Below are 48,176 nucleotides of genomic sequence, written 5' to 3'. Positions count from 1 at the left end.
TACCTACTCTGGCCGACGTCGGCTACGTCAGTTGTTCCGGAGGGTCCGGACCTGGCTGGCTACGGCCGCGGCCACGGGCGCGATCTGGATCGCTTGTGGCGTACTGCAAGAGCTTGGTGGTCGGCTCACCGAATGGCTGTGGTGACCTGATGGGTCGGCGGCAGAGGCCCGTGGGAAACGTGGGCGCATGACGTATCGAGAATTGATCGATTGATGAACAGGTGGGAGTGCTGGGTGGGCGAACGTCAGGCGTGCTCGCGAGGTATTCGCTCGACAGGACTTCAGTCCGTCGACTCGGTCCGGCACAGAGATTTCTCCTCAGCCCTCCCAGACCGCGACGATGTCCTTACCACGTCGAGTTGCCTCACGAAGCCATTCGAGATGGTGTTCCACGGAGCTGAGAGCCTGTGAGTCGACCTTCGCGAGGATCGCGGAGTCCAGGGCGTCCCAACGCTGCACAGCCTCGGCGCATGCCTCCTTCGACCATGACCCATGCCCTGCACAATCGGGGTAGTCCAAGTCTTCGTCCAGCTCCCCGCCATAGACCAGATCCGACAAGGCGAGGTTCATTCCGAGGGCGGCGAAAGCCTGGTCGACGTTCTCCACCCAGCCCATGTGGAAGGTCATGTGATCGAGGTCGTCACCGAGATGCTCACAGAGGCTCTCATAGGCACCGATGTAGCTGGGTCCGTGCTCTGCCAGGAACGGTCCACCATCGATCACCGCACGCAGCGCGACTGGAGACGGGAGGTCCACGTACTCCTCCTCGTCGTCCTCGTCATCGTCCTCGATATCGAGATCGTCCTCGAGAAGCTCGTCCGGCCAGGTCGCCACGATCGCGTCGAACAGCGCCATATCCTTCGATCCGACAGCGTTCGTCACGGCGTCACCGTCGACGAGGTACAGATGCATGATGTAACCCACCGGGCAGCTGTATGCGGGCGCACCGACGCTCTCGGTTCGAAACCCGTTCGGGTCGAGCCGGTTTCGCAACTCGGGGGCCGATGGCCGCGTGGAAGGCGTCTGCGCGTGATCGAGGGCGGCGTGGCCTGGGACGATTGACCCTCGCCTGAGGAATTAACTGCGGTCAATTCTCTGGCCCGGATCTGTCTGTCGATCGTTTCTCGACACAGGCTCGACTCGTCGCAGGGGCCACGGATGTGGCGGGAAAGGCTTCAATGCCGGCCCGGTCCGAGATGATCGGGAGATGCGATTCTCCGAGCGACGTGGGCTCGTCCCAGTCCGGTCCGTTGTTCAGATCGAGAGCACAGACGACGAGCTCCGCACCCAACTTCGGAACGTCACCTAGCCCTCTACCTCCAGAGCCGAATCGGGGTCTACGGCGAAGACTTTGCTGAGTTCCAGCGGATCTGGGTGCACCTCATGGGTAGGGACCTCGACCACTGTGCCGGCCACGGCATGCCAGACGAGATCAAAGGCCGGATCAAGAACGGCAAATGGTTCCAGGTCTACGACCTTCTCGAGGAACTCGTAGCCGTCAAGTCCCTGAGATTCTCAACGGACACACTGTCGTCGAGTACTTCAACACCGTGCTGGAACGCCACCTGGCGGGGTACCGCCGCGTAGCTCGCGAGGTTGCGCCGATCTCGGACACCACGAGCTCTCCGAGGTCGAGGGTCTCCGATCCGGTAATAGGTCTGGGTGGTGTCGATCTGGCGGTGCTGCATCAGTTCACACAGAACATCGATGGGAACGCCGACGTCGACACACACGAAACGCGTGGCCGACGGACGGGTAGGAGTTCACCTGCGACCTGCGCAAAGGCGCGGGTAGCAGGTGAGAACTCAACCTCACACCACGGACGCCGCGGACAGGATCGAGTAGGCGACCTGGATGCCTCGAACGGCGCCGTGGTCGGCGATGAAGGCGTCCGCCAGCAGGTTGTAGACCTTACCGGGCGCGAACCTGTAGTCATGGCCGACCGCGGCCAGCTCCGTCTCGTTGCCCAACGCCTCGTCGGTGCGCTGGGCACCGTTGCGGCCCATGCCGCCGTACGGGTCGTTCCGGTCGCCGAGCGCAGCGGCATTCTGCGAGGCGATGCGCGACGCGAGCGGGTAGGCGATTCCGACAGCTTTGTCGTTCTTGGTATGCGTGATGAGGATCGGGCCGGATGCGCGGCGGTCTGTGAGGATCGCCCGGAATGCGCCGGCCTTCCCGCCGCCGAAGTCGCCGGAGAGCCCGTTGTGCGAGAACGCCGCCTGCAGCAGGCTGAGCGTGACCTGAGGGGTGTTGTCGTCCAGGGCATGGGCAGCGGCGGTCACCAGCCGCCCGCCGAAGCTGTGGCCGACGAGGTGGACGCGCACATCTGGGTGCTCCGTGCGGACCCGCCGGACCACCGGGGCAAGGCCGTTGGCCCCGACTGTCCCGGCCCGCGACTTCATCTGGAAGTACGTCGTGAGGTTCGCCAGCCGCCGCGCAGCAGCAATCGCGCCATCGAGGCGATCCCGGATGCCGGCGGCGCCACCGTTATCGGCGCCTCTACCGCCTGCGCCGCCCCCGATCGCCTCGGCGCCCGGCGCGGAAACGGGCCCCTCCAGGGCGTCGAACAAATCCTCTGCGTCTGCGCTGAAGAACGCGGCCGCGCCGTCGTCATCTACCGAGTCGTCGGCATCGACAAGGGATCTCAGGAGGTCGACGTACGCCGCACGAGCGTCGGGATCCGAGGCCAGTTGCGGGACGAGCGCCTTCGCCGAGGCGACCGCCTGGTCACGCGCGGGCGACGTGACTCTGTCGCCCAGTCGCGTCGGGTCCTCGGCCAGTCTGTCCAGTACCAGCTCGAGAGCGGCGTCGTTCGCCACCGTCGCGCCGGCCGCACCGCCACCTGGGATGAGGTCCTTGTCCGCGAACTTCTTGCTCGGCCAGTACACACGGCAGGCCGCGAAGGTGCGGCCGTCGAGACCGCGCAGCGTCGTCGGCGCCTGCGGATTGGCGCGCAAGTCCAGCAGCCGTTGCACGTTGCCCAGCAACTCGTCGTACAGGTCCGTGGCCTCCTGCACGTCGTTGTTCCAGCCGTGCGAAACCACGATCAGGTCGGTGGCGTCCAGGTCACTGACGAGGTCCTGCACCTGGTCGGCGGCGAAAAGCGTACCGCCACTGGTGAACTCGACATCGAATGTCTGCATGGCGTGGCTCCGATCAGACCGATTGGATGGCACGAACGAGGTCCACCAGACCGTGCCCCTCGAAGTAGCGCTCACGACCGAGCGGGGAGGCCGTAGAAGTGAAGATTCGCTTCACGTCGCGGGGCCTACCGATGAACTCTCGTCGGATGGACAGGAAGGCTGCGATCGCCCCGGACACGTGCGGGGCGGCCATACTGGTGCCACTGTCCTCCATGTAGTCGGCGAAGGCCACACCTCCGCCCGCCGACGCGGCACTGACGTCGGCCGCTCGGATGGCTTCACGCAGGCGAGTGCCTGCGCCGCAGGAGGTGATCCGTTCGCCGGGGGCGACCAGGTCGGGTTTGAGTCGGCCGTCGCCGGTGGGTCCCTTCGAGGAAAAGTACGAGACGCCGTACATGTACGGCGCCTCGCGGTGTGTAGCGCCGACGGTTATGGCCTGCTCCGCGTTGCCCGGGTCGTTGATGGTATTCGACAGTCCGACCCTTGTTTCCCGTGTGCTCGACCCAACGCTGCCGTAGCCCGTATTGCCGGCGGCCGCCACGACGACGACGCCCGACTGGACCAGTCGGTCGACCTCAGCGCAGATCGGGCTTTGGCCGCAGGCGAACATCTCGGCGTCGAATTCGTATCCGACACTGAGGTTTACCCCGTGCACGCGGAGCAGCTTGGGGTTGTCATTGAGGTTCTCGCGGATGTATTCCAAAGCGCGGATCACGTCGCTGGAACGTCCCTCACCGAACTCGTTGAGCACCTTGAGGCTCACGAGTCGGCACTGCGGAGCCACGCCGTGTAGGTGCTCCAGGTCGTTGAACTGCTGGACGATGGCGCTGGTCCGTTCAAGCTGCCCGCGGACGCCGGGTCGATCGACCCGCTCGAACAGCCGCACCCTCTTTGCCTCGCGGTTGAGCGGAGCGCACCCGGCGATGATCCCGGCGACGTGCGTGCCGTGTCCATATTCGTCCTCGAGCGCCGCGTTGCGGTGGGCATCGACGCGTCGGGTCCGTTCATCCTTGTCGATTGTCGGGTCGTCCGGGTCCAGGACGGGTCGCGGTTCCAGTGGTATCCCATCCATTTCGACCGCTTCGTCCACGAAGCTACGGTGCAGGTTCCTGACCCCCTCGGCATCTACGGTCTTGTATTTCTTGAAGTGTGCATGGCGTCCGTGGATCCCGGAGTCGATCACCGCCCAGACGATTCCGTCTCCCTCTGCCTCGAAGGAGCGCCGGGCAGCGTTTGCCTTGATTGTCGGCAGCGACCGGTACACCTGACTTCGGACGGGAAAGTCCGGCCAGAGCTTGTAAATCGCACGGAAGCGCATCGGATTGCCCTCTGTCTCACCGGCCTTCGCCAGTGCCTGCTTCTCGTCCTGCTTGAGCAGCTTCTTACACTCGGCCCACGACATGCGACACAGGTAGTAGGTGCGCGAGATCGGGGTCGGCTCGGGCCCATTCCGCACGACCTCCGCGTGCAATTCCTTGAGTGTCGCGACCGCGCCGAGCAGACCCTCGGTGTGCTGCAGGTTCAACTCCACGATGTAGGGGCCACGCCTGCCTGGCTCCTCCTCGAGCCGCCATTCCTTGCGCCGCGCCTTGTCGTAGAGCCCGGGCGGAGCGAATGTCCGTGCGAACTGCTGGCCGACTTCCTGGTCGCCGTGCGTGGCGGTACGCCGCTTGCGAGCTTCGCGCCCCTCGGGTTCCGATGTCGTCATCAGCGTTCGTCCCCTTTCAGGAGCCCCAGCTCATCCGCCGCTGTCCCCGGAATAGGCAGTCGCCCTGCTCGGCGAATTTGAGCACATAATCAACGAATTCGGCTGGCTCACGCGCTTCGCGGGCGATTATCGCCTTCGACATACTCCTATTGAACTGCGGATCCCGGCGGACTGACGAAGGCGCGCCGGAGTCCAGTCGAGCCCGACTTTTCGCCTGTCAGGCGCGGTCGTGGAGCGTGATCCGGTAGCCGTCGGGGTCGGCGAAGGTGAATGTCCGACCGAAAGGACCGTCGATCGGTGCGGAGACGATGGTGTGGCCGTCGGCGACCAGAGCATCGTGGATGGCTTGGACGTCTGTGGCGTGGAGCCAGATCGCGGCACCGATGCCGGGCTGAGCAGCGGATGCGAGATCGGTGCCGGGAACGATGTCGCGGAGTGCGAACGCGATCGGCTTCGTCTCGAAGACGACGGCGTGCGCAGGTCCGGCCTGCGAGCGGACCAGGCCGAGGTACTGCTCGTAGAACGCCCGCGAAGCGTCGAGGTCGCGCGCTTGGAGCGAGAGGAAGTCGGGGCCGGTGACGGGCATGATGATGCTCCTTCTCTTCGTGTCAGTTTTCTGACATTGGAGAATGTATGTCAGAGTACTGACATGAGTCAAGACGGTGTCGGCGTCGACCTGGAGACGTCACTGGGCTACCTGCTGAAAGAGGCGTCGAGCGCGCTGCGCGTAGCCATGGAGGAGGTGCTGCGGCCGCTCGGGATGAACGTGACCCACTACTCCTGCCTCGAGCTGCTGGCTCAACGACCGGGCCTGTCGAACTCCGAGCTCGCCCGCGGCGCGTTCGTGACCCGGCAGACGATGAACGTGCTGCTCCAGACCCTGGAACGAGACGGCTACGTGACCAGGCCCGCGGAGGCACCCGTCGGGAAGGTTCTTCCCACGCGGCTCACGCCTCGCGGACGCCGGAGCCTCGAGAAGGCGACCGTCGCGGTCCGCTCCGTCGAGGTCAGAATGCTGGCCGACCTGACCGAGACCGAACAGTCAGGCGCGTTCCGGATCCTGCGGAGCATGATCCATTCCCTGCGCGATGGTAACGACGGCACATAGCGCGTTCCCCGGCGCACGTTCGACCGCGGCGGCATTACACCAACGCTTGCCGACAACGGGCGTACCGGTAACGCGCAGATAGGCGCCATCACCGGGGTTCTTGTCGAACACCGCGACATCCACCAGGACGACCCTCTGGATTCACCCGATTCGGGTGAGGCGCGCGGACTGGCGGCGGTGCACGATTCGCCTATGGGATCAACTCCAGTTCTGGGCCCGGTGCTGTCGATCGACGCAGCGGGCGCAATGGCGACGACGATCTCGACGAGATGAGACCGACCGGCATGGCCGCACAGCAGTGGTGTCGTTGCGCCAGGACACCTGAGCCAAGGCGACTGTCTGCCGCCACGTACGGGGCGAATGCTGAAGTGGCCCTGCATATTCCGTTGCCACGCGACGCAGTCGACGCTGACGTCGCCGCAGCGACGATCTACCGGAGAACCGAGACGCCACTTCGGATGGGCAGGCCGATCAGGCCGCCCAGCCGGGCTTCGGCGTCATCGCAGTGAGCACGACCCGCTGTCCGACATTCACAGACCAGGAGATTCCAGTGAAGCTCGAGAGCAGTGTCTATGGGATAGCGTCGATCGCGGCGGTTGTGCTGATGACCGCGGCGTGTAACTCCGACGACACCACATCCACGCCGACGACCACCCCGACCGCCCAGGTCAACACCCTGCAGAGCAGCATCGTCGCAACGGCGTCCGCGGCGGTGAGTTCCGTGCGCGAAAACGTGCAGCAAACGGTTCAGGATGCGATCAACAAGATCTTGGCTGCCGCCCCGATCGCCTTCGACCCGGGCAGTTCCGACCTCGGCACGATCGACACCGTCACCCTCACAGCGGTTGCGGCCGCCTTGCAGGGGAACGACACCAAGATAGAAATCACGACCTACGCCCAGGATTCGAATGTGGCCACCGCAAAATCTCTGGCCGAAGCCCGCGGTGACAATATCGCGGCCGAGCTCGAGGCCGCCGGCATCGACAAGTCGCGTATCACGGTGAAGTCCGATGCGAATCCCTCGGACCCGCAGGTCGATCCCGATCAGGCCAAGATCACGGTCGTCGACGGATAGAACAGGATGTCACCAACGGCCGGCGCCCACCCGGATCGCACGCCGAGCCCGACTCCCGCAGCAAGGATCCGGCGCAGGGACGCCCCGCACCGGTAGCCTGGCGCCGGTTCCACCGTCGGCGCCGAGAGGTCCGCCCGCATGGAGAGGATGCGTTGTGGACGTACTCGTAGCCGGTTCGACCGGGTTCATCGGGCGGCGGCTCTGCCCGGATCTCCAGGAGTCCGGGCACATCGTGCGGGCGATGACCAGGCACCCGGACAACTATCGCGGCGCCGGCACGCCCGTCGGCGCCGACGTCGCCGACCGCGAGTCGCTGTATACCGCGCTGCGCGACTGCGACAGCGCCTATTACCTCGTGCACTCGCTGACCGAAGAAGACTTCGAGCGGCGCGACGCGGCGGCGGCGCGGAACTTCGGGCAGGCAGCCGCAGCAGCCGGAGTGCAGCGCATCATCTACCTCGGCGGGCTCGGCAACGACGCCGATCGCCTCTCGGCGCACCTGCGCAGCCGCAGGCAGGTCGAAACACTGCTCGGCCAGGCCGGTGTACCGGTCACGACGCTGCGCGCCGGGATCATCGTCGGGCACGGCGGCATCTCCTGGGAGATCACCCGGCAGCTGGTCGAGCACCTGCCCGCGATGATCACCCCGCGCTGGGTCCGCACCCGTACCCAACCGATCGCCGTCGACGACGTGATCCGCTACCTGGCAGGCGTGCTCGACGACCCACGGACAACCGGCCATACCTATGAGATCGGCGGGCCGGACGTTCTCGCCTACCTCGACATGCTGCGGCGCGTGGCACGTATCCAGGGACGCCCGACACCGATCGTGCCCGTTCCCTTCCTCTCACCGCGACTGTCCTCCCTGTGGCTCGCACTGGTCACCGATGTCGATGTCCAGACGGGCCGGTCGCTGGTCGACTCGATGGTCAACGAGGTCGTCGTGCACGACACCGCCATCCGCGACCTCCTGCCGTTCGACACGATCGGCTACGACGAGGCGGTCTTGCGTGCGCTCGGCGAACGCGTCGGGCTGCGGCACGACGAATGAAGACCCGTTCCTGGCTGCGTAGGGTACGGCCGAAGCAGGGCGAGCGACGTCCACGAGACGTCGCGGCCGTCGGCTTGGCCGGCGCGGCTCTGCTCGGCGCCTCACTGGCCGCACCGCCCGCCAGCGCGCGCTTCTACGGCCTCACGCTCGCCACGGCCGCCACCCTCACCCTCGGTGGCCTGGCCACTACCCCACCGCCGGTCGAACCGCGCGACCGGCGGATACTCGTGTCCGCGACAACGGGCATCGCGGCTTTCGGGGTGTTCTACGGTTGCGCGCTGATCGCGCGACGAATCCCGGTGCTGCGCACAGCGATCACCAACCTCCTGCGCTACGCGGATCGAGGTCGGACGCCGGCGGTGCTCCTGACCGCGCTGGCCAACGGCGCTGCCGAGGAGGTCTACTTCCGAGGCGCCGTCTACCACGCCGCGCCGAGCCGGCCGGTCGCCGTGTCCACCGGCGCCTACATTCTCACCACCACCGCGACCCGCAACCCGGCGCTGGTTCTGGCCGCCGCCGTCATGGGCACACTGTTCGGCATGCAGCGTCGGTCCACGGGCGGGATCCAGGCCTCCCTGATCGCGCATCTGACGTGGTCCACCCTGATGCTGCACTTCATGCCACCGCTGTTCCTCGACGACCCCCCCGGCCCGACGATGCGGTCTCCAGGATGACCCTCACCTCACGGCGGCGATCGAGTTCATCGGCGAACTCGGATGGACCCGGACCGAACGGCGCTCGTTCGTCCGCAGGATCTCATTCGGGCCGGGTCCGGGTGCGTGGGCTCGGTCACGGATTCGCAATCTTGCGTCCTGATTCGCCCACGCCCGTAGTGCCCGAGACGTACGGTAATCACCGACACGGTCGTCGAATCCGGCGGCGGTGGTGAGCGGTGGCGGAGTCGAAAGTCGGTGAGTCCTAGTGGTATCCGAGTCGGAGTTCGAGGAACTGTCGCGTCGAGCCGAAAGCGACGGTACCGCACCACGGGTCGGTGCGATCATCGATCGCGGTGGACAGGTGCTACTACTCGCGCGCCACGACACCGGCCCGATCAAGGCCACTCTGAAGCTTCCCGGCACCACTGTGATGCCGCGGGAGCCTCTCGCCGACGCGGTCGTCCGGGGCGTGTACGAGGAAACGGGCTTGGTTGTCACCGGGATTCGGCACCACGTCGGGGATTTCGACTACCTGTCCCCCGACGCGCACCCGGTTCGCCGCTTGCATTTCGCGGTGGATGTCGCAGCGACCGATCCGATCCGCCTCACCATCCATGCCCGGTACGTCTGGGCACCACTCGATGGTGAACTGCCGGTGACATCCTCCATCCGCCGCATTCTCGATACCTACCGCACTCTCGTCCACCCCTGACATCCGAATCGGACTACGGTCGAGCGGTTCGCACGGTGTCGGTCAACCGACGATTGGTCACCCGCAGTTGTCGTGCGGTGCTGGTGGTCAGCGCCCGCGTCTGAGCGGAATCGAGGCGGCCACACACCCGCCCCCAATGCACGGCGACCTGGTCACCGACAGCCACCTCGGTCGCCAGGTGCTGGTCGTCCACCTCGGCGCGCTGGAGCGCTGGAGCGGACAACCGCAGCCGCGGACCGTCCAGGACCAGCCGCTGACAGCGGACAGCCGCGGCGCCGTCTTCGCGGGCCATCACGGTGCCCCAGGTGATGCGGCAGCTGTCCAGGATGCGGATCGGGTGCTCGTCGGCGCCGCGGCCGAGCAGCCGGGTCCAGGGATACACGCCGAAGACGTGGAACCCGTGGTTGGCGGCGGCTTCCCCGGCAAGGTCGGAATTCAGGTAGGACCAGTAGTGCCCGGCCATCGGTGCGATGATCGCGAGCAGTTCGGTGGTGAAGGCGTCGGCGTCGAGGTCGGCGCCGATCCCGCCACCGAGCCAATAGGACTCGACGAGGCGCCGGTCGAGCGGATCGGCGATACCGGTCAGTCTCGACATGGCCCGCAGGTAGGGCCAGGCTCCGGAGAACTGCCGGGCCAGGGCGCGGATTTCTTCGGCGGAGCCGTTGTGCAGCGCCCGCGCGTCGGAGGGACCGCAGTAGCCGAGCCGGTTGGGCGCGTAGGCGTAGCGGGCGAACATCTCGGTCCCGTCGATGATCGCGCCTCCTGTCAGCAGATCCGTGGCAGTTGTTCTCCGGCGGGCAGATCCACCACCCGCGTGCCGCCCAGGGCGGTGCGGGCGACCACCATGCCCGGATGGTCCTCGACGCAGACACCGATGGCTTCGGCGCGGGCGCCCAGCGGGTGCGCCCGCATGGCCGCGAGCACTCGGTCGGCGTCCTCGGGGGCGATGAAGGCGATCAGCTTGCCCTCGTTGGCGACATACATCGGATCGAGGCCGAGCAGGCCGCACGCATCACGGACCGCGTCGGGCACGGGCAGTTTCCGTTCATCCAGTGCCACACCCACTTTCGCGACACCGGCGATCTCGTTGAGTGTCGCCGCGACTCCGCCGCGCGTCGGGTCGCGCAGCACGTGCACATCGGCACCGGTGGCCAGCATCACGGCGACCAGGCCGTTGAGCGGCGCGGTGTCGCTGCAGACGGCGGTGCCGAATTCGAGGCCTTCGCGGCAGCTCATCACCGCGACGCCGTGCACTCCGATGTCACCGCTGACGAGCACGACGTCACCGGGGCGGGCCCGCTGCGGGCGGATGTCGATGCCGTCGTCGATGATGCCGATGCCCGCGGTGTTGATGAAGATCCCGTCGCCGTGACCGGAGTCGACCACCTTGGTGTCGCCGGTGACCAGTTTGACTCCGGCCGCCAGCGCAGCGGTGCCGACAGCCTCGGCGACCCGGGCGATCTCGGCGAGCGCGGTGCCTTCTTCGAGGATGAACGCCGTGGACAGCACCATCGGCCGCGCACCCGCCATGGCCAGGTCGTTGACGGTGCCGTTGACGGCCAGGTCTCCGATCGACCCGCCAGGGAACGCCAGGGGTTTCACGACGAAGGAGTCGGTCGAGAACGCCAACCGCGCGCCGCCGAGGGTGAGCACCGCCGAATCACCCATGCCCGCCTCGGCGGCGGAGCCGAACGCGGGCAGGAACAGGTGCTCGATCAGCTCACCCGACATCGCTCCCCCGCCACCGTGACCCATCACGATGGTCGGTGAGTCGCGCAGCGGCATGGGGCACACCCAGCTGTCCATGTCGAGCCCGGCCGCCGCGTTGTCCTCACGCATGAGCCACCTCCGCGGGCAGGTCGAGACGCCGGTACAGGTAGTAGGCCGCGCAGGCGCCTTCGGAGGAGACCATGGTGGCCCCCAACGGGTTTCGCGGTGTGCACTGCTTGCCGAAGGCGGCGCACTCGTGCGGCTTGATCAGTCCTTGCAGCACCTCGCCGGAGCGGCAGATCGAGGACTCCGCGGTGTGCAGGTCGGTGACCGCGAACCGGTGCTCGGCGTCGTAGGCGAGGTAGCGTTCCGAGAGACGCCAGCCGCTGTTCGGGATCACACCGATCCCGCGCCAGGCGCGGTCGGTGACTTCGAAGACGTCGGCGAGCATCGTCTTCGCGGCCGGGTTGCCTTCGGCGCGGACCGCGCGGGGATAGGCGTTCTCGAGTTCGTGCTTGCCGTTCTCGAGCTGGGTCACGGTGCGCCGGATGCCTTCCAGGATGTCGAGGGGCTCGAAGCCGGTGACCACCATCGGTACCCCGTACTTGTCGGCCAGCGGCGGATACTCCTCGGTGCCCATCACACTGCAGACGTGCCCGGCGGCCAGGAAGCCCTGGACCCGGCAGCTCGGCGATTCCATGATCGCGGCGATGGCGGGTGGGACGAGTACGTGGGAGACCAGCAGCGAGAAGTTCTCGATGCCGAGTCGTTTGGCCTGATAGACGGTCATCGCGTTGGCCGGTGCGGTGGTCTCGAAGCCGATGCCGAAGAACACCACCTGCCGGTCGGGGTTCTGCCGGGCGATGGTCAGCGCGTCCAGTGGCGAGTACACCACCCGCACGTCACCGCCCTCGCTCTTGACCCGGAACAGATCGCGTTCGCTACCCGGGACCCGGAGCATGTCGCCGAAGGAGCAGAAGATCACCCCGGGCTGCGCGGCGATCTCGAGCGCCTTGTCGATCACCTCGAGTGGGGTGACGCACACGGGGCAGCCGGGGCCGTGGATCATCTCGATCTCGTTCGGCAGCAGCTGGTCGATGCCGTGGCGGATGATCGAATGGGTCTGTCCGCCACAGACTTCCATGATGGCCCACCGCTGGGAAGTGGCCGCGCGGATCTGGTCGAGCAGGTTCTTCGCCAGGTCGGGGTTGCTGAATTCGTCGAGATACTTCATGACGTCACCTCCGTGTCGTCGCCGGCGCCGGAGTCGGTCGCTGCCGGTTCTGCCGTGGGATCGGGGAGCCCGGATTGTTTGGCGGCGAGGGCGAACCCGTCGCCGAACTCCTCGTTGAGCACACCGAGGTGCTCGAATTCGGCCAGTGTGCGCAACGCCGATTCCTCGTCGAGGCGCTGGATGGCGAAGCCGACGTGGACCACCACGTAGTCGCCGATCGCCGCGTCCGGAATGTATTCCAGGCACACGTCTTTGTGCACGCCGCCGAAGTCGACGACCGACATCATGGTGCCGTCGCGTTCGTGCAGGCTGAGCACCTTTCCCGGGACTGCCAGGCACATCGCTGCTCTCCTTTCGCTCAACCCGCACCGGCGGCGAGTAGTTGTCCGAACGCGAGACCACCGTCGTTGGGCGGCAGTCGGCGATGGGTGATCACAGGGAATCCGTTGTCGCGCAACACAGTGCGTGCTGCCGAGAGCAGCAGCGCGTTCTGGAACACCCCACCCGAGAGCGCGACGGTCGTCGGGGGCGTTGCGAAATCCAGGGCGAGGTCGAGGACCAGGGCGGCCACGGCGTGATGGAAGCGGGCGGCGATCACGGCCGCCGGGACGCCGTGCGCGGCGTCGGTGACCACGGCGGCCACGACCGGGGCCGGGTCGATCACGGCCGGGTCGGCGGTGTGATCGAGGCCGAACCGGTAGGTGCGGGAGCCGGGGTCGGCCGCTCGCGCGACGGCCTCCAGTTCGATCGCGGCCTGGGCCTCGTAGTCGACGGTGTGGCGGACTCCGGCCAGCGAGGACACGGCGTCGAAGAGCCGTCCCATGCTCGAGGTCGGGGTACATCCGAAGCCGGAGCCGAATTGGTGTGCCAGCACCGCACGTTCATCGGCGGGGCAGGCGGCGACCGAGGCGATCGTGTCCGACCAGTCCAATCCCGCGGACCACAGATGCGCCAGCGCCATCCGGTAGGGCCTGCGCACGCTGACGTCCCCGCCCGCCAGCGGCACGTATTTCAGGTGCGCGAGCCGCCGGTAGCCCTTGTAGCCGGCGGCCAGGACTTCACCGCCCCAGATGGCGCCGTCGGGTCCGAATCCGGTGCCGTCGAACGCGATCCCGGTGACCGTGTCCGAGGCGCCGAGTCCGTGTTCGCCCATGACCGCGGCGATGTGCGCGTGGTGATGCTGGACGGTGTGGACCGGACGGCCTTCGGCATGGGTGCGCGCCCAGGTGGTGGATCGGTAGCGCGGATGCGCGTCGACGACCAGCTGGGTGGGTTGGACCCCGGTCAGTTCCGCGAGGTGCTCGGCGGCGAAGCCGAAGGCGCGCAGGGTGGCCAGGTCGTCCATGTCGCCGATGTGCTGGCTGAGCCACGCGTAGCGGCCGTCGCCGACCGCGCAGGTGTTCTTCAGGTCCGCGCCGACGGCGAGCGTCGGCGGTACCGGGACGGGCAGGGTCAGCGGGAGCGGCGCGTAGCCGCGCGAGCGGCGCAGAGGCAGCTCGATGCCGTCGACGACACGCACCACGGAGTCGTCGCACGGGGTGAGGATGCGGCGGTCGTGGGCGAGCCAGCCGTCGGCGAGGTCGGTGAGACGGGTGCGGGCATCGTCGTCGGCGAAGCAGATCGGTTCGCCGCCGAGATTGCCCGAGGTCATCACCAATACCCGCGGGCCGGGCGGGTCGCCGGGGAGCCCGAACAGCAGCAGGTGCAGTGGCGTGTAGGCGAGCAGCACACCGAGGTCGGGGTTGCGTGGCGCGATCGAGGGGGCAAGCGGGTCGGCGCCACGAGGCAGCAGGACGATCGGCCGTTGCGGGCCGCTGAGCAATGCGGCGGCGCTGTCGTCTACCTCGGCGATCGCGCGCGCGCCGGCCAGGTCGGCGACCATGACGGCGAACGGTTTGTCGCCGCGCCGCTTCCGGCGGCGCAGGGTGGCCACGGCGTCCTCGTTGGTGGCGTCGCAGGCGAGGTGGTAGCCGCCGATGCCCTTCACGGCGAGAATTCCGCCCTCGCGTAAGAGGTTTCGTGCCGACTCCACCGGGTCACCCGGCCCGGTGTAGGTCAGGCGGGGGCCGCAGTCGGGGCAGGCGATGGGTTGGGCGTGGAAGCGCCGGTCGGCCGGGTCGGCGTACTCGACGGCGCAGCGCCGGCACATCGGGAAGCCGGCCATCGACGTGCTGGGCCGGTCGTAGGGCAGTTCGGCGATGATGGTGAACCGGGGGCCGCAGTTGGTGCAGTTGATGAAGGGGTGGCGGTAGCGGCGATCGGTGGGATCGGCGAGTTCGGCGGCGCAGTCGGCACAGATCGCGACGTCGGGTGAGGCCAGGGTGCGGCCACCGCCGTCGCGGGTGGTGTCGGCGATGCGGAATCCGGTGCCGCCGAGGAGCGCGACGGTGCACTGATCGACCGATTCCACGACGGCCAGCGGTGGTGGACGCTCGCGCAGACGCCGAGCGAACTCGTCCAGATCGGCAGGCGCACCTTCGATCTCGATGATCACCCCCGAGCTGTCGTTGGACACCGCCCCGGACAGGGACAGTTCGGCGGCGGTGGTGTAGACGAAGGGCCGGAAGCCGACGCCCTGCACCACCCCGCGGACCACGAGGCGACGGCGTTGCCGGTCGGCGGTCATGGCTGTTCGCCTCGTCCGAGCAGGTTCAACCCGGCCAGCGCGGTGGCGGCACCGGCCTCGTCGGTCTTCTCGACCGCCAGACCCATGTGGATGATCACCCAGTCGCCGGGGTGCACCGGATCCTCCTCCAGCAGACCGATGTTCACCTTGCGGTCCTCGCCGGAGACCGTCACCAGAGCGAGCTGCCCGTGGTAGCCGTCGAGGATCTCCACGACCTGTCCGGGAATGCCGAGGCACATGGTTCATCCCTCCGATCGGTTCGACGGGGTGAGCGGCTCGCGCGGGTCGGTGGCCAGTCGCGTGAGCACCTCGGCCACCGCCGCCACCGCCGGGTCGACCGCGGCGAGGACTGGTTCGGACAGTCCGATGCCCTCCTCGACCGAGCAGACCTGGCAACCGACGACGACGGTCGGCGGCAGGGTCCCGCCGAGAGCGCGCACGCTCGCGAACACGGCGTCGGGGTTCATAGCGTGCGCGTCGAGTTGCGCAGCGCCGGTGGCGTCGGGTTCGGCGTGGAAGACCGACAGCGCGCCAGGGGTGCCGCGGTCGGGAATCGCGTCGACGAGCACCAGCGCGTTCCAGGGGTCGAGCAGGTCGTAGGCCAGGTGCATGCCGCGGATGCCGTAGTCGACCACACGCACGTTCGCACCGTGCGGCGGGAGCCGTCGCACCACTTCGGGCCCGAAACCGTCGTCGCCGAGGAAGATGTTGCCGATCCCGGCGACGAGCACCCGTGCCGTCATCTCACATCCGGCGAATCTTCAGGTAGCGCTGCAGGTCCGGTATCGACCGGACGCCGAGGACCGCGGCAACAGTCGCCACCACCGCGGCGAACGCCACCGCGATCATTCCTATCGTGGCCATGGCTGACCTCTTCTCTCATTCTCGTGGGCTGTCGAGTGGTTCGATCTCCTCCGGGGCGAAATACAGGTAGCGGCCGTACCATTCGTGCAGTTCGGCGGCGGGGTCGTCCTCGATGACCACGCCGACGTGAGCCTGCCCGTCGACATCGGCGTGCACCGTGACGACCCGGGCGACCCTGCCGTCGTAGAACAGGTCGTGCGCGTCGGCGCGGCGCGACGGATGCAGGCGGACCCTGGTGCCGTTGCGCACCTTGACCGCGCCGACCATGACCGCGTCCGACTCCGGTCGAACAGCGTTGTCGGCCAACGGGTCCCACCAGTCGACGCCGTCGGGCACCTCCGGAATCAGGGCGGCGGATTCGGCGTGTGGATCCCGCAGGACCCCATGCAACTGCTGCAGGGCCTCCGGGCTCATGGCGTCGCAGCGGTCGATGATCTGGGCGGCCCGCTGATCGGTCGCGCGGGCCTCGGCCTTCTCCTGATCGGTCATGGTCATCACCCGCAGGGTGAGGATCTCGTCGATCTCGGTGGAGTCGAACAGCGGTCCTTCGCTCTGCTCGGCGATCTCGGGGTGGTCGTAGAGGATGATCGGGGAGATCAGCACGATGCTGTGGTCGCCGGGCGGTCCGGCCAGGACCGGGAAGCAGCGGTGCTGGACACAGCGGGCCACGGCGGTTTCGGCATCGGGCGGGGGTTCGAGCAGCGAGACGAACGAGCCGTCGTCGATGTCGGCGATGACGTGCGCGCCGATCAGTGAACGGGCCATGGCCTCCTCCCGATCGGTCGCCGGGGCACCGATATTGCGCAGGGTGACGCTCAGACGCGTCCATCGCCCGTCGGGTTCCACCGCCACCTGGACCTCACCGTCGAGGTGCACGCGGCTCCGGACCAGCCGACCGGCCGGTGACCCGTCGGTACCGGGGATCACCTCGAGATCGGTTCCGGCCGGAATCGATAAGCGTGCCGTCGAATCGATCAGCCGCAGCGGACCGATCCGCTCCTCGCATTCGACCGCCTCGTCCCAGCTGATCCACGATCGGCCGTCGACGACGAGCTCGGCGACCGGGACTCCCCCGGCGTCCTCGACCGTGCGGCGCTGCAGATGCAGGAACCGGACGGTCAGAGTGATCGAAGCGTGCTCGCCGGCGTCGAGCAGACACTGGGCCGACAGTTCCGCGTCCTCACCTAGGCCGGTCGCGGCGGCACCGGTGGGTCCGAGCACACCGAACTGCCAGCGGGACTGGTTCTTGGCCGAGTTCGCCCGGTACGGGTACAGGAGATAGCCCTCGTAGAGCACCGCGTCGGCGACCGCGCGTGCCCTGGCCCGTGATCTCGTCAGCTCCGTACTCATGAGCTGTCCTCGGCGGTGTCGAGCAGGCGGGTCATCGCGTCGTCGAAGCCGAGCAGACCGTGACTGGACTTGTAGGCGGCGATCGCGTCGAGGGTGTCGCGGCGCAGGCGCAGCCAGCCCGAGTTCGGGAAGTGCGCGGCCATCAGGTCCTCCCACACCGAGACCGGCATCTGGAACTTGTCCTCGCGGTCCCACGGTATCTGCTGCACCGCGAAACCTGTGGCGCCGCGGATGAACACGGTGCCGCTGAACAGGAAGATCAGGGGCACCGTCCCCTCGCGCAGGGCGTGCAGATACTTGGACCCGGTCACCTCGAAGTCGTAGGTGCACGGCATCGGCAGGTCGACTTGAGCACCGCCGTGGAATCCGGGAACCATGGTGGCGCAGTGCATCCAGAGGAAGGAACGCTGGGTGTCACGCCAGCGTTCGCGTGGCCCGAACAGGTCGAGCAGGCCGGCGCTCTCCTCGTCGGTGTAGCCGCGCCGGTGCGGTTCGATCCGCACCTGCGCGCGTAAGGCGATGGCGTGCACCGGTTCCTCGGCGAGCGCCGCGATCCCGACGCGCGCGGTCAGGGTCGGCGTCACGGCGTAGGGCTCGGGTGCGATGCCGAGTACCGCGAAGGTCGTCGAGTAGGCCGGGCACATCACACACCACCCGGGCGGGCGCGCGCCGACACCGCGGCGAAGAACTCGTCGAGATACCGGTGCACGTCCTGGCCGCCGTCGAACCCGCGCCACAGCAACCGCATCCGGCCGACGAATTCGTAGCAGGCGTCGATGGGCAGGAGCAGGCAGGCGGCCCCTTCGGTGCCGCGCTCGGGGACCCGGATCATCAGCGCCTCGACATCGGGGACGGCCACGTCGATCTCCGGGTGCCGGTCGAGCACCGTGCGCCACTGGTCCAGGGGCAGTTCGGATTCGGTGGCCCCCATCGGTCCCGGATAGAACGCGACGGTGCGGCCCAGCGCGGAATTGTCGAAGAAGAACGCCAGACCGACCGGGATCTCGAGCGCGTCCCACTCGCCGTGGCTGATGGTGAACTCCGGGAAGCGCAGGTACCGGTCGGGCACCGCCCGATACCGCAGGGTGGCGTTCTGGTCGGTGAACAGCAGGTAGCAGCCCCGGCATACGCACAGCAGCTGGCGTCCTTCGATATTCACCACGTGCTGGTGCTCGGCGGCGATGGACTCCGCGCACATCTCGCACCGTTCGCCCGCAGGCACGGCGGGCTTGCGGTCGACGGTGAGGCGCCGCAGCACCCCCAGCGGAGAACTCACCCGGTCACCCCCACCGGAACGGCCACCGACAGTTCGCCGGCGCGCACCAGCACCGGCAGCGGTTCCAGATGGCCGTCGCCGTCGACCCGGGCACCGGCGTGGACGGCGTCGTAGTGCGCTCGACAGGTCGGGCAGCGCAGGACCGCGTCACCGACCGGGAATCCGACCCGCCGCTGCAGCGCGGCACCGGCCAGGGAGTTGTCACATGACGGGCAGTGGTCGCGGTAGACGAACAGCTCGTCACCGACCCGGCAGGCGAGCACCGCGTGCCCGCCGATGGAGAAGCCGCCGACCTCGCCGGCACCGAGCTCACCCAGCTCCGGGACAGCGATCCAGCTCCCGTGGTGCTCGCCCACCGGGCGGGCCTCGGCGTGTACCCGCGCGAACAGTGAGTCGGCGGAGATCAGGGCGTCGGTCGACTCCGGTTGCGCGGCAGCTACTTCGATCGACTCGATCTCCGGCGCCGCGGCACGCACCGCGTCCTCGACCGCCAGTTCCAGGGTCACCGAGGACGAGGGGCAGGTGCGGCAGCTACCGGCCAGTTCGAGGCGCACGACGCCGTCGGCCACGCTCAGCAGTTCGACATCGCCACCGTGGGACCCCAGATACGGGCGGACACTATCGAGCGCCGCGCGGACCCGGGTCTGCACGTCGTGCGGGTGCAGGCCGTGCACCAGCAGCAGGCTCGCGACGAGATCGTCGGCAGCGAGCCGATCGCGCACGTCGTCGTCGACGAGCGCGAGGACCCGTGCCAGTCCGGCGCCGTAGAGGTCGGCGACCTCGCGCACCAGTTGCTCGGCACGTTCACGGGCGACGACCCCACCCGCCGAACTCGCGTTCAGCAGGGTCTCGATCCGCTCGCCTGCGCCGCGCCATCGGTCTTGGTCGATCGCTGCCTCGTCGTGCTCCCCCGGCCGATCCGGCATCACCGTTACTCCCCGGTGAGTGTCTGGGTGGGCGAGTGGAGTTTCTCCAGCGTCTTGCCGTTGCCGAGGTACATGTGCACCCCGCACGGCAGGCAGGGATCGAAGCTGCGCACGGTGCGCATGATGTCGATGCCCTTGAAGTTCTCGCGGTCGTTCTCCTCGAAGATCGGCTGGCCCTGAACCGCGTCCTCGTACGGGCCCGGCGTGCCGAAACTGTCGCGGGGGTTGGCATTCCACGGCGTCGGCGGATACGGGTGGTAGTTGGCGATCTTGCCTTCCTTGATCACCATGTGATGGGACAGCACGCCGCGTACCGCCTCGGTGAACCCGCAACCGATGCCCTCCTCCGGCACCTCGAAGTGCTCCCACGTCTTGGTCCGCCCCGCTCTGATCTCCCCGAGCGCCTGCTCCGCGAAGTGCAGCGCACAGGCGGCGGCGTAGGCCTGGAAGTAGGTGCGGGCGCGATTGCGTTCGATGGTGTTGCTGCCGAACGCGGGGATCGTCCATTCGAAGCTGACCGGGCCCTTCAACGCGGTCTTGGGCAGGTTGATCTGCACACTGTGCCCGGTCGACTTCACGTAGCCGATATCGACCAGCCCGGCCAGCGCCGTCGACCACAGCCGGGCCAACGGCCCGCCCCCGGTATCGAGTGCCAGGTGGTCGGTGCCGTCGAACCAGCGCGGCGACATCACCCAGCTGTACTTGTCGTCCATGTCGCGCTTCTGCGGCTTGGGGTTGGTGTGCTGATTCCAGGGGTGGCGCCGGTCGACCGGATTGCCGAGTGGGTCGGTCTTCACGAACATCTCCTGGTCGGTCCAGTCGTCGTAATACGAACTGCCCAACAGGATTCGGATGCCGAGATTGATATCGACCAGGGAAGTGGTCAACAGCTTCCCGTCGATGACAATGCCGGGGGTGACGAACATCCGCCGGCCCCACTCTTCCATGTCCTTGTACTCGAAATTGCACACCTCCGGGTCCTGGAACGAGCCCCAGCAACCCAGCAGGGTGCGCCGCAATCCGACCTGTTCGTACCCAGGGAGCGCCTCGTAGAAGAAATCGAAGAGGTCGTCATGCATCGGCACGACCTTCTTCATGAATTCGACGTAGCGCATCAGGCGCGTCATGTAGTCGGTCATCAGCTGGATCGTCGCGACGGTTCCCACGCCGCCGGGATACAGCGTCGACGGGTGCACATGCCTGCCCTCCATCAGGCAGAACATCTCGCGGGTGTAGCGGCTGACCTGCAATGCCTCCCGGTAGAACTCGCCGGTGAACGGATTGAGCGCGCGCATGATGTCGGCGATGGTGCGGTAGCCGTGCTCGGCCGAATGCGGGGCCAGGGTCTTCTCCGCCTGGGCGAGGACACCGGGGTTGGTCTCGGCGACCATCTTCTCGCAGAAATCCACGCCGACCAGATTCTCCTGGAAGATGTTGTGGTCGAACATGTATTCCGCGGCCTCACCGAGATTGACGATCCACTCGCCCAGGTTCGGCGGTTTCACCCCGTAGGCCATGTTCTGGGTGTAGCACGAACAGGTGGCGTGATTGTCACCGCAGATACCGCAGATGCGGCTGGTGATGAAGTGCGCGTCGCGGGGATCTTTGCCCCGCATGAAGATCGAGTAGCCGCGGAAGATGGACGAGGTGCTGTGACACTCGACCACTTCACGGTTGTCGAAATCGATCTTGGTATAGATTCCCAGGCTGCCGACGATGCGGGTGATCGGGTCCCAGGCCATTTCGACGAGGCTGTCGGGATCGATCCTCTTGTGTGACGGCTCGGGGATGATGGCAGTCATTCCAATCGCCTCCTACCAGGTGCGGGTGGCGCCGGATTCCAGCTTCTCGCCCTTGTGCCGCCAACGCGGCTCCTTGTCGACCGTGCGTCCGGTGATGTGGCGCAGGCTGCGGATCACCGACCCGTACAGCCCTGATGCCGTCGCGGAAATCTTCCCGCCGGGCGGCTCGTCCATGAACGGCATGAATTTGTCCGGGAATCCCGGCATGGTGCAGCCGATGCAGATGCCGCCCACATTCGGGCAGCCACCGACGCCGTTGATCCAGCCCCGCTTGGGGACGTTGCATTTGACCACCGGGCCCCAGCATCCCAGTTTCACAATGCACTTCGGGGAGCCGTACTCGTCGGCGAAGTCGCCTTCCTCGTAGTAGCCGGCCCGATTACAGCCTTCATGGACGGTGGCGCCGAACAACCATTTCGGGCGCAGCGCCTCGTCGAGGGGGATCATCGGCGCCTGTCCGGTGGCCATGTAGAGCAGGTAGGTCAGCGTTTCGGACATGTTGTCCGGATGGGCAGGGCAACCGGGCACGCACACGATCGGGATTCCGGCCTTGGATTTCCAGTCCCAGCCGAGATAGTCCGGCACGCCCATCGCGCCGGTGGGGTTACCCGCCATGGCGTGAATGCCGCCGTAGGTGGCACAGGTACCGACCGCAACTACCGCGGTGGCCTTCGGGGCCAGCCGATCGAGCCACTCACTGGTCGTCATCGGCTGACCGGTGGCGGGATTGTTGCCGAAGCCGCACCAGTAGCCCTCCTCGTGGAGCCGTTCGTTCGGGATGGAGCCTTCCACGACGAGTACGAACGGTTCGAGTTCACCACGGTCGGCTTTGAAGAACCATTCGAGGAAATCGTCGGCGCCGCCGGTGGGACCGCATTCGAAATCGATCAACGGCCAGTGCACCGCGATCTGCGGGAGCCCGGGAAGAGCGCCGAGCGCGATCTCTTCGATACTGGGCTGTGTCGCGGCGGTCAGCGCGACCGAATCACCGTCACAACCGAGGCCTGCGTTGATCCACAGCACGTGGATCAGGGCCTGTTCTGCTTTGATTGCTTCCTGGGTGGGCATGGGCTGTGCCACTTTCTGAAGCGGGGCATCGCAGGCTTCCTGGAGCCTGCGACGTGATCCTGATCACGTCAGTCTATGTTGCCGGTGAGTGATCCTCAATAGTTGCCGAGCGCTGCAGCCGGAGCCAGTCGTACCACTGCGCCAGACCGGAACCGCTGGTCACCGACAGTGGCAGGATCTGCGCGTGCGGGTTGATCGCAGTCGCGTATTCCCGGCATCTGTCCAGGTCGAAGTCGACATAGGGCAGCAGGTCGATCTTGTTGACGAGGACCAGGGACGCCGCGGCGAACATGTGCGGGTACTTCAGCGGCTTGTCGGTGCCCTCGGTCACCGAGATAACCACGACTTTGCCGCGCTCGCCGAGGTCGAACAGTGCCGGGCACACCAGGTTGCCGACGTTCTCGACGAACAGCAGCGTGCCGGACGCGGGGTCGAGGGACTCCAGCGCGCGGTAGGTCATCTCGGCGTCGAGATGACAGCCCGCGCCGGTGTTGATCTGCACGACCCGGCAGCCCGTCGCCCCGATCCGCTCGGCGTCGAGCAGGGTCGCCTGGTCACCCTCGATCACCGCGATCGGCACCTCGGTGAACTCGCGGATCGTGCGTTCGAGCAGCGTGGTCTTGCCCGCACCGGGTGAGCTGGTCATGTTCAGCGCCAGGATGTCGCGGGCGGCGAGCCAGTCACGGTTGCGCTGGGCCAACAGGTCGTTCTTGGCCAGGACTTTCTGTTCGAGGGTGACGGTCTCGGTCACCGGCAGGTGCACGTGATCGCCGCCGTGACCATGGCTGTGCCGGTGCGGCTCGTGCTCGTGCTCTTGCTCGTGCTCGTGCTCGTGCTCGTGCGGGAGGGTGATCACCGCGGCGTCGTCGTCCCCACATCCACAGGTTGCGCACATTCTCGGCTCACTTCCATCGACCGGATTCGGAGTTCGTGCCCAGCTCTGATCTCGACATCGGCGCTGCCGCACTCGCACAGGACGATCGGTTCGAGCACGGTGAACTCGGCGCCACAGCTTCGGCAGGCCGCGCGGCCGGGTACCGCGTCGATCTCGAGGCGCGCGCCCTCGGCGAGAGTTCCCTCGGCGGCGAGTTCGAAGCAGAACTGCATCGCCTCCGGAACGACCGCGCACAGCACGCCCACTTCCAGGAGCACGCTGTGCACCCGCGCGCCCGCCGCGTGTTCGCAGACGGCGTCGATGACACTCTGGGTGATCGCCATTTCGTGCATCGCAGTCTCGGCTCGTCGAGGGATTGACCCATTGCTGAGGCTACTCCTCGGCAACCCGCCGACGCGATGGTCGACCGCTCAGCTGAGACGGTGTGCGGCGAGCAGGTCCGCATCGCCGAGGATGTCGGCGGTGGGGCCGTTGGCGACGACCTCGCCCGCGTCGAGGATGACGACCCGATCGCAGATCCGTTGCGCGTAGGGCAGATCATGGGTCACCACGAGCATGGTGGTGGGCAGCGACAGCAGGATCTCGGCCAGCTCGCGGCGTGCCACCGGATCGAGGTTGGCGGCCGGTTCGTCGAGCACGAGCACCTCGGGCCGGCACGACAGCACCGTCGCCAGCGCGGCGCGACGGCGTTCCCCGAGCGACAGGTGCGCCGGTGAGCGTCCGGCCCGATCCGTCATCCCCACCGCGTCGAGCGCTTCGCGCACGCATTGGGCGAGAGCCTCGCCGCGGACGCCGAAATTGGCGGGCCCGAACGCGACGTCCTGTTCCACGGTCGGCATGAACAGCTGGTCGTCGGGGTCCTGGAACACCACCCCGACCCGTTGCCGGATGGCACGGACACTGTCGCGGTCCAGCCGCACACCGCCGATGTGGATCTGCCCCGAGGCGGCGGTGAGCGCCCCGTTCAGGTGCAGCATCAGCGTGGACTTGCCTGCCCCGTTGGGCCCGAGGACCGCCACCCGCTCCCCCGGCGCGATCTGCAGATTCACCCCGTTCAGCGCGCCGGTCCCGTCGGGATAGGCGAAGGTCAGATCGACCACACGCACCGCCGGTGTCATCGGTTCGGTCACCGCACCATCCAAGCACCGGCGCAGACAGCGATCGCCGCGGCCGCCGGTAGACAGCCGAGCAGCCATTGCCTGCCGGTGGCGGGCCGGGTGCCGACATCGGGTACGGCGCCGTCGAATCCGCGCGACAGCATCGCCAGGTGGACCCGTTCGCCGCGTTCGTAGGATCGCAGGAACAGGGTGCCCGCGCCGCGTGCGGTCGCACCGGCTTGGCGCAGTGTGCGCGGGTCGTCGCCGCGCGAGATCCGCGCCAGCCGCATCCGCGCCGCCTCGGCCACCAGCACGTCGACATAGCGCAGCATCAGCACCACGATCATGACGATCGTGCCCGGCACGCGTAGCCGCGTCAGCCCTTCGGGCACGGCGCGCACGCTCGTCGTCGCGGCCAATGTCAGTGAGATACCCACGCCGATAGTGCCTTTCGCGACGATCCCCCACGCGGCGTAGAGGCCGGTCACCGACAGCGACAGCCCGAGGACCTCGGTGCGGGGTTCCCCGGCGGCGAAGGGCAGCAGGATCGCCAGCACGACGAACGGCAACTCGATGAGCAGCCGTGGCGCGATCCAGCGCAACGGGATTCCCCACCATCGCCACAGCGCGACCAAGCCCAGGGCATAGCAGCCGAACGGCCACAACAACTCCCGCGGTGTCGCCACGACCGCGAACACCGCGACCACCGCGCAGACGATCTTCACCTCGGCCGGCGCCCGATGCGCCGGCGAATTCCCCACCAGATACAGCCGGTGGACCGGGCCGCTCACCTACTTCGGCTCCGCATCCGACCGCGCCGCGACATCACCAGCACGGGCCGCCGGGCGCGTCGCGCTTCGCCCGATCCGGATCGTGCGGACCACCGCGAACAGCACGGCGAAGGCGGCCGCGACACCGACGATGCCCGCCAGACCGGCCAGATCGCTGTTGCCGCCGATCGCGTAGTCCGCCAGCGGTGAACCGGCGAACCGGTGTTCCTCGGCGCTCTGGGCGATGCACTCACCATGCAGTTCATCGGCGCCGTTCACCTCGACCGTGGTGCACCCGCGCTGGGTGGTGGCGTCGAGCCCGTCGGGCTGTGAACTCGCGGCATAGGACAGCACGCCCGCGACGAGGACCGCGGCCGCGGCGAACGCCCACAGGAAACCGGTGAACGACAACCGCGCGCGAGCGGGAGATGCTGCGGCGGACACCGATTCCGCCGCACGCAGCACAGAGACCAGGTCCGGTCGTGCGTTCACCACGGCCACCACGGTGATCGCGGTGATGATGCCTTCACCGATCCCGATCAGCGCGTGCGTGACGAACATGTACCCCGCAACGGCGCCGACCGTGGAGCCCGCGGCGCCGCCGATCGCGTACTCGATGACGAAACCCATCGCGGCGCACAGGGTTCCGATGAGCGCGGCGACGAAGGCCACGATGCCCATGCCGGTATCGGTCCGTCGGCGAAGCAGCGCAACCCCGCCGCGGGCGACCAGATATCCCGCCCCGACACCGAGAAGGGCCATGTTGGTGATGTTGGTGCCGAGTGCGGTCAGCCCGCCGTCGGCGAACAGCAGCGCCTGGACCACCAGCACGATCGCCACGCACAACGCCCCGAGGTAGGGCCCGACCAGAATGGCGGCCAGCGCACCGCCCAGCAGGTGCCCGCTCACGCCGGGCAGGATCGGGAAGTTCACCATCTGCACCGCGAAGATGAACGCGGCCACCAGCCCCGCCATCGGCGCCGCCCGCTCATCGAGTTCGGCCCGCGCTCGCCAGCCCGCGAACCCGAGCCCCACGGCCGCGATCCCCGCGAAGATCAGCGACGTCGGCGCATCGACGATCCCGTCGCTCATGTGCATTGCCACGGTGCTGCCGTTCACCTTTCAGAACACTACGCTCATTATCTGTCCAAGTGAACAGATAAAAGGATGTCGGACCGCGACGCCGGCCTGGATGCGACCCGAGTGCGAGGCGACTAGAATCCGGTGATGGAGCGCCGCAGCGAAGCCGCGCGCAGCCGTCGTAGACATGACCGCCGGTCACCCTTCGACCGGTTCGTCGAGCAGGCCGAGCTGCGAGTGAGTCAGGCTCCGTTCTTCTTCCTCTGCGCCGGAATCGTCGCCGCGTGGCTGATCAGTTTGCCGTGGTGGACGGATCTCAAAACCTGGCAGGTTGCCATCCACACTGTTGCGAGCGTCTTCACCCTGCTGTTGGTGGTGCTGCTCGAAAACGCCGGCCGCCGCGCGAGCGAGGCCGCGCAGGAGAAACTCAATGTCATCGCCGAGGCCTTGGCCGCGCTCCTGACCTCCTCCGCGTCCACCGATCCCGAACTCCGCGCGGCCGCGGACCGACTGCGAGAAGCCGTCGGACTCGAAGAGCGCCACTGACCAGACGGCGCCGAGTCGACCCAACTGGCAAACACATTCGCCGGGGCCAGACCATCGTCGTCGACAGCGGCGTCACCATCACCTGAGCTCGCGACCGCATCGCCCGGCGCTGCCCCCACCGAGACCATCCCAGAGCCGAACAGTCTTGTCGTCGCGGTGTCTGCCGTCGTATGTGACGACAAGGGGCCGCATCCTGCTTCAGCGGCGCGCTGACAGCGACCTCTGGGCACTGCCCGGACACAAGAAAACCCCTCCGGCCGAGCCGGAGGGGTTTCGGTCGGAGATCAGTCCGCGGACACTTCGCTGCGGTCACCGCTCCACAGCGTGTGGTACTTGCCGTCGGCATCGATGCGCTCGTACGTGTGCGCGCCGAAGAAATCGCGCTGGCCCTGGGTCAGTGCGGCCGGCAGGCGCTCTGCGCGCAGTGCGTCGTAATAGGACAGCGAGGACGCGAACGCCGGGACCGGGATCCCGAGCAGGGTGGCGGTGGACACCACGCGGCGCCAGCTGTCGATCGCCGTCTCGATCGCCTGTCGGAAGTACGGCGCGAGGATCAAACTCGGCAGGGCGGGGTCCTGCTCGTAGGCTTCCTTGATCCGGTTCAGGAACCGGGCCCGGATGATGCAGCCACCGCGCCAGATCGTCGCCAGGTCACCCGGGCGCAGATTCCAGCCGTACTCGGCGCTGCCCGCGGCGATCTGGTCGAAGCCCTGTGCGTAGGCAACCACCTTGGACGCGTACAGCGCCTGCCGGATGTCCTCGGTGAACTGCTCGACATCGGTGGGCTTGTCGGCGAGTATGCCCGACGCCAGACCCACCGCGGCTTTGCGCTGGGCACGGGAACCGGACAGCGCCCTGGCGAAGACCGCCTCCGCGATGCCGGTCACCGGCACGCCGAGATCGAGCGCGGACTTGACCGTCCAGCGGCCGGTGCCCTTCTGCTCGGCCGCGTCGACGATGACGTCGACCAGCGGCTTGCCGGTCTTCGCGTCGACCTGCGCGAGCACCTCGGCGGTGATCTCGACCAGGTAGCTCTCCAGGTCCCCGGAGTTCCACTGGGTGAACACCTCCGCGATCTGCCCGGCGTCGAAACCGAGCGCGTCACGGAACAGGTGGTAGGCCTCGCCGATCAACTGCATATCGGCGTATTCGATGCCGTTGTGCACCATCTTGACGAAGTGCCCGGAACCGTCGGGGCCGATGTGGGTGCAGCACGGGGTGCCGTCGACCTGTGCCGCGATCGACTCCAGCAGCGGGCCGAGCGACTCGTAGGACTCCTTCGGTCCGCCCGGCATGATCGCGGGACCGTTGAGTGCGCCCTCCTCGCCACCGGAGATGCCCGCCCCGACGAAGTTCAGGCCGCGCTCGCGCAGGGCGGCCTCGCGACGGATGGTGTCGGTATAGAGGGCGTTGCCGCCGTCGATGATGATGTCGCCCGGCTCCATCGCGGCGGCCAGCTCCTCGATGACGGTGTCGGTCGCCTCGCCCGCCTTGACCATGATCAGCACTCGCCGCGGCTTCTCCAGCGCCGCGACGAACTCCTCGACGGTCTCGGTACGGACGAAATCGCCGTCACCGCCGTGCTCGGCGAGCAACGCGTCGGTTTTTGCCACGGAACGGTTGTGCAGTGCGACGGTGTAGCCGTGCTTGGCGAAGTTGCGGGCAATATTGCTGCCCATCACGGCCAGGCCCGTGACACCGATGTGTGCACGCGCGGTCGAGGTCGACATTGATCAGCTCTCTTCGTTCGGCGGTTCGAGGGGCGCGGAAGACAGGTCCTTGGCAGGCAAGTTACCGGGTGCCGGTCCGCCGCCGAACACCTACCACCGTGTCTGGGGCTCCGCACGGAACCGGGCATAGCCCGCGTGTCGGCGCTCGCTGCTAGTGTCGGACGAGTTCTGACACGGGGTGCCTCGCGACCGCGAGGCTGAGAACAGACCCGCTGAACCTGTTCAGGTAATGCTGACGAAGGGATGTCACGGTGTTGCGCGCCCACACCACAAATACCGGCCTGTTCACCGATCACCTCTGGGACCGGACCAAGGTCCTGCGGAGCGCGATCGACGAGCTGGAATTCCTGCGCCACCTCGGCGAGGGCACATTGCCGCTCGAGGTGTTCCGCACCTACATCGAACAGGACTCGCTGTATCTCACCGGGTACTCGAAGGCGCTGGCGATTCTCGCCGCCAAGTCGCCGGACCCGCAGACCGCGGCCTTCTGGGCGACCTCGTCCGCGAACGCCGCCGCTGTCGAGTCGGCCATGCACGACCAGCTGCTCACCGGTGGCGCGCTGCCCCCGAGGCAGGGCGAGCCAGAGTATTCGCAGACCTGCCTGGCCTATGTCTCCTACCTGATCGCCGCCGCCGCGACCGAGTCCTACGCCGTCGCCGCGGCGGCCGCGCTGCCCTGTTTCTGGATCTATGCCGAGGTCGGACGCGACCTCGCGGGGAGCGCCGCGAAGGTGATCGCCGCCGACCCCACACACCCGTACGCCCAGTGGGTCACCACCTACGGCGCCGCGGAGTTCCAGCAGGCCGCGGCCACGGCTCGAACGCTGGTCGACGCCGCTGCCGAGTCGGCGAGCGAGCAGGAACGGACGGCGATGGAGAAGGCGTTCATCGTCGCCGTGCGCTACGAGTTGATGTTCTGGGACACTGCCCTGCATCCGCAGCCCTGGCCTGCCGCATGAGCGGGCGTCTTCGCCGCGCGCTCGCGGTCATGGCAACCACCGTCGCGACCCTGTCGCTGCTCACCGCCTGCGGTTCGGGCGGCGGCTCCGAGCACACCATCCGGTTCGCGCTGGACTGGACGCCGAATACCAACCACGTCGGGCTCTACGTCGCGTTGCAGCGCGGCTACTTCGCCGACGCCGGTCTGGATGTGCAGGTCCTGCCGTACAACAACACCTCCGTCGACACGGTGATCGATGCCGGAAACGCGGAATTCGGGATCAGTACCCACAATTCGTCGACCTTCGCCCGCGCGTCGGGTGCGCAGGTGAAGTCGGTGCTCGCCCCGTTGCAGCACTGGGCGACGGGCATCGGCGTGCGCGCCGATCGCGCCGACCTCGCGAGGCCGAAGGACCTCGACGGCAAGACCTACGCCGGTTTCGGCGACCCGGGCGAGCGGGAGGCACTCCAGCAGGTCATCCGCAATGACGGTGGCACCGGCGAATTCACCTCGGTGGTGCTGGGTTCGTCGGCCTACGAAGCGGTCTACTCCGGCAAGGCCGACTTCACCGTCTCGTATCTGGCGTGGGAAGGGATCGAGGCCGAACACCACGGCACCCCGATGCGCTACTTCCGGTACACGGACTTCGGTTTCCCGGACGCCTACGCGATCGTGGTCGACGCCAACGAGGGCTGGCTGGCCCAGAACCCGGACCGCGCCGCGAAATTCGTGCAGGCGCTGCAACGCGGCTACCAGTTCGCCGCGGAGAACCCGGACGCGGCGGCCCAGGATCTCATCGACGCCAATCCGGGCGCGTTCAACGACGAGAAGCTGGTCTTCGAGAGCCAGCGCATGCTGGCCGAGCAGTTCATGAAGAACGCCGCGGGCAAGGTGGGCACCCAGACGGTGGAGCAGTGGTCGGCGAATTCCGGCTTCCTGTACCGGGGCGGTCTGCTGACCGGCCCCGATGGAAAGCCGCTGACCACCGAACCCGACTGGTCGACCTATTTCACCAATGAGTACCTCGCCAACCCGTGAGCCGTCCGTAGCCGCGCCACCGCTGACCCCCGCCGGCGGCGACGGCGGGACGGCTCGCTGGGCCGGGATCCGGTGGGCGGTGCCGTCGTTCGTCACGGTGGCGGCGCTCGGCGCGATCTGGCAGGTCTACGTCACGATCAGTGGTGTCCGTCCGCAGGTGCTGCCGTCACCGCTGCGGGTCGTCCAGCAGGGGTGGGCGCACCGGGACGAGATCAGCTCCCATGCGGCCGCCACCTTGCAGGTGACGCTGGTCGGGTTCGCGGTGTCGCTGACTCTGGCGTGGGTGCTGGCGGTGGTTGTGGACTTCTCGCCCTGGCTGCGGCGTGCGTTGGTGCCGCTGTTCGTCGCGTCGCAGACCGTACCGATCGTCGCGATCGCACCGCTGATGATCATCTGGTTCGGGTTCGGTCTCCTGCCGAAGATCTTGGTGGTCGCGCTGGTCACCTTCTTCCCCATGGCCATCGGCCTGATCGAGGGATTCGCCGCGGCCGACCGTGACGCGGGCGCACTGCTGCGGAGCATGGGCGCCTCCCGGGTGCAGGAGTTCCGTTATGTGCGGCTGCCGTCCGCACTGCCGCGGTTCTTCACGGCGTTGCGGATCGCGATCACCTACGCGGTCGTCGGCGCGGTGTTCGCCGAGTATGTCGGCGCGAGCGTCGGTCTCGGCATCTACATGAGCCTGCAGAAGAATTCGTTCCGCACCGACCTGGTATTGGCGGCGGTGCTGGTCACGGCGCTGCTGAGTATCGCGCTGTACCTGTCGACGTTCGCGATCGAACGCCTCGTCGCGCCGTGGTCGCGCGCGCAGAACAGGAGCCGACGTGACTGACGCCGGGGACGACCGAATCGTCGTCGACCATCTCACCAAGTCGTTTCCGCAGCCCGGTCGGCGCAGCCCGGACCTCGAAGTGCTGGGCGGGGTGTCGTTCACCGTCCGATCGGGCGAGTTCGTCACCGTCATCGGGCCGAGCGGTTGCGGCAAGAGCACCGTGTTCAACATGCTGGCCGGACTCGAATCCCCCGACTCCGGCAGCGTCGGCTTCCGCGCGGCCGACGGCGAGGACACCGCATCGCACTGCGCCTACATGCCGCAGAAGGACCTGCTGTTCCCCTGGCGAACCGTCCTCGACAACACCATCCTCGGCTTGCGCGTCCAGGGTGTCCCGAAATCGGAGGCCCGGCGCCGCGCCCGCGAACTGTTCCCGGTCTTCGGCCTGTCCGGTTTCGAGGACGCCCGCCCGTTCCAACTCTCGGGCGGGATGCGACAGCGGGCGGCACTGCTGCGGACCGTCGTTCAGGAGCGCGAACTGCTGCTGCTCGACGAACCCTTCGGTGCACTCGACTCACTGACCCGCACCGAGATGCAGTCGTGGTTACAGGAGGTCTGGCAGCGCTACCGCTGGATGGTCCTGATGATCACCCACGATGTCCGTGAGGCGGTGTACCTGTCGGACCGTGTGATCGTACTGTCGGCGCGCCCGGCCACCGTGCGCCACGAACTACGCATCGACCTGCCGCGGCCGCGCGGGTTGTCCACGATCACCGCGCCCGAATTCGTCGCTCTGGAAGAGGAACTCCTCGCGATCCTGCACGAGGAGTCTCGTCGGGCGTTCACGGAGCAGCGCTAGCTCGACCGCTCGGTCGGTGCAGGGCAGTATGGCGTCGCCCTTGTGGCGCAAGATGCGGAGCTAACCAAGCGGTGAAATCTCGATCCCGATCGTCGCGCCCTGACGGCGGGCTATCCAGGCCCCGAACTCGCTCAACGGGCCCAGGATCCAGTACTTGCGGTTCATGATCTTGCGGACCCGTGACGTGTCCTCGTCGCCGAGGACACGTGCGGTGCCCTCGACAATGGGCGACCCGGGGTCGATCTTGCCCCGCACCCTGCATGACTGCAACGAGACCTCCGGATTGCGGCGAATCCGCTTGACTTTGTAAGCGTTGGCTTCCGACAAGAAGTAGAGCTTGCCGTCGGCAGGAGCAATCCAGACCGGAAGGGAGACCGGGGTGCCATTCTTGCGGTAGCTCGTGAAGGACACGTAAGTCGACCCGCCGACCGCATCCCACTCCGATGAGCCCGCCGTCACGACATCGCCACCGGAATGGCGCCGGGCATCGTGGTTTCGATCATCATAGTCTCCCTTGCCTTTTCGAAACACTATTGCGGTCGTGGACCAGGTGGGTGAACCACCTCGGTCTCGCAGTTCGCAGAGCACGACCGGGATGTCACGTGCGGTGCGCTTCTGGTAGTCGGCGTAGCCCTTGTAGGCGGTGACGATCCGGGGCCACAGGACCGCCTTCTCCTCCGGAGATGCGGTGCGTGCGTGAACTTTCCGGCGGCGTCCATCGAATACCAGTAGCAGGGGAAACATTACACACGAAAGTAAGCGGTGTCGACATTTCCAGAGCGGAGCGCTCCCCTCCCGTTCATGACGCACCGAACAATCCTCGGACCAGTCCGGCCGCCTCGGCCGCCAGACCGGGCGGGTTGGTGGCGATGAACAGGGAATCGGCCGCGAGATTGCCGAGCACGTGCCAGCTCCGGTCCGGCGTACCTCCGACCATCGAACGCCGAGTGACCGGTTCCGCACGCAGGCCGCCCGAGGGATGCGATTCGACCGCGCCCGCTGCGAGCAGCGCGCCGATCAGCGACTCGGTTTCCGGGGGCACCGTGTAGGCGGGCGGGTTGACCGCGTTGAGCACCGTATCCGCGGACCAGCTTCGGCCGTCGTGCACGGTGAACCCGCCGCCGGTCTGCGCCTCGATCTTGGTGACGCCCGCCCGCAACCGCAGCCTGCCGGAATCCAGCAGCCGCAGCACGATGCGTGCGTTGTGCGGGACCATGGGCGAGCTCAGGCTGTTGATGGTGCGGAAGTGTTCGGTGCGCAGCATCGCTCGGTCCCGGTCCGCCAGCAGCGGCCACGCGGTCGGGCCGGCGGTGCGGATGACCATGGCCAGCAGGCGCCGCCCGTAGTGCGGCGCGTCGACCGCGTCGAGCTGGCGACGCAGGCGAATCACCGGATCCTCGGAGCCGATGATCTCGGCAGCGAAGGTGTCGAAATCCTGCGCCAGTGCCGCGAGTTCGGTACGCATGAGCGAAACCAATTGGGAGAAGCGTAGTTCGCTGGCGTGCTCCGCAGCCAGCTCCCGCACCGCCCCCGGCGTCAAGTGCACGGGGTCCAGGCGGACCGGACGCTGCTGCACGAAGGGGAGTTGCCCGCTGCGTGAGAGCAGCGTGATCGGCCCGGTGTGCCCGCTCTCGGCCAGGGTGACGGCGACATCCACCGCGGTCAGACCGCTGCCTATGACGGCGACATGGTGGTCTGCGGGGAGTCCGGCCACGGTACGGGCGAGCGGATAGGGCTCGTTGACATAGCCGGGCGCGCCGGTGAGCCCGTAATGGTCACGCGGGCGGCCGCTGCCGACCGCGAGGACGGCCCGGTCCACCGGGACGTGATGGCCGCCGGCGGTGTGCAGGACCGCCCGGCCGTCGCGGGAGAATCCGGTGACCGCCGAGCGCACCACGCGGACCTGGCAGCCGGCGCGACCCAGTTGTGCGATCGCCTCGCGCGCGGTGTCTTCCAGGTACTCGCCGTAGACAGCGCGCGGGACGAGCGGCTGACCCAACCTCTCGTCGAGATAGCCGGTCACGTCGCGATTCGCCAACCAGCGCTGATAGTGCGCGGAGTCGCCCGCGCGCACCGACATGATCGGCGGCGGCGCGTTCACCCGCACGGTGTCGAGGTCGGGCTGGTACGGGCGGCCACGCCACAGCGCCGGCGCGCCGTCGAACACGGTGACACCGCTCGGCTGGCGGTCCGCGCGGGCCAGCGCGTCGAGCAGCGCGACGGCGGCCGCGCCCGCTCCGATGATTCCGATGTGCATGGGGCTCCTTCGGTTTCGTGTATGCCGCACCCAGCATCGCGGGGTTCCACGGCGCCGAACATCCCGCGATCGAGGGGATTCGCCACCAGTGGCGCGCCAATGACGGGGCTAGTGCCCACTGCTCCGTTTCCGCGGCCGAAGTACCCCGCACCGACCCCTCAGTTGCGGGGTGGCGAGCGCGCGACAGGCGGCCGAAGATGACACACATGACCGCAACGACCGCGCTCGACGCACTGCTCGCCGGCATCGCCACCACGCCCGACGCGCACTCCCTGTTCGCCGACGTGTCGGCCCGCCTGCGGCGCATAGCACCGTTCGACGCCGCGGTGTGGGTGGCCACCGATCCGGTCAACGGGCTCACCACGGCACCGGCGCGGGTGGAGAACCTGCACGAGGGTGGCTGCGGAATCTATTGGGAGTCAGAGTTTTTCGCTGAGCATGTGAATCTGTTCCGCGATCTGGCGCTGGCGAAGGTCCCGGTGGCCGGGCTGCGCGAGGTGACCGGGGACCGGCCGACATCGAGTCCGCTGTACCGCGGCTTCATGCGCCCGCGCGGGCTCGACGACGAGTTGCGCGCAGTGTTCCGGGTCGGCGGGCAGCCGTGGGGACAGCTGAGCCTGTTCCGCGAGCGAGGCAGGCCGCCGTTCCGCGCCGAGGACATCGCCCTGGTCCACACGATCTGCACGCCGATGGCACAGCGATTGCGCGCCTTCGCACGGCCAGGCGCGACACCGCCGTCCGCTCTCGCCGCCGCGCCCGGTCTGCTGCTGTTCGGCGCGGGCGGGGAACTGCTGTCCCTCAACGACGAGGCCCGCGAGCTGCTGGCCGAGATGCCACCCGGTCCCGCCACCCAGACCCCGCTCGGCATCGATCTGCCGCTGCCGGTCTGGATTCTCAGCACGGCAGGCCGTGCCCGGCTCACCGGAACCGCGTCGCGGATCCGGGTGCGCACCACCGCGGGGCGCTGGCTGGTGTGCCATGCGACCTGCCTGCGCGACACCGAAGGGCGCACGGGCACAACGGCTCTGGTGATCGAGCAGGCCAAGCCAGCGGAGGTGGCCGAGCTGATCGTGGCAGCCTACGAGCTCACCCCGCGAGAACTACAGGTCACCGAACTCGTCGCGCACGGCCTGCCCACAGCCGATATCGCCGCGCGGCTGTTCCTTTCCCCACACACCGTCCGCGACCACCTGAAGTCGATCTTCGACAAGGTCGGTGTCACCAGCCGCGGCGAACTGGTCGCCAAGCTCTTCACCGAACACCGCGAACCCCTCGCGGCCGCCGCCACGGTCCGTGTCCTCGATGTCGCGAGTTAGAGCGGGCGCTCAGAACATGCCGTGCGGGATACTCGCAGGTTCGGGGACCGGCTGCACCACATCCCAGTGTTCGGTGATCCGGCCGTCCACCAGCCGCCAGATATCGATGACGGCCGATCCGCGGCCGCCACCCGGTTCGACCATGTGATAGTGCACGACCGCGTAATCGTCATCGGTGATGACGCGTTTGATGTCGAGGCGCGCACCCGCGACCGGCGCACTCGCGATGAACTCGATGAATGCGTCGCGCCCGGAGGGGTTGCCGGGACTGTGCTCGACGAAGTCTTCGTGCAAGAGCTCGCGCAATACGCCGATATTTCCGCGGGCGAACTCCGCCAGCCCGTGCACGACCAGATCTCGGTTACGTTGCGCCACAGTGTCTTGTGTCATGGTGGCACTGTGGCACCTGCAACGGCACGCCGGCGATTACCAGCCAGGTAATGGTGCGGCGCCTGTCCGGCCGCGATACTCGGGTGATGAACAGTCCGGTCGGTGAGCTCCTCCGCGCGTGGCGGATGCGACGTGGGCTCAGCCAACTCGCGCTGTCCGCGCAGTCAGGCATCTCCACCCGGCACATCAGCTTTGTCGAGACCGGCCGGACGGTGCCGAGCACCGCCATGATCGAGCGATTCGCCGAGAATCTGAATGTCCCACTGCGCGACCGCAATCAGCTCCACCTTGCCGCCGGTGCGCTCCCCGTACATCCACAGCGCACACTCGACGACCCGGATCTCGCGGCGGCGACAGCGGCGGTACGCCGGGTTGTCGCCTGCCACGAGCCGTACCCCGCCATCGCCGTGGACGCGCAGTGGAACCTGCTGTTCGCCAACGATGCGGCCGAGATCTTCTTCGACGGCGCGTCACCCGAGCTCCTCAACCCGCCGGTGAACATGATGCGTCTCGGCCTTCACCCCGACGGTTTCGCCGCACGTATTACCAACTACGCCCAAGTCAGCAATTACCTGCTGCCCCGGCTGGCCCGGCAGGCCGAACGCAGCGGAGATCCCGCCCTCGCCGCGCTACACGCCGAACTACGCGTGTTCGCACCCACCGACGACAGCCCGGTTGATCCCGCCGACGTCGCTCTACCGATCCGGCTCGCGCACAACGACACCGAACTGTCCTTCTTCAACACCATCATGACATTCGGTGCTGCCTTCGACATCACCCTCGCAGAGATCGCCGTCGAGTCCTACTTCCCCGCCGATTCCCACACTGCCGAGTATCTCCACCGCCGCCAGGTCGCCGGGCGCCCCGATGCCGGTGCCGATGCTGGTCGTGAACTCCGTACGACCGCCTCGATCGACAAGTTGCCCGATTCGAAGAAGAGCTAGCAGTCACGCTGGGTCCGCGCGGCTCAGTCCGCCTTGATGGCGGCCACGCCTTCGGCGTAGGTCGTCACCCGGAACTCCGGAAATGCCCGCTTGAACTTGTCCGAGACGAAGAAATTGTCCACCTCGTATCGCGGCAGCAACTCCCACAGTTCACGCACGCCCTGATTGAACAGCCGAGCGACGAAGAACGCGGGACGCTTCATCACCGAGTAGTCGATCTCGCGACCCCAAGATGCGGAGGCCAGCTCGATCAGCCCCCGGTACGTCACACGGTCGTCGTCGCACGGCAGATGCCAGGTCTGCCCGTACGCCGACGGCGTGTTACCGATCAAGGCCATCGCGCGGCTGGCATCCGGAGTCCAGATCAAGGTCCGCAGAGTGTCGTCGCGCAACGGAACGCGCGACTTCTTGCCCGCCGAGATCGGATCGAACACCATCGCGTTGGTGAAGCTCTGCGTCTTGCCCGGCCCGTAGAACTCCGGCGCGCGACAGATCACCGCCTCGACCCGACCTGCAGCCATGGCTTCCAACAGCATCGTGGCCATCGTCGCCCGGGTCCGCGCCTTACTCCCGACCGGAGCGAATCGCGTCTGCTCGGTCTGCGGTTCACCGGTCATCGGATACATGTAGGTGTTGTCGAAGAACACGAGCTTGGCGCCGTGTTTCTCGCACGCTGCGATCGTGTTCTCCATCATCACCGGGAGCTGATCCGCCCACAGCTTCGCATCCGGCGGTAGACCGACGGTCAGGTACGCGATCTCGCTACCTGCGACCGCCGCAGCGGTCTGCTCGGCGTCCATGAGGTCCGCCGTGACCAGCTCATCGGTGTCGTGCAGCCGTCGGGGATTACGGCTCACCAGCCTGATGTCCTTGGTGAACCGCCGATGGAGCTCGTGAGCAAGCTCGGTCCCGATCTGTCCGTTTGCTCCGAGAATCGTCTGCACGGGAAGAAACCTTTCGATTGCCGACAATTGACAAGAAGCCACAGTAACACTAATGTAAGCACCATAAACATCATGTGGGCGGGGACACAAGTTCCGAGCCAGAGCCAGGCCTCCTGGGCTGAAGACCCGTCTATCGCCGCTGCGGGGCTTCATGCTGTCGTCGCACCGCCCGACGGGATATCGGAGGTCGACCGTCAGAACTTGGGTACCCCGTCGCACTCGAGCACCTCGGGCGCTTGCTGCGCGCCTTTTATAGGGTCGTGCTTATCGAAGACCGAGAGCAGGACGTCATGCCGATCAGCAATCAGCAGGTGATCACACACCGCTTTCTCCACCTTTTGTACGAGGACGACTTCTTTCCCAGCCATCTGGTGGACCGCGGTAAGGCAATCTTGCTGAGGCTGTGCGAGCGTATCGAGGCCGAGCAGCCTGCCGACCTGGCCGCGCTGTACGTCCTCGCCCACGCCGCCACCGAGGAGTTCAACGCACTGGAGGCCGAGTTCGATTCGGCGGGCAGCGAAATCGAGACTGTGGCTCGTGAGGAGATAGGCGAGGACTTCTGGTTCGTGGCCTGTACCTATGGTTTCCAGGACGCGGATGCGGAGGAACTGATCGCCACTCGGGAGTGGTGAACACGGCGGGACGGCCGGTGACGCGACCGCTTCAGGCGACGTCGGATTCCGTCTCCACTGATGCCGGGCGGCGGAAATCGCGCGCGGCTACTACCGGCCACGCAGGCGAGCACGCGCGCCTGCGATGATCGTGATGATCATGACCGTCATAACCTGCAGCGCGGTGAGCGGAAGTGCAGGGGGTGACTGAACAGGCGCGGCGTACTCGACCGGGGGCGGCGGCAGCGGCAGCGGCGGGATCGCTGCGGGGATCGACGGGATCACCTCGGGCAGTCGCGCTGGGATAGGCACGACCTCCGGCGCCACCGCTTGCGGTGGAATGATCAGGGGGATACCGGGCTCCGGCAGACCCGGGACCGGGAGCAACAGTGCGCAGGTCAGCAGGGCGCTGCCGGTCGCGGCGCTGCCTACCGCCACACTGCCCGCACCTGCCGATCCCGAGCCGACGCTTCCGCTGGAACCGAGGCCGCCGATCAGGCTCGAGCCCATGCCGCTACCGGTGACGATGCCAGACCCCAGCGCGGCGCTGCCGACTGCCGCGCTGCCGACACAGGCGGGAAGCACATAGTCGGGGTTGGGGAGCAGCAGGCCGCCGAGTGTGCCCGGGGCGGCTGTCGGAGTCGTCAGTGCCGTACCAGACGCAGGATCGGATACGCCAGGATCCACGGCGGTTGGATCGATCGTCGCGCGGGCTCCATCGAGGCCGCTGGGGGTGCTCGGGCCGAGGCCGAGAGCTTGCCCAGCCGCCGGATTCGGGATTGTCCCCGAGCTGCCGGTCGGCGCCGCCGACCAGCCCGGTCCACTCGCGAGGCTGCTGCCGGTGCCGAGCCCCAGCTCCAGCCCGCCGGATTGTCCGTCGCTCGGGGCGGCCACGGTGCCCGGAGCCGCACTGCCGCTGATGATCTGGTCGATCGTCGGGATTCCCGGGTCAGCCGCAGCGAGCGGTACGTGGACGGCGAGCAGAGCCCCAGCCACCGACACCCCCGCGAATCCTCGTACTGCTCTTCGTTTTCCACCCACCGTGCCTCCGAAAGCCCAGTACTGATCGCTGTTTGACCCGGTCAACGAGGAATATCGCCGCTGGAGGACGGCTCCGCGGCAAGGTGCTGGAAGCGCGCGAGCGCGAGTTCGTAGGCGTCCTTGGCGACGTGATTGCCGCCGGCGAACGGCCGATCCAGTTGGTAGACAGCCACAATGACCGCACCGATCACCAGACCGAACAACCCGGTCATGAGGATGCTGCGCTTGGTGACCACGACACCGGAGAAGACGGTGCCGAACAACAGCATGGCAGTGGCGAACCACAAGGCGATGTAGAGGAAACCGGGCAACCGATAGCCGGCGTCCAGGCCACGGTCGAAGCGTGCCTCGGTGATCGCCGCAACGGCCGCGGCAGTCTCGTCCTGGTCCGCCTTCTCGTCCGCGGTGGCGGCAGGCACGGAATTCACCGCCTCCCGCAGATCATCCAGCGTTGCCTGCGTGGACGGGCTCAGTCGGCGCTGTTTGTCCATGACCTGCCACTCCTCGTTGATCACCTGCCGGGTGTAGGCGGTCACCAGGGTCCGGATCTTCTCGCGATCCGGCTCGGGCATGCTGTTCGCGGACTCATACACGCTCACCAGCGCTTTGCCCTCCGACACGGTGTGCGCATGCGAGGTGTCGTACTGCTGCCACAGGATCACCACCACGAACGCCACGATGGCGGCGAAGAACATGTTGACCATGTCCAGCATCATCGAACCAGCACCTGAATCGTCTTCGTGCCGCCACGATTCGGGCCGCACCCGATCCCCCAGTACCAAGATCCCCACCGCGACGCCCACGAAAAGCGCCAATACCGCCAGCTGCAACAGAATTCCGAGCATTCCGCGACTCCGTTCCTGCCGGGGGGTGGAAGCGATCACAGGGTATTCGCGGTGGCCGCGCGGATGGATTGAGATCCGATTCCCTTCCACCCCAGCGATTTACAACCGACCGGTTGCTTTCGGGCGCTGCCGCCGTGCCAACTCCGTGACCGCTCGACGTTCACCCCCACGCCGGGATCTGCAATGGGCGGGCGAGATCGGTGGTGCTCAGCCACGTGTGGTGGTGGCGAGCAGCTTGTCCAGCAGCGATCGGGTATGGACGAGTCGGTCGATGTCGTCGGTAATCCGGCTGCGCTCTGCTTCGAGACGTTGGTGGCAGTCGTCCAGCAGCAAGGATTCACCGGACAGGCACGCGAGGATCTCGCCGATGAGGTCCATGCCGAGACCTGCTGCCAGCAGGGTCTGGATGTGCGACACCTTGTGGATGTCCGAGTCGGTGAAGATCCGGTATCCACTGGCGGTTCGGTCCGGCCTGAGGACGCCCTTCTCCTCGTAGTAGCGCAACGCTCGCACGCTGACTCCGGTCCGGTCCGCCAGTTCGCCGATTCTCACCTGGTTTCCCTCGCTGTTCGACTTGACTCTCACGTCGACGTGAGAGTTTAGCGTGACGGGCATGCGTCGACTTGCCATCCTCATGTTCTGCGTTTTCAGCATCACCACCGGAGAGTTCGTGATAGCCGGGATCCTGCCCGAGGTCGCCGCAGACCTCGAGGTCACCGCCGGCACCGTCGGCTTGCTGGTCACTGCCTACGCCGTCGGCATGATCATCGGCGGCCCGGTGCTCACCGCGGCGACCGCCGGGATCGACCGGAAACCACTGATGCTGGCGATGCTGGCTGTTGCGGTCATCGGGAACGCGGTCTCCGCTCTCGCACCCGAGTTCTCATTGCTGTTGGCCGCCCGTATGGTCACCGCACTGGTGACCTCGACCTTCTTCGCCCAAGCCATCGTGATCGCGGTGCAGTCCGCGCCACCTGAGCGAGCCGGGACCATGGTGGCCCGGCTGGCGTTCGGGATGAACCTGGCCATGATCCTCGGAGCGCCTATCGGCACCCAGATCGGCAGTCAGTGGGGCTGGCGCGCGACATTCGCCGCGATTGCCGTTGCGTGCCTGATCGGGCTGGGCCTGGTGTTCTGGCAGCTCACCTCGCCAACCGACGAGGGTCGGACCTCGGCGGTCTCGGAGTTGCGAGTCCTGCGACAACCGCCGGTGCTGGTGGCGCTGGCCATCACCTCGGTCGGCAACGTCGGCGTGCTCATGGTGTTCAGTTACCTCGCCCCGCTGCTCACAGATCTGGGCAGGCACCCCACGACCAGACTGCCAATCCTGTTGCTCGCCTATGGCGCCGGCGCGACGATCGGCAACCTCGTCGGCGGCATCCTCTACGACCGCAACCCGCGACTGTTCCAACCCGCCTTGCTCGGCCTGTTGGCCGCAACCCTTGTGGGCACCTGGTTCGTTGCAACCTCCACGACACTCACCGGCGTGGCGGTTGTAGCGATCGGCCTCCTCGGCTTCGCGATCATCCCGGGCATGCAAGCACGCGTGATGATGACCGCGCGCGAGGCCCCGACCTTGGCCATGGCTGTCAATGCGTCCGGGTACCAGGTCGCTGCCGCCTGCGCCGGCCTGTTCGGCGGCCTGATTGCCGACTCGACTTCTGGTCCCAGGCCCATCTACCTCGCAGCAGCGGGCCTGACGATCTGCGGCCTGATGATGACGGTCATGGCTACCCGTGCCCTGCGCGGGACCAACGCCGACGCCGGCGCTGTTCTTCACGGCCGACTTGCTGACACGTGACGGCCATCGTCCGAGCTGGGAACCTGCACTATCGAGGAAGTCCTGGCCGATATCGTCGAACTCGTCGCACCGGGTTCAGAGTGGGCAGCGACATCCGGCAGTTTCTCGGCCGATGCATCGACCTTCCGATATATTGTGTCCCAGACGTTTCAGCCTCGTCCTGACGGAAGACGAGTGCGGCAGGGTCTGGACCAGAGCAACGACGTTCTGGGGGGTGATCGAAATCAGATTGACAGCAAAACCCGGACAACAGATAATCGACACACTACCGAGTTGAGATATAGCGTAGAGTGCAGATTCAGAATGACCGATCGGAGAATCAAAGAATGGCCGAAAAGTCGGGTCGGAAAATCTTGTCATATCGAGATATCGATCAGATGTACAGCGGTTCAGAGTTTCCACTCCTGACGTCGAGTGAGCTGACCGAGATTATCGATTTCCTGATGGAGCATCGGTGCGAGAATATCGGCGGCGTCGTTCTAGCGCAGGAGATCAAGGCGCCTCGCGACGCAATTGGGACCTACCGGAGCAACCTGATCGACCGCAGAAATGATACATTCAAGGGGCCGAACATTCTGGGTGGAACGTACTATCCGAATGGCGTTGGAATCTGGACGACTGGAGATATAGGAGATATTCGATAAACTATGAACACACCGACAGGAGTTCTTGAACATCTGGTCTCACGCGGATCAGTTTTTGGCAGCGAAGGCGAGCTCGGAGACTGGCTTTTTCGCTACCTCAAGGATTCTGGATTTGCGGTACGAAAGCAGATGGTCGAGCCTGGTCGGTTCAACATTCTGGGCCAGCGAGGAAAGGGCACGGCAACACTGCTCTGCTATGGACACATGGACACTGTCCCTGTGTACAGTGGATGGGAGACCGACCCATTCCGCATCACAAAAGTCGGTGACAAGCTGTACGGCCTCGGCGCATGCGACATGAAGGGCGGAATCGCCGGCCTGTTGGTCGCACTCCACGACTTGCCGGCCGATGCGCCGATCAAGGTCCTTCTGGCCGTCGACGAAGAAAATGAGTCCCTCGGTGCATGGCAGGTCGTCCACGACGCGGCGGACTGGATGAATGGAATTCAGCACATCCTCTCTGTCGAGCCCGGCGCATCAGCTGACCGGATTGGTGGCGCGGATGTTCTCACCCTGGGCCGACGCGGGCGGGCACGATTCAGGTTCGAGATCCACGGATACTCATCACATGGCGGTCACATCGATCGCGGCGTCAACGCGGTCGATATCGGCGCCCGAATCGCACGAGAAATCAGTGGCGCGAAGCAGGCATTTCACCCTCGACTGAAAGAAGGGGGACAGTACGTTGCAAGCTTCAACGCACGGTCACGGGGCTTGTCGATTCCCGAATACTGTGAACTGGAGGTCGAGCGACTGCTCGTGTTGCCAGAATCAGTAGAGGGTTGTCTCGATGAGTATCGTGACATCTGCGAGAAAGTTATCGGCTCGACCGAGATGCCAGCCGCGGCCCGACCCTATGTGAAGGCCTCCGTGCGCCTGGTTCCACGACAAAACAGCTACGCCGAGCCGTATGAATCTCCCCTGGCGGACAAGCTCGTTGCGGCCGGGAAGATCGCGATCGAAAAAGTCCTCAATCCAGCCGACGGACCATTTATCAATTACGGTCGATCTGTCGGCGATGAGAACGTTTTCGCTCAGTCTTTCGGCATTCCTTCGCTTATCCTGGGCCCGGAGGGTGGGAACATACATTCGCCGAACGAGTTTGTTTCTCAGCGCTCACTTGATTCAGTTACCGACGTCTATCGACACCTTCTCCGAAGCTATTTCGAAAACTAGGGTGTCAAAAGCGCTGGATAAGAAGGATCGTCAGCGTGCCGGTTGATCGGACACCAGTCAACCGGCACGCTTTTTCTATGCACAATTAGTCAGATCAACGTACGACAATGCAAAGTCGTTGTAGGCTCTGGACTCGACACCATCAGACACCGAGAAATTCTGACAGAGAATACCAAATGTTAGATCTGGCCGGTGAGGCCCACCATACAGTTCCGCGTCGTCGGTCACGAATCTCCGCCCGTTTCGCCGAGCAGCATAGATAACGCCAGGCGATGACAGATTGCATTCACCGAACACCGCATGCAATGGTCCCGCCTCTCCAAATCGGATGTGGTCGACGATGTAGCCAGACAGGTTCCGATAGAGGCCTTGGCCTCGAAATTCTACCCTTGTGATCGCCTCTGTTATCTCGACCAGTACCAGCGAGCCATGCCCTTCCAGGTCGATTGTGACCCGCTCGGCCACTACCGCGGAAGCGACCGCACCCAAGGGATTTGTCAGATAGGCGATCGTCGTGTTCGCGGAGACGAGAAGCTGTTCGATGTCAGTCTCACCCAACCCGAACGCACCGAAGGCTTCTGCGAACCTACCGACTTCGTCTCGCCGACTCGTTTGGTCGTCCTTCTTCGCCAAGAGGTTGACCTGCAAGCCCGCGTCGCGTGCACGATCCTCCATGCGGTTCGGCACCTTCTTCGTAATGCGTGTCTGTGCCAACAGCGCACGATACGTGCGGAGTTTCGCCGGAGGAACCGTGCGGTCGGGATGATTCCAGCCAGCGAATATGAGAACATGTCCTCGATGGCACGCGAGTGGAATTGCTCCTTCCACGCCTATACCAGATTCGGCAAGGAGGTCCAACGCTTTAGCTGTGCCCACAGCTTTTACTGTCACACGATCAATTGAGCGCTGCATCGCATCTGCACGATTGCGGGTGAATTCCTCGATGAAATCATCCAGCCGCCGGGCGGTATCCAACAAGGACGGATAGAATCCACGCAGCCGGTTATGGGCAACAACGCAAGGAGGCCACGTGGCTCCTATCGAGCTCGTACTGAATCGATCACTCATCTTATTCACAATCCTTTGGATGGTTGGAGTCGTCCCTAGACAGAGATCGGATCGTCCTGTTCACAATTTCCGTCCTTTCGAGTCGAGCAATCAGATTCGAGGCGAAACCAGCCATGATTGCTATCAATGTGAAGGAGTGTCAATCGCGTTGCCGCGCACCTTGCGACAGGCAAGGAGAAGCGATGCGGCACGACCGCCGACTACGGTCGGTCACTACATCGCTACTGAGCTGGTGCTGCGAAGCGCGTGTGCAACAAGGCAATCCGTGGTCGACCTGGGTGATCGAGCCTGGGTGGCACGAACTGCCGCACCAAGGATGGTGCGGCATGATCCGGTCGGCGGTCCACGACTCAGGTCATACTGTCCTGCTTTTGTCATCGATACCAGCTCCGGGTACAAAGAAGCGAGACATGTTGAGACACTGCGCCAGCCGGAGCCGAGTTGCCATGACAGATCCTCTACTCGTCGAGTTGAAGCAGCTGCGTCGAGGCCACGGACTGCTTGCCCCGGATGTCGTTGAGCGCATCGGGCCGGCACTCCGGCGGGTTTGCGGCATCACTGGGCACGACTCGGCCGCCGACGTCCGCCGGAAACTCACCATGACTATTACCGAGGGATGTAGCCGTCTACCACAACAGCTACGGCAGGCAGCCGTAGCTGCACTGGCTCTCGACCGCTCGAGCAACCAGCCTGAGCGCCGATTCCTGCGTCAGCGAGTTCAAGCGCTAGCAGCAACCTTCGATCGTGATCCTCGAACCGCTGCACGTCGTATTGATGAAGCGTTCTTGATGCTGGCTGAACTCCTGGCGGAAAAAGAAAGCGTCTTGGTTGACATTTGCAATACAACCCCTGGCGATACCTGGTACACGGACTCCCTGAGGGCTACCCTCTATTTGGATGAAGATCCAGTCCGCTTGATCGAAGAACGGCGGATAGTTTCTACTGTCCCCGAGCTGGACACCATCGTGTTTTCGTGGAGCGTATCGTCGGATTCTTCCGAGCAACGAAATATTTCTGCAAATATCTTGTCTGGCGGCAGCCTTACTGAAACACTTCGAATCGGCCGGTCGCACGTTGACTTTAGAATGAAACTGGCAAAGGCGATCGGCGTCGGACAACGTCATGATTACAGTGCTTCGATAGTCTTGGGCCCTCGGGACTCGATCCGGCCATACTATGTGGTAGTCCCCTGGCGTGTGTGCAGATTCTTTCGCTTGCGTATCCGATTCGGACCGAATTGCCCCGACAAGATATGGCGGATCAACGGCCTCCCGCCCGTTTCGTTGGAAGTCCTTGATTTCGTTGGCGATAGGGTGCTAGTCGATGTCAGCGGTCAAGTGGAGCTCAGTTTTTTCGATCTCCAGTTGGCGCGCAGCTACGGCGTAGGGTGGCAATCATAAAGTTCCCTACCACTCCCACTCGAACCCCACGACCGTATGCTCGATATATGCAAAGAAGCGGTGCAGCTCCCAGATCGGCGTCAGGTCGGTAGGTACCCTCAGCACAGTGTTGCCACCATCGTAGCTGTCCCATGCACACCACCAAGCCCGAACCGGAGTTACGGTATCGAAGATTACGCGCATGTCGACGTCGTTAATTCGGCTGCGTGCAGCTCGTCGCACCTGCGTGCACGGCTCTGCGGTACTACGGTGCGCGGTGAAGTACTGGAGCGAAGCATGCTGCCCTATACGAAGTGTTCGATCGAGGCGAAGCTCGACCCCGATGAAGCCGGGCACGCTACTGCGGTAGCCGGCGAAGCTGCCGCCCGCAATAACCTGCACGTCGGCGACGGTGTCCCTCGGACTATAGCCAAAGGTATCGACCCCGTCTTCCAGCGCAACCATTGCATGGCTGGTTTCGATCTTCGCCAGCATTCGATCTGAATTGATGTAATATCGCGAGAACAGCGCCTTGGTCTGATGTTTCTGGGAACTCACCATCGGCACCGGTGGAATCCGAAGTGTCGAACCGACACCATCGCTCCCGGCTCCATCTGGATCGTTTCCGGCGTAGGTATCCCATATTTTATGGGAGTCCTCAGCCGTGAAGTAGAAGGATTCGATTATCCAAGTCAGGGTTTCATAGCTCAGCTGTTCACCCCGCAGAGCGTGGCGAATCCTGTCGCGTAGCCGTCTGGGAAGTTCGCGATCACTGTCCGCAACTATCCCCTGATCCCAAAGATGCAGCGCAACAACCTGAGAGACTGCGGCATAGCTGATGTCATCGGTGCGCATCCGCAGCGCATGGCGGACCCAGCGCTGCCTGTACGCAGCCTGAGAGCGCAGCATCGCACGCAGTAGTTCCGCGGTCGCTGCCACTGCATCCGGGGGCGGGGGCACGCGCCATCCTCCGTGTCCGTTGGGGAGATAGACTGTCGAGGTTCGTTCTCCAATCGTACCGGGTGTGAAAAGTGAACAGCAGCGAACAGCCGTACCAGGCTAGAAACATCTATCGCCACGAAGCCAGCGGGCGCGAGCCCCTGCCGGGCCTCTACGGCGGCTGGCACGAGAGTGTTGTCGAATGGGAAGAACTGGAAATTTCACCTGAGATCCGACTCCACGCCACATACCTCTCGCCGTACCGTATGGATCATATTGCAGAGCTGCATGCAGGACGAGCGACAACACCGGACGCGGACAAAACATTCTTTCCGGCAGAGTGGCCTGATGATAAAATATTTGAAGCAGTGAGAGCTGTCGTCACCGATCCGGATGCGAAATGGTCGCGCGAAGCTGACGCCCTGAAAGGTGGCAGGCCGGGCACGTTGATGAACCCCTGGCATGATCGCGACGACATCGAGTGGGAAATTCCAGCCCGCCTGCGCGTCGACGGGCACTATGACGATGTCCGCATTCGCGTCATCGTAGAACCAGAAGGGGAAGGCATCATCACCGCCTACACCCGACCAACCAACCATTAAACGGAATCATGGCGCCTGGAACACCTTCCCTCTGAACATCACGAAAGAAACCTCCCTGAGTTCTTCGACAAGCAATTTCCGGAAGACGCGCGAATTAGCCGCATGTAGCCGGCCGATCTGACGACCACAACTCCTTATGGCGCGGTTACGGCGAACGCCGTAAACGCGCCAATGTGTTGTTTGACA

52 protein-coding genes, 2 pseudogenes and 1 riboswitch are annotated in these 48,176 nt (G+C 66.0%); of the genes and pseudogenes, 18 read left to right on the top strand and 36 right to left on the bottom strand.

Annotated elements, in window-relative coordinates; translation table 11 throughout:
* Positions 1–318: 318 nt before the first annotated feature.
* From ACFVAV_RS18945 to ACFVAV_RS18930, 4 genes are all read right to left on the bottom strand, one after another.
* Positions 319–882 (bottom strand): hypothetical protein, encoded by a 564-nt coding sequence (locus ACFVAV_RS18945; RefSeq protein WP_379036238.1) that lies wholly within the window; start codon positions 880–882, stop codon positions 319–321.
* 929 nt (positions 883–1,811) lie between these two features.
* The gene (locus ACFVAV_RS18940; RefSeq protein WP_379036237.1) at positions 1,812–3,143 is read right to left on the bottom strand and encodes a hypothetical protein; all 1,332 of its coding nucleotides are present in this window, start codon (positions 3,141–3,143) and stop codon (positions 1,812–1,814) included.
* Positions 3,144–3,156: 13 nt separating this feature from the next.
* Positions 3,157–4,851 (bottom strand): S8 family peptidase, encoded by a 1,695-nt coding sequence (locus ACFVAV_RS18935; RefSeq protein WP_379036236.1) that lies wholly within the window; start codon positions 4,849–4,851, stop codon positions 3,157–3,159.
* A gap of 217 nt (positions 4,852–5,068) precedes the next feature.
* Positions 5,069–5,437, bottom strand: a complete 369-nt coding sequence (locus ACFVAV_RS18930) for a VOC family protein (RefSeq protein ID WP_379036235.1) — start codon at positions 5,435–5,437, stop codon at positions 5,069–5,071.
* A 63-nt stretch (positions 5,438–5,500) separates the two neighbouring features.
* Between ACFVAV_RS18930 and ACFVAV_RS18925 the strand changes: the two genes are divergently transcribed.
* From ACFVAV_RS18925 to ACFVAV_RS18905, 5 genes are all read left to right on the top strand, one after another.
* Entirely contained in the window at positions 5,501–5,959 is a 459-nt protein-coding gene (locus ACFVAV_RS18925) for a MarR family winged helix-turn-helix transcriptional regulator (RefSeq protein ID WP_379036234.1), read from the top strand.
* A 550-nt stretch (positions 5,960–6,509) separates the two neighbouring features.
* Positions 6,510–7,034 carry an OmpA family protein gene (locus ACFVAV_RS18920; protein WP_379036233.1) on the top strand — a complete coding sequence of 175 codons (525 nt, stop codon included), beginning with the start codon at positions 6,510–6,512 and terminating at the stop codon, positions 7,032–7,034.
* 154 nt (positions 7,035–7,188) lie between these two features.
* Positions 7,189–8,085: an NAD(P)H-binding protein gene (locus tag ACFVAV_RS18915; RefSeq protein ID WP_379036232.1), complete on the top strand. Its 897-nt coding sequence runs from the start codon at positions 7,189–7,191 to the stop codon at positions 8,083–8,085.
* The gene (locus ACFVAV_RS18910; protein ID WP_379036231.1) at positions 8,082–8,759 is read left to right on the top strand and encodes a CPBP family intramembrane glutamic endopeptidase; all 678 of its coding nucleotides are present in this window, start codon (positions 8,082–8,084) and stop codon (positions 8,757–8,759) included. Before ACFVAV_RS18915 ends, ACFVAV_RS18910 begins: the two co-directional genes overlap by 4 nt.
* 247 nt (positions 8,760–9,006) lie before the next feature.
* Positions 9,007–9,453: an NUDIX hydrolase gene (locus tag ACFVAV_RS18905; RefSeq protein WP_379036230.1), complete on the top strand. Its 447-nt coding sequence runs from the start codon at positions 9,007–9,009 to the stop codon at positions 9,451–9,453.
* 13 nt (positions 9,454–9,466) lie between these two features.
* On the opposite strand, the gene ACFVAV_RS18900 is transcribed toward ACFVAV_RS18905, so the two are convergent.
* The 20 genes and pseudogenes from ACFVAV_RS18900 to ACFVAV_RS18805 all read right to left on the bottom strand — a co-directional run.
* Complete coding sequence (locus tag ACFVAV_RS18900) at positions 9,467–10,189, bottom strand: DUF6390 family protein (RefSeq protein WP_379036229.1); 723 nt, start codon at positions 10,187–10,189, stop codon at positions 9,467–9,469.
* A gap of 29 nt (positions 10,190–10,218) precedes the next feature.
* Positions 10,219–11,292 (bottom strand): hydrogenase expression/formation protein HypE, encoded by a 1,074-nt coding sequence (gene hypE / locus ACFVAV_RS18895; protein ID WP_379036227.1) that lies wholly within the window; start codon positions 11,290–11,292, stop codon positions 10,219–10,221.
* Positions 11,285–12,397 carry a hydrogenase formation protein HypD gene (gene hypD / locus ACFVAV_RS18890; protein ID WP_379036226.1) on the bottom strand — a complete coding sequence of 371 codons (1,113 nt, stop codon included), beginning with the start codon at positions 12,395–12,397 and terminating at the stop codon, positions 11,285–11,287. The genes hypE and hypD overlap by 8 nt, the downstream gene beginning before the upstream one ends.
* On the bottom strand, positions 12,394–12,738 hold the full coding sequence (locus tag ACFVAV_RS18885) for a HypC/HybG/HupF family hydrogenase formation chaperone (RefSeq protein ID WP_063002942.1): 345 nt from the start codon (positions 12,736–12,738) through the stop codon (positions 12,394–12,396). Before ACFVAV_RS18885 ends, hypD begins: the two co-directional genes overlap by 4 nt.
* Before the next feature lie 17 nt (positions 12,739–12,755).
* Positions 12,756–15,023, bottom strand: coding sequence for a carbamoyltransferase HypF (hypF, locus tag ACFVAV_RS18880; RefSeq protein ID WP_379036225.1), 2,268 nt, complete (start codon positions 15,021–15,023; stop codon positions 12,756–12,758).
* Entirely contained in the window at positions 15,020–15,262 is a 243-nt protein-coding gene (locus ACFVAV_RS18875; protein WP_357346664.1) for a HypC/HybG/HupF family hydrogenase formation chaperone, read from the bottom strand. Before ACFVAV_RS18875 ends, hypF begins: the two co-directional genes overlap by 4 nt.
* A gap of 3 nt (positions 15,263–15,265) precedes the next feature.
* Positions 15,266–15,766 (bottom strand): hydrogenase maturation protease, encoded by a 501-nt coding sequence (locus tag ACFVAV_RS18870; protein WP_379036224.1) that lies wholly within the window; start codon positions 15,764–15,766, stop codon positions 15,266–15,268.
* Position 15,767: 1 nt separating this feature from the next.
* Positions 15,768–15,887: a DUF6893 family small protein gene (locus tag ACFVAV_RS18865; protein WP_379036223.1), complete on the bottom strand. Its 120-nt coding sequence runs from the start codon at positions 15,885–15,887 to the stop codon at positions 15,768–15,770.
* Between the two features lie 15 nt (positions 15,888–15,902).
* Positions 15,903–17,225 carry a hypothetical protein gene (locus tag ACFVAV_RS18860; protein ID WP_379036255.1) on the bottom strand — a complete coding sequence of 441 codons (1,323 nt, stop codon included), beginning with the start codon at positions 17,223–17,225 and terminating at the stop codon, positions 15,903–15,905.
* A gap of 8 nt (positions 17,226–17,233) precedes the next feature.
* Positions 17,234–17,881 (bottom strand): DUF6084 family protein, encoded by a 648-nt coding sequence (locus ACFVAV_RS18855; protein ID WP_379036222.1) that lies wholly within the window; start codon positions 17,879–17,881, stop codon positions 17,234–17,236.
* Complete coding sequence (locus ACFVAV_RS18850) at positions 17,881–18,513, bottom strand: DUF5947 family protein (protein WP_379036221.1); 633 nt, start codon at positions 18,511–18,513, stop codon at positions 17,881–17,883. Before ACFVAV_RS18850 ends, ACFVAV_RS18855 begins: the two co-directional genes overlap by 1 nt.
* Entirely contained in the window at positions 18,510–19,439 is a 930-nt protein-coding gene (locus ACFVAV_RS18845) for a NifU family protein (protein WP_379036220.1), read from the bottom strand. Before ACFVAV_RS18845 ends, ACFVAV_RS18850 begins: the two co-directional genes overlap by 4 nt.
* Positions 19,440–19,444: 5 nt before the next feature.
* Entirely contained in the window at positions 19,445–21,241 is a 1,797-nt protein-coding gene (locus ACFVAV_RS18840; protein WP_379036219.1) for a nickel-dependent hydrogenase large subunit, read from the bottom strand.
* Between the two features lie 12 nt (positions 21,242–21,253).
* Positions 21,254–22,309, bottom strand: a complete 1,056-nt coding sequence (locus tag ACFVAV_RS18835; RefSeq protein WP_379036217.1) for a hydrogenase expression protein HypE — start codon at positions 22,307–22,309, stop codon at positions 21,254–21,256.
* A gap of 73 nt (positions 22,310–22,382) precedes the next feature.
* A complete protein-coding gene (hypB, locus tag ACFVAV_RS18830; RefSeq protein ID WP_379036216.1) occupies positions 22,383–23,204 on the bottom strand; it encodes a hydrogenase nickel incorporation protein HypB in 822 nt (273 codons plus the stop codon).
* Complete coding sequence (locus tag ACFVAV_RS18825) at positions 23,162–23,536, bottom strand: hydrogenase maturation nickel metallochaperone HypA (RefSeq protein WP_379036215.1); 375 nt, start codon at positions 23,534–23,536, stop codon at positions 23,162–23,164. The genes hypB and ACFVAV_RS18825 overlap by 43 nt, the downstream gene beginning before the upstream one ends.
* 78 nt (positions 23,537–23,614) lie before the next feature.
* Positions 23,615–24,322, bottom strand: coding sequence for an energy-coupling factor ABC transporter ATP-binding protein (locus ACFVAV_RS18820; protein WP_379036254.1), 708 nt, complete (start codon positions 24,320–24,322; stop codon positions 23,615–23,617).
* An 8-nt stretch (positions 24,323–24,330) separates the two neighbouring features.
* The gene (cbiQ, locus tag ACFVAV_RS18815; RefSeq protein ID WP_379036214.1) at positions 24,331–25,092 is read right to left on the bottom strand and encodes a cobalt ECF transporter T component CbiQ; all 762 of its coding nucleotides are present in this window, start codon (positions 25,090–25,092) and stop codon (positions 24,331–24,333) included.
* Entirely contained in the window at positions 25,093–25,515 is a 423-nt protein-coding gene (locus ACFVAV_RS18810) for a PDGLE domain-containing protein (protein WP_379036252.1), read from the bottom strand.
* Positions 25,501–26,190: pseudogene (locus tag ACFVAV_RS18805) on the bottom strand (energy-coupling factor ABC transporter permease); the annotation flags it as partial. The gene ACFVAV_RS18810 and the pseudogene ACFVAV_RS18805, both read right to left, overlap by 15 nt.
* 108 nt (positions 26,191–26,298) lie before the next feature.
* Here ACFVAV_RS18805 and ACFVAV_RS18800 point away from each other — a divergent pair.
* A complete protein-coding gene (locus tag ACFVAV_RS18800) occupies positions 26,299–26,697 on the top strand; it encodes a low affinity iron permease family protein (protein WP_379036213.1) in 399 nt (132 codons plus the stop codon).
* A gap of 284 nt (positions 26,698–26,981) precedes the next feature.
* On the opposite strand, the gene gndA is transcribed toward ACFVAV_RS18800, so the two are convergent.
* On the bottom strand, positions 26,982–28,427 hold the full coding sequence (gndA, locus tag ACFVAV_RS18795) for an NADP-dependent phosphogluconate dehydrogenase (protein WP_379036212.1): 1,446 nt from the start codon (positions 28,425–28,427) through the stop codon (positions 26,982–26,984).
* 164 nt (positions 28,428–28,591) lie between these two features.
* A riboswitch (TPP riboswitch) is annotated at positions 28,592–28,688 on the top strand.
* Here gndA and ACFVAV_RS18790 point away from each other — a divergent pair.
* The 4 genes from ACFVAV_RS18790 to ACFVAV_RS18775 all read left to right on the top strand — a co-directional run bounded on the left by ACFVAV_RS18790 (position 28,679) and on the right by ACFVAV_RS18775 (position 32,033).
* Positions 28,679–29,386 (top strand): TenA family protein, encoded by a 708-nt coding sequence (locus ACFVAV_RS18790; protein WP_379036211.1) that lies wholly within the window; start codon positions 28,679–28,681, stop codon positions 29,384–29,386. It overlaps the preceding riboswitch by 10 nt.
* Positions 29,383–30,405 (top strand): ABC transporter substrate-binding protein, encoded by a 1,023-nt coding sequence (locus tag ACFVAV_RS18785; RefSeq protein ID WP_379036210.1) that lies wholly within the window; start codon positions 29,383–29,385, stop codon positions 30,403–30,405. Before ACFVAV_RS18790 ends, ACFVAV_RS18785 begins: the two co-directional genes overlap by 4 nt.
* Positions 30,383–31,234 carry an ABC transporter permease gene (locus ACFVAV_RS18780; protein WP_379036209.1) on the top strand — a complete coding sequence of 284 codons (852 nt, stop codon included), beginning with the start codon at positions 30,383–30,385 and terminating at the stop codon, positions 31,232–31,234. The genes ACFVAV_RS18785 and ACFVAV_RS18780 overlap by 23 nt, the downstream gene beginning before the upstream one ends.
* Positions 31,227–32,033, top strand: coding sequence for an ABC transporter ATP-binding protein (locus ACFVAV_RS18775; protein WP_379036208.1), 807 nt, complete (start codon positions 31,227–31,229; stop codon positions 32,031–32,033). Before ACFVAV_RS18780 ends, ACFVAV_RS18775 begins: the two co-directional genes overlap by 8 nt.
* Positions 32,034–32,093: 60 nt before the next feature.
* On the opposite strand, the gene ACFVAV_RS18770 is transcribed toward ACFVAV_RS18775, so the two are convergent.
* From ACFVAV_RS18770 to ACFVAV_RS18760, 3 genes and pseudogenes are all read right to left on the bottom strand, one after another.
* Complete coding sequence (locus tag ACFVAV_RS18770) at positions 32,094–32,492, bottom strand: PPOX class F420-dependent oxidoreductase (RefSeq protein ID WP_379036251.1); 399 nt, start codon at positions 32,490–32,492, stop codon at positions 32,094–32,096.
* Between the two features lie 129 nt (positions 32,493–32,621).
* A pseudogene (locus tag ACFVAV_RS18765) lies at positions 32,622–32,777 on the bottom strand (nitroreductase/quinone reductase family protein); the annotation flags it as partial.
* A gap of 55 nt (positions 32,778–32,832) precedes the next feature.
* Positions 32,833–34,290, bottom strand: coding sequence for an FAD/NAD(P)-binding protein (locus ACFVAV_RS18760; protein ID WP_379036207.1), 1,458 nt, complete (start codon positions 34,288–34,290; stop codon positions 32,833–32,835).
* 206 nt (positions 34,291–34,496) lie between these two features.
* On the opposite strand from ACFVAV_RS18760, the gene ACFVAV_RS18755 reads away from it, so the two are divergent.
* Positions 34,497–35,606 carry a LuxR C-terminal-related transcriptional regulator gene (locus ACFVAV_RS18755; RefSeq protein ID WP_379036206.1) on the top strand — a complete coding sequence of 370 codons (1,110 nt, stop codon included), beginning with the start codon at positions 34,497–34,499 and terminating at the stop codon, positions 35,604–35,606.
* A 9-nt stretch (positions 35,607–35,615) separates the two neighbouring features.
* Here the strand turns inward: ACFVAV_RS18755 and ACFVAV_RS18750 are convergent, their stop codons facing one another.
* Positions 35,616–35,996 (bottom strand): nuclear transport factor 2 family protein, encoded by a 381-nt coding sequence (locus ACFVAV_RS18750; RefSeq protein WP_379036205.1) that lies wholly within the window; start codon positions 35,994–35,996, stop codon positions 35,616–35,618.
* Between the two features lie 86 nt (positions 35,997–36,082).
* On the opposite strand from ACFVAV_RS18750, the gene ACFVAV_RS18745 reads away from it, so the two are divergent.
* Positions 36,083–36,940 carry a helix-turn-helix domain-containing protein gene (locus tag ACFVAV_RS18745; protein ID WP_379036204.1) on the top strand — a complete coding sequence of 286 codons (858 nt, stop codon included), beginning with the start codon at positions 36,083–36,085 and terminating at the stop codon, positions 36,938–36,940.
* A gap of 23 nt (positions 36,941–36,963) precedes the next feature.
* Here the strand turns inward: ACFVAV_RS18745 and ACFVAV_RS18740 are convergent, their stop codons facing one another.
* Positions 36,964–38,037, bottom strand: coding sequence for an NAD-dependent epimerase/dehydratase family protein (locus tag ACFVAV_RS18740; protein WP_379036203.1), 1,074 nt, complete (start codon positions 38,035–38,037; stop codon positions 36,964–36,966).
* A gap of 107 nt (positions 38,038–38,144) precedes the next feature.
* On the opposite strand from ACFVAV_RS18740, the gene ACFVAV_RS18735 reads away from it, so the two are divergent.
* Positions 38,145–38,516 (top strand): DUF5713 family protein, encoded by a 372-nt coding sequence (locus tag ACFVAV_RS18735; RefSeq protein ID WP_379036202.1) that lies wholly within the window; start codon positions 38,145–38,147, stop codon positions 38,514–38,516.
* 90 nt (positions 38,517–38,606) lie between these two features.
* Here ACFVAV_RS18735 and ACFVAV_RS18730 read toward each other — a convergent pair whose 3' ends face one another.
* The 3 genes from ACFVAV_RS18730 to ACFVAV_RS18720 all read right to left on the bottom strand — a co-directional run bounded on the left by ACFVAV_RS18730 (position 38,607) and on the right by ACFVAV_RS18720 (position 41,125).
* On the bottom strand, positions 38,607–39,497 hold the full coding sequence (locus ACFVAV_RS18730) for a hypothetical protein (RefSeq protein ID WP_379036201.1): 891 nt from the start codon (positions 39,495–39,497) through the stop codon (positions 38,607–38,609).
* 80 nt (positions 39,498–39,577) lie between these two features.
* Positions 39,578–40,381, bottom strand: coding sequence for a DUF4239 domain-containing protein (locus ACFVAV_RS18725; RefSeq protein ID WP_379036200.1), 804 nt, complete (start codon positions 40,379–40,381; stop codon positions 39,578–39,580).
* Between the two features lie 207 nt (positions 40,382–40,588).
* The gene (locus ACFVAV_RS18720) at positions 40,589–41,125 is read right to left on the bottom strand and encodes a MerR family transcriptional regulator (RefSeq protein WP_379036198.1); all 537 of its coding nucleotides are present in this window, start codon (positions 41,123–41,125) and stop codon (positions 40,589–40,591) included.
* Between ACFVAV_RS18720 and ACFVAV_RS18715 the strand changes: the two genes are divergently transcribed.
* The 3 genes from ACFVAV_RS18715 to ACFVAV_RS18705 all read left to right on the top strand — a co-directional run bounded on the left by ACFVAV_RS18715 (position 41,016) and on the right by ACFVAV_RS18705 (position 44,002).
* The gene (locus ACFVAV_RS18715; protein WP_379036197.1) at positions 41,016–42,182 is read left to right on the top strand and encodes an MFS transporter; all 1,167 of its coding nucleotides are present in this window, start codon (positions 41,016–41,018) and stop codon (positions 42,180–42,182) included. The genes ACFVAV_RS18720 and ACFVAV_RS18715 overlap by 110 nt on opposite strands.
* Before the next feature lie 326 nt (positions 42,183–42,508).
* Positions 42,509–42,826, top strand: coding sequence for a hypothetical protein (locus ACFVAV_RS18710; RefSeq protein ID WP_379036196.1), 318 nt, complete (start codon positions 42,509–42,511; stop codon positions 42,824–42,826).
* Between the two features lie 3 nt (positions 42,827–42,829).
* The gene (locus ACFVAV_RS18705; RefSeq protein ID WP_379036195.1) at positions 42,830–44,002 is read left to right on the top strand and encodes a M20 family metallopeptidase; all 1,173 of its coding nucleotides are present in this window, start codon (positions 42,830–42,832) and stop codon (positions 44,000–44,002) included.
* A gap of 75 nt (positions 44,003–44,077) precedes the next feature.
* Here ACFVAV_RS18705 and ACFVAV_RS18700 read toward each other — a convergent pair whose 3' ends face one another.
* Entirely contained in the window at positions 44,078–44,980 is a 903-nt protein-coding gene (locus tag ACFVAV_RS18700) for a hypothetical protein (protein ID WP_379036194.1), read from the bottom strand.
* A gap of 560 nt (positions 44,981–45,540) precedes the next feature.
* Between ACFVAV_RS18700 and ACFVAV_RS18695 the strand changes: the two genes are divergently transcribed.
* The gene (locus ACFVAV_RS18695; protein ID WP_379036193.1) at positions 45,541–46,470 is read left to right on the top strand and encodes a hypothetical protein; all 930 of its coding nucleotides are present in this window, start codon (positions 45,541–45,543) and stop codon (positions 46,468–46,470) included.
* 6 nt (positions 46,471–46,476) lie between these two features.
* Here the strand turns inward: ACFVAV_RS18695 and ACFVAV_RS18690 are convergent, their stop codons facing one another.
* Positions 46,477–47,409 (bottom strand): hypothetical protein, encoded by a 933-nt coding sequence (locus ACFVAV_RS18690; protein ID WP_379036192.1) that lies wholly within the window; start codon positions 47,407–47,409, stop codon positions 46,477–46,479.
* A 71-nt stretch (positions 47,410–47,480) separates the two neighbouring features.
* Between ACFVAV_RS18690 and ACFVAV_RS18685 the strand changes: the two genes are divergently transcribed.
* Complete coding sequence (locus tag ACFVAV_RS18685) at positions 47,481–47,990, top strand: EndoU domain-containing protein (protein ID WP_379036191.1); 510 nt, start codon at positions 47,481–47,483, stop codon at positions 47,988–47,990.
* Positions 47,991–47,996: 6 nt separating this feature from the next.
* On the opposite strand, the gene ACFVAV_RS18680 is transcribed toward ACFVAV_RS18685, so the two are convergent.
* The coding region (locus ACFVAV_RS18680) for a hypothetical protein (RefSeq protein ID WP_379036190.1) at positions 47,997–48,176 on the bottom strand (180 nt) is incomplete at its 5' end.

This window comes from Nocardia sp. NPDC057663 (assembly GCF_042799895.1).
Lineage (GTDB): Bacteria > Actinomycetota > Actinomycetes > Mycobacteriales > Mycobacteriaceae > Nocardia.
This window is presented reverse-complemented; position numbering and strand designations above follow the sequence as displayed.

What these genes read in the sequence shown, in the direction of transcription:
- ACFVAV_RS18800 (WP_379036213.1), top strand. Translation starts at nt 26,299, where the DNA reads ATGGAGCGCCGCAGCGAAGCCGCGCGCAGCCGTCGTAGACATGACCGC.
- ACFVAV_RS18855 (WP_379036222.1), bottom strand. Translation starts at nt 17,881, where the DNA reads ATGTGCCCGGCCTACTCGACGACCTTCGCGGTACTCGGCATCGCACCC.
- ACFVAV_RS18725 (WP_379036200.1), bottom strand. Translation starts at nt 40,381, where the DNA reads ATGCTCGGAATTCTGTTGCAGCTGGCGGTATTGGCGCTTTTCGTGGGC.
- ACFVAV_RS18940 (WP_379036237.1), bottom strand. Translation starts at nt 3,143, where the DNA reads ATGCAGACATTCGATGTCGAGTTCACCAGTGGCGGTACGCTTTTCGCC.
- ACFVAV_RS18760 (WP_379036207.1), bottom strand. Translation starts at nt 34,290, where the DNA reads ATGCACATCGGAATCATCGGAGCGGGCGCGGCCGCCGTCGCGCTGCTC.
- ACFVAV_RS18820 (WP_379036254.1), bottom strand. Translation starts at nt 24,322, where the DNA reads ATGACACCGGCGGTGCGTGTGGTCGATCTGACCTTCGCCTATCCCGAC.
- hypD (WP_379036226.1), bottom strand. Translation starts at nt 12,397, where the DNA reads ATGAAGTATCTCGACGAATTCAGCAACCCCGACCTGGCGAAGAACCTG.
- hypF (WP_379036225.1), bottom strand. Translation starts at nt 15,023, where the DNA reads ATGACCGCCGACCGGCAACGCCGTCGCCTCGTGGTCCGCGGGGTGGTG.
- ACFVAV_RS18875 (WP_357346664.1), bottom strand. Translation starts at nt 15,262, where the DNA reads ATGTGCCTCGGCATTCCCGGACAGGTCGTGGAGATCCTCGACGGCTAC.
- ACFVAV_RS18930 (WP_379036235.1), bottom strand. Translation starts at nt 5,437, where the DNA reads ATGCCCGTCACCGGCCCCGACTTCCTCTCGCTCCAAGCGCGCGACCTC.
- ACFVAV_RS18840 (WP_379036219.1), bottom strand. Translation starts at nt 21,241, where the DNA reads ATGACTGCCATCATCCCCGAGCCGTCACACAAGAGGATCGATCCCGAC.
- ACFVAV_RS18715 (WP_379036197.1), top strand. Translation starts at nt 41,016, where the DNA reads ATGTTCTGCGTTTTCAGCATCACCACCGGAGAGTTCGTGATAGCCGGG.
- ACFVAV_RS18755 (WP_379036206.1), top strand. Translation starts at nt 34,497, where the DNA reads ATGACCGCAACGACCGCGCTCGACGCACTGCTCGCCGGCATCGCCACC.
- ACFVAV_RS18740 (WP_379036203.1), bottom strand. Translation starts at nt 38,037, where the DNA reads ATGAAGCCCCGCAGCGGCGATAGACGGGTCTTCAGCCCAGGAGGCCTG.
- ACFVAV_RS18870 (WP_379036224.1), bottom strand. Translation starts at nt 15,766, where the DNA reads ATGACGGCACGGGTGCTCGTCGCCGGGATCGGCAACATCTTCCTCGGC.
- ACFVAV_RS18885 (WP_063002942.1), bottom strand. Translation starts at nt 12,738, where the DNA reads ATGTGCCTGGCAGTCCCGGGAAAGGTGCTCAGCCTGCACGAACGCGAC.
- ACFVAV_RS18825 (WP_379036215.1), bottom strand. Translation starts at nt 23,536, where the DNA reads ATGCACGAAATGGCGATCACCCAGAGTGTCATCGACGCCGTCTGCGAA.
- hypB (WP_379036216.1), bottom strand. Translation starts at nt 23,204, where the DNA reads ATGTGCGCAACCTGTGGATGTGGGGACGACGACGCCGCGGTGATCACC.
- ACFVAV_RS18865 (WP_379036223.1), bottom strand. Translation starts at nt 15,887, where the DNA reads ATGGCCACGATAGGAATGATCGCGGTGGCGTTCGCCGCGGTGGTGGCG.
- ACFVAV_RS18835 (WP_379036217.1), bottom strand. Translation starts at nt 22,309, where the DNA reads ATGCCCACCCAGGAAGCAATCAAAGCAGAACAGGCCCTGATCCACGTG.
- ACFVAV_RS18935 (WP_379036236.1), bottom strand. Translation starts at nt 4,851, where the DNA reads ATGACGACATCGGAACCCGAGGGGCGCGAAGCTCGCAAGCGGCGTACC.
- ACFVAV_RS18745 (WP_379036204.1), top strand. Translation starts at nt 36,083, where the DNA reads ATGAACAGTCCGGTCGGTGAGCTCCTCCGCGCGTGGCGGATGCGACGT.
- ACFVAV_RS18845 (WP_379036220.1), bottom strand. Translation starts at nt 19,439, where the DNA reads ATGCCGGATCGGCCGGGGGAGCACGACGAGGCAGCGATCGACCAAGAC.
- hypE (WP_379036227.1), bottom strand. Translation starts at nt 11,292, where the DNA reads ATGCGTGAGGACAACGCGGCGGCCGGGCTCGACATGGACAGCTGGGTG.
- ACFVAV_RS18750 (WP_379036205.1), bottom strand. Translation starts at nt 35,996, where the DNA reads ATGACACAAGACACTGTGGCGCAACGTAACCGAGATCTGGTCGTGCAC.
- ACFVAV_RS18710 (WP_379036196.1), top strand. Translation starts at nt 42,509, where the DNA reads ATGGCCGAAAAGTCGGGTCGGAAAATCTTGTCATATCGAGATATCGAT.
- ACFVAV_RS18910 (WP_379036231.1), top strand. Translation starts at nt 8,082, where the DNA reads ATGAAGACCCGTTCCTGGCTGCGTAGGGTACGGCCGAAGCAGGGCGAG.
- ACFVAV_RS18925 (WP_379036234.1), top strand. Translation starts at nt 5,501, where the DNA reads ATGAGTCAAGACGGTGTCGGCGTCGACCTGGAGACGTCACTGGGCTAC.
- ACFVAV_RS18780 (WP_379036209.1), top strand. Translation starts at nt 30,383, where the DNA reads ATGAGTACCTCGCCAACCCGTGAGCCGTCCGTAGCCGCGCCACCGCTG.
- ACFVAV_RS18705 (WP_379036195.1), top strand. Translation starts at nt 42,830, where the DNA reads ATGAACACACCGACAGGAGTTCTTGAACATCTGGTCTCACGCGGATCA.
- ACFVAV_RS18900 (WP_379036229.1), bottom strand. Translation starts at nt 10,189, where the DNA reads ATGTTCGCCCGCTACGCCTACGCGCCCAACCGGCTCGGCTACTGCGGT.
- ACFVAV_RS18785 (WP_379036210.1), top strand. Translation starts at nt 29,383, where the DNA reads ATGAGCGGGCGTCTTCGCCGCGCGCTCGCGGTCATGGCAACCACCGTC.
- gndA (WP_379036212.1), bottom strand. Translation starts at nt 28,427, where the DNA reads ATGTCGACCTCGACCGCGCGTGCACACATCGGTGTCACGGGCCTGGCC.